The 55,553-nt window shown below is 70.0% G+C and carries 49 protein-coding genes (1 of these 49 running past the window's edge); 24 read left to right on the top strand and 25 right to left on the bottom strand.

Annotation, left to right across the window (positions count from 1 at the left end; translation table 11 throughout):
* Positions 1 to 341: the 3' end of an exodeoxyribonuclease III gene (locus WG922_RS19180; protein WP_340284542.1), read on the top strand. Its footprint begins 457 nt before the window's first position; 341 of the gene's 798 nt are visible here — the last part of the coding sequence; the start codon falls outside the window, past its left edge; the stop codon is at positions 339 to 341.
* A 270-nt stretch (positions 342 to 611) separates the two neighbouring features.
* Here WG922_RS19180 and WG922_RS19175 read toward each other — a convergent pair whose 3' ends face one another.
* Complete coding sequence (locus tag WG922_RS19175) at positions 612 to 2,672, bottom strand: ATP-dependent helicase (protein ID WP_340284478.1); 2,061 nt, start codon at positions 2,670 to 2,672, stop codon at positions 612 to 614.
* Positions 2,673 to 2,804: 132 nt separating this feature from the next.
* Between WG922_RS19175 and WG922_RS19170 the strand changes: the two genes are divergently transcribed.
* The 3 genes from WG922_RS19170 to WG922_RS19160 all read left to right on the top strand — a co-directional run bounded on the left by WG922_RS19170 (position 2,805) and on the right by WG922_RS19160 (position 5,406).
* Entirely contained in the window at positions 2,805 to 3,767 is a 963-nt protein-coding gene (locus WG922_RS19170; RefSeq protein ID WP_340284476.1) for an AEC family transporter, read from the top strand.
* Positions 3,768 to 4,007: 240 nt separating this feature from the next.
* Entirely contained in the window at positions 4,008 to 4,274 is a 267-nt protein-coding gene (gene infA, locus WG922_RS19165; protein WP_340284475.1) for a translation initiation factor IF-1, read from the top strand.
* 118 nt (positions 4,275 to 4,392) lie between these two features.
* Complete coding sequence (locus tag WG922_RS19160; RefSeq protein WP_340284473.1) at positions 4,393 to 5,406, top strand: asparaginase; 1,014 nt, start codon at positions 4,393 to 4,395, stop codon at positions 5,404 to 5,406.
* A gap of 55 nt (positions 5,407 to 5,461) precedes the next feature.
* On the opposite strand, the gene WG922_RS19155 is transcribed toward WG922_RS19160, so the two are convergent.
* Positions 5,462 to 6,046: a DUF2062 domain-containing protein gene (locus tag WG922_RS19155; protein WP_340284472.1), complete on the bottom strand. Its 585-nt coding sequence runs from the start codon at positions 6,044 to 6,046 to the stop codon at positions 5,462 to 5,464.
* Positions 6,047 to 6,387: 341 nt separating this feature from the next.
* Here WG922_RS19155 and WG922_RS19150 point away from each other — a divergent pair, with 341 nt between their 5' ends.
* Positions 6,388 to 6,591: a hypothetical protein gene (locus tag WG922_RS19150; RefSeq protein ID WP_340284471.1), complete on the top strand. Its 204-nt coding sequence runs from the start codon at positions 6,388 to 6,390 to the stop codon at positions 6,589 to 6,591.
* 201 nt (positions 6,592 to 6,792) lie between these two features.
* On the opposite strand, the gene WG922_RS19145 is transcribed toward WG922_RS19150, so the two are convergent.
* Both WG922_RS19145 and WG922_RS19140 read right to left on the bottom strand, forming a co-directional pair.
* Positions 6,793 to 7,344 (bottom strand): hypothetical protein, encoded by a 552-nt coding sequence (locus WG922_RS19145; RefSeq protein WP_340284470.1) that lies wholly within the window; start codon positions 7,342 to 7,344, stop codon positions 6,793 to 6,795.
* 17 nt (positions 7,345 to 7,361) lie between these two features.
* Positions 7,362 to 8,519 carry a zinc-dependent alcohol dehydrogenase gene (locus WG922_RS19140; RefSeq protein WP_340284469.1) on the bottom strand — a complete coding sequence of 386 codons (1,158 nt, stop codon included), beginning with the start codon at positions 8,517 to 8,519 and terminating at the stop codon, positions 7,362 to 7,364.
* Between the two features lie 119 nt (positions 8,520 to 8,638).
* Here WG922_RS19140 and rocF point away from each other — a divergent pair, with 119 nt between their 5' ends.
* Positions 8,639 to 9,571: an arginase gene (gene rocF, locus WG922_RS19135; RefSeq protein ID WP_340284468.1), complete on the top strand. Its 933-nt coding sequence runs from the start codon at positions 8,639 to 8,641 to the stop codon at positions 9,569 to 9,571.
* 30 nt (positions 9,572 to 9,601) lie between these two features.
* Here the strand turns inward: rocF and WG922_RS19130 are convergent, their stop codons facing one another.
* Complete coding sequence (locus WG922_RS19130; RefSeq protein ID WP_340284467.1) at positions 9,602 to 11,335, bottom strand: RecQ family ATP-dependent DNA helicase; 1,734 nt, start codon at positions 11,333 to 11,335, stop codon at positions 9,602 to 9,604.
* Positions 11,332 to 11,670, bottom strand: a complete 339-nt coding sequence (locus tag WG922_RS19125; RefSeq protein WP_340284466.1) for a hypothetical protein — start codon at positions 11,668 to 11,670, stop codon at positions 11,332 to 11,334. Before WG922_RS19125 ends, WG922_RS19130 begins: the two co-directional genes overlap by 4 nt.
* A gap of 184 nt (positions 11,671 to 11,854) precedes the next feature.
* On the opposite strand from WG922_RS19125, the gene glpK reads away from it, so the two are divergent.
* Positions 11,855 to 13,348, top strand: a complete 1,494-nt coding sequence (gene glpK / locus WG922_RS19120; protein ID WP_340284465.1) for a glycerol kinase GlpK — start codon at positions 11,855 to 11,857, stop codon at positions 13,346 to 13,348.
* Here the strand turns inward: glpK and WG922_RS19115 are convergent.
* Positions 13,345 to 14,073, bottom strand: a complete 729-nt coding sequence (locus WG922_RS19115) for a YggS family pyridoxal phosphate-dependent enzyme (protein WP_340284464.1) — start codon at positions 14,071 to 14,073, stop codon at positions 13,345 to 13,347. The two genes, glpK and WG922_RS19115, sit on opposite strands and share 4 nt — an antisense overlap.
* A 40-nt stretch (positions 14,074 to 14,113) precedes the next feature.
* On the opposite strand from WG922_RS19115, the gene WG922_RS19110 reads away from it, so the two are divergent.
* The 4 genes from WG922_RS19110 to WG922_RS19095 are packed head-to-tail and all read left to right on the top strand — an operon-like array spanning position 14,114 to position 17,934.
* Positions 14,114 to 15,157, top strand: coding sequence for a type IV pilus twitching motility protein PilT (locus tag WG922_RS19110; RefSeq protein ID WP_340284463.1), 1,044 nt, complete (start codon positions 14,114 to 14,116; stop codon positions 15,155 to 15,157).
* Positions 15,158 to 15,195: 38 nt separating this feature from the next.
* Positions 15,196 to 15,828 carry a Crp/Fnr family transcriptional regulator gene (locus WG922_RS19105; protein WP_340284462.1) on the top strand — a complete coding sequence of 211 codons (633 nt, stop codon included), beginning with the start codon at positions 15,196 to 15,198 and terminating at the stop codon, positions 15,826 to 15,828.
* Positions 15,829 to 15,881: 53 nt separating this feature from the next.
* A complete protein-coding gene (locus tag WG922_RS19100; RefSeq protein WP_340284461.1) occupies positions 15,882 to 17,018 on the top strand; it encodes a PilT/PilU family type 4a pilus ATPase in 1,137 nt (378 codons plus the stop codon).
* 10 nt (positions 17,019 to 17,028) lie between these two features.
* Positions 17,029 to 17,934: an NAD(P)-dependent oxidoreductase gene (locus WG922_RS19095; RefSeq protein WP_340284460.1), complete on the top strand. Its 906-nt coding sequence runs from the start codon at positions 17,029 to 17,031 to the stop codon at positions 17,932 to 17,934.
* 232 nt (positions 17,935 to 18,166) lie between these two features.
* Here the strand turns inward: WG922_RS19095 and WG922_RS19090 are convergent, their stop codons facing one another.
* From WG922_RS19090 to WG922_RS19080, 3 genes are all read right to left on the bottom strand, one after another.
* Positions 18,167 to 18,811 (bottom strand): BON domain-containing protein, encoded by a 645-nt coding sequence (locus WG922_RS19090; RefSeq protein ID WP_340284458.1) that lies wholly within the window; start codon positions 18,809 to 18,811, stop codon positions 18,167 to 18,169.
* Positions 18,808 to 19,407, bottom strand: coding sequence for a phosphoheptose isomerase (locus tag WG922_RS19085; RefSeq protein ID WP_340284456.1), 600 nt, complete (start codon positions 19,405 to 19,407; stop codon positions 18,808 to 18,810). Before WG922_RS19085 ends, WG922_RS19090 begins: the two co-directional genes overlap by 4 nt.
* A gap of 328 nt (positions 19,408 to 19,735) precedes the next feature.
* On the bottom strand, positions 19,736 to 20,119 hold the full coding sequence (locus WG922_RS19080; RefSeq protein WP_340284455.1) for a YraN family protein: 384 nt from the start codon (positions 20,117 to 20,119) through the stop codon (positions 19,736 to 19,738).
* On the opposite strand from WG922_RS19080, the gene rsmI reads away from it, so the two are divergent.
* Entirely contained in the window at positions 20,119 to 21,033 is a 915-nt protein-coding gene (gene rsmI, locus WG922_RS19075; RefSeq protein WP_340284454.1) for a 16S rRNA (cytidine(1402)-2'-O)-methyltransferase, read from the top strand. The genes WG922_RS19080 and rsmI overlap by 1 nt on opposite strands.
* 114 nt (positions 21,034 to 21,147) lie before the next feature.
* On the opposite strand, the gene priA is transcribed toward rsmI, so the two are convergent.
* A complete protein-coding gene (priA, locus tag WG922_RS19070; protein ID WP_340284453.1) occupies positions 21,148 to 23,211 on the bottom strand; it encodes a replication restart helicase PriA in 2,064 nt (687 codons plus the stop codon).
* A gap of 364 nt (positions 23,212 to 23,575) precedes the next feature.
* On the bottom strand, positions 23,576 to 24,673 hold the full coding sequence (hemE, locus tag WG922_RS19065) for a uroporphyrinogen decarboxylase (RefSeq protein WP_340284451.1): 1,098 nt from the start codon (positions 24,671 to 24,673) through the stop codon (positions 23,576 to 23,578).
* A gap of 52 nt (positions 24,674 to 24,725) precedes the next feature.
* On the opposite strand from hemE, the gene WG922_RS19060 reads away from it, so the two are divergent.
* The 4 genes from WG922_RS19060 (at position 24,726) to galK (ending at position 29,878) form a co-directional block, all read left to right on the top strand.
* On the top strand, positions 24,726 to 25,817 hold the full coding sequence (locus WG922_RS19060; RefSeq protein ID WP_340284449.1) for a tetratricopeptide repeat protein: 1,092 nt from the start codon (positions 24,726 to 24,728) through the stop codon (positions 25,815 to 25,817).
* Positions 25,818 to 25,893: 76 nt separating this feature from the next.
* Positions 25,894 to 27,681 carry a glycoside hydrolase family 2 protein gene (locus tag WG922_RS19055; protein ID WP_340284448.1) on the top strand — a complete coding sequence of 596 codons (1,788 nt, stop codon included), beginning with the start codon at positions 25,894 to 25,896 and terminating at the stop codon, positions 27,679 to 27,681.
* Complete coding sequence (galT, locus tag WG922_RS19050) at positions 27,681 to 28,772, top strand: galactose-1-phosphate uridylyltransferase (protein WP_340284447.1); 1,092 nt, start codon at positions 27,681 to 27,683, stop codon at positions 28,770 to 28,772. Before WG922_RS19055 ends, galT begins: the two co-directional genes overlap by 1 nt.
* A complete protein-coding gene (galK, locus tag WG922_RS19045; protein ID WP_340284446.1) occupies positions 28,769 to 29,878 on the top strand; it encodes a galactokinase in 1,110 nt (369 codons plus the stop codon). Before galT ends, galK begins: the two co-directional genes overlap by 4 nt.
* A 118-nt stretch (positions 29,879 to 29,996) precedes the next feature.
* Here the strand turns inward: galK and WG922_RS19040 are convergent, their stop codons facing one another.
* From WG922_RS19040 to WG922_RS19030, 3 genes are all read right to left on the bottom strand, one after another.
* Positions 29,997 to 32,201, bottom strand: a complete 2,205-nt coding sequence (locus WG922_RS19040) for a family 1 glycosylhydrolase (RefSeq protein WP_340284445.1) — start codon at positions 32,199 to 32,201, stop codon at positions 29,997 to 29,999.
* Positions 32,198 to 33,367 carry a UDP-galactopyranose mutase gene (glf, locus tag WG922_RS19035; RefSeq protein WP_340284540.1) on the bottom strand — a complete coding sequence of 390 codons (1,170 nt, stop codon included), beginning with the start codon at positions 33,365 to 33,367 and terminating at the stop codon, positions 32,198 to 32,200. The genes WG922_RS19040 and glf overlap by 4 nt, the downstream gene beginning before the upstream one ends.
* A gap of 261 nt (positions 33,368 to 33,628) precedes the next feature.
* Positions 33,629 to 35,821, bottom strand: coding sequence for a protein-disulfide reductase DsbD family protein (locus WG922_RS19030; protein ID WP_340284443.1), 2,193 nt, complete (start codon positions 35,819 to 35,821; stop codon positions 33,629 to 33,631).
* Between the two features lie 342 nt (positions 35,822 to 36,163).
* Between WG922_RS19030 and WG922_RS19025 the strand changes: the two genes are divergently transcribed.
* The 4 genes from WG922_RS19025 to WG922_RS19010 all read left to right on the top strand — a co-directional run bounded on the left by WG922_RS19025 (position 36,164) and on the right by WG922_RS19010 (position 39,917).
* Positions 36,164 to 36,565 (top strand): type III secretion system chaperone, encoded by a 402-nt coding sequence (locus WG922_RS19025; RefSeq protein ID WP_340284441.1) that lies wholly within the window; start codon positions 36,164 to 36,166, stop codon positions 36,563 to 36,565.
* A 17-nt stretch (positions 36,566 to 36,582) separates the two neighbouring features.
* Positions 36,583 to 37,008: a type III secretion system chaperone gene (locus WG922_RS19020; RefSeq protein WP_340284440.1), complete on the top strand. Its 426-nt coding sequence runs from the start codon at positions 36,583 to 36,585 to the stop codon at positions 37,006 to 37,008.
* Between the two features lie 3 nt (positions 37,009 to 37,011).
* The gene (locus WG922_RS19015) at positions 37,012 to 38,265 is read left to right on the top strand and encodes a hypothetical protein (protein WP_340284439.1); all 1,254 of its coding nucleotides are present in this window, start codon (positions 37,012 to 37,014) and stop codon (positions 38,263 to 38,265) included.
* A 158-nt stretch (positions 38,266 to 38,423) separates the two neighbouring features.
* On the top strand, positions 38,424 to 39,917 hold the full coding sequence (locus tag WG922_RS19010; protein ID WP_340284438.1) for a hypothetical protein: 1,494 nt from the start codon (positions 38,424 to 38,426) through the stop codon (positions 39,915 to 39,917).
* On the opposite strand, the gene WG922_RS19005 is transcribed toward WG922_RS19010, so the two are convergent.
* Positions 39,866 to 40,351, bottom strand: a complete 486-nt coding sequence (locus WG922_RS19005) for an Lrp/AsnC family transcriptional regulator (protein WP_340284437.1) — start codon at positions 40,349 to 40,351, stop codon at positions 39,866 to 39,868. The genes WG922_RS19010 and WG922_RS19005 overlap by 52 nt on opposite strands.
* 119 nt (positions 40,352 to 40,470) lie before the next feature.
* Between WG922_RS19005 and mdeB the strand changes: the two genes are divergently transcribed.
* Positions 40,471 to 43,092: an alpha-ketoglutarate dehydrogenase gene (mdeB, locus tag WG922_RS19000; RefSeq protein ID WP_340284436.1), complete on the top strand. Its 2,622-nt coding sequence runs from the start codon at positions 40,471 to 40,473 to the stop codon at positions 43,090 to 43,092.
* Positions 43,093 to 43,211: 119 nt separating this feature from the next.
* On the opposite strand, the gene WG922_RS18995 is transcribed toward mdeB, so the two are convergent.
* A complete protein-coding gene (locus tag WG922_RS18995) occupies positions 43,212 to 44,522 on the bottom strand; it encodes a PQQ-dependent sugar dehydrogenase (RefSeq protein WP_340284435.1) in 1,311 nt (436 codons plus the stop codon).
* A gap of 229 nt (positions 44,523 to 44,751) precedes the next feature.
* Between WG922_RS18995 and WG922_RS18990 the strand changes: the two genes are divergently transcribed.
* The 3 genes from WG922_RS18990 to WG922_RS18980 all read left to right on the top strand — a co-directional run bounded on the left by WG922_RS18990 (position 44,752) and on the right by WG922_RS18980 (position 47,487).
* Entirely contained in the window at positions 44,752 to 45,582 is an 831-nt protein-coding gene (locus WG922_RS18990) for a creatininase family protein (RefSeq protein ID WP_340284433.1), read from the top strand.
* A 141-nt stretch (positions 45,583 to 45,723) separates the two neighbouring features.
* Positions 45,724 to 46,194 carry a CBS domain-containing protein gene (locus WG922_RS18985; RefSeq protein ID WP_340284432.1) on the top strand — a complete coding sequence of 157 codons (471 nt, stop codon included), beginning with the start codon at positions 45,724 to 45,726 and terminating at the stop codon, positions 46,192 to 46,194.
* Positions 46,195 to 46,446: 252 nt separating this feature from the next.
* Positions 46,447 to 47,487: an RNA methyltransferase gene (locus tag WG922_RS18980; protein ID WP_340284431.1), complete on the top strand. Its 1,041-nt coding sequence runs from the start codon at positions 46,447 to 46,449 to the stop codon at positions 47,485 to 47,487.
* A 67-nt stretch (positions 47,488 to 47,554) separates the two neighbouring features.
* Here the strand turns inward: WG922_RS18980 and WG922_RS18975 are convergent, their stop codons facing one another.
* From WG922_RS18975 to WG922_RS18940, 8 genes are all read right to left on the bottom strand, one after another.
* Positions 47,555 to 47,788 (bottom strand): KGG domain-containing protein, encoded by a 234-nt coding sequence (locus WG922_RS18975; RefSeq protein ID WP_340284429.1) that lies wholly within the window; start codon positions 47,786 to 47,788, stop codon positions 47,555 to 47,557.
* 183 nt (positions 47,789 to 47,971) lie between these two features.
* Positions 47,972 to 48,349: a thioredoxin family protein gene (locus WG922_RS18970; RefSeq protein ID WP_340284428.1), complete on the bottom strand. Its 378-nt coding sequence runs from the start codon at positions 48,347 to 48,349 to the stop codon at positions 47,972 to 47,974.
* 49 nt (positions 48,350 to 48,398) lie between these two features.
* Positions 48,399 to 49,070, bottom strand: a complete 672-nt coding sequence (locus WG922_RS18965; RefSeq protein WP_340284426.1) for a histidine phosphatase family protein — start codon at positions 49,068 to 49,070, stop codon at positions 48,399 to 48,401.
* Between the two features lie 7 nt (positions 49,071 to 49,077).
* The gene (locus WG922_RS18960) at positions 49,078 to 49,923 is read right to left on the bottom strand and encodes a PhzF family phenazine biosynthesis protein (protein WP_340284425.1); all 846 of its coding nucleotides are present in this window, start codon (positions 49,921 to 49,923) and stop codon (positions 49,078 to 49,080) included.
* Complete coding sequence (locus tag WG922_RS18955; protein ID WP_340284424.1) at positions 49,920 to 50,831, bottom strand: DMT family transporter; 912 nt, start codon at positions 50,829 to 50,831, stop codon at positions 49,920 to 49,922. Before WG922_RS18955 ends, WG922_RS18960 begins: the two co-directional genes overlap by 4 nt.
* Complete coding sequence (locus tag WG922_RS18950; protein ID WP_340284423.1) at positions 50,828 to 51,445, bottom strand: LysE family translocator; 618 nt, start codon at positions 51,443 to 51,445, stop codon at positions 50,828 to 50,830. Before WG922_RS18950 ends, WG922_RS18955 begins: the two co-directional genes overlap by 4 nt.
* 58 nt (positions 51,446 to 51,503) lie before the next feature.
* A complete protein-coding gene (locus WG922_RS18945) occupies positions 51,504 to 53,171 on the bottom strand; it encodes a phospholipase D-like domain-containing protein (protein ID WP_340284421.1) in 1,668 nt (555 codons plus the stop codon).
* A gap of 132 nt (positions 53,172 to 53,303) precedes the next feature.
* Positions 53,304 to 55,178, bottom strand: a complete 1,875-nt coding sequence (locus WG922_RS18940; RefSeq protein ID WP_340284420.1) for an ATP-binding cassette domain-containing protein — start codon at positions 55,176 to 55,178, stop codon at positions 53,304 to 53,306.
* Positions 55,179 to 55,553: the final 375 nt, after the last annotated feature.

The following is a 55,553-nucleotide window of genomic DNA, read 5'->3' as shown; positions in this document are numbered from 1 at the left end:
TCAACATCGCCCACCGCAAGGAAGACCTGAAGAACTGGCGCGGCAACCAGAAGAACAGCGGATTCCTGCCCGAGGAGCGCGACTGGATGACGCGCGTGCTGTCGGACACCGGCCTGGTCGATGTGTACCGGCGGCTCAAGCCCGAAGCCACCGACGACTGCTACACCTGGTGGAGCAATCGAGGGCAGGCCTACGCCAAGAACGTCGGCTGGCGCCTGGACTACCACCTGGCCACCCCCGCCATCGCCTCCCTCGCGCGGACCGAGTCGATCTACAAGGACGAGCGCTTCTCCGACCACGCGCCGATCACGATCGGCTACGAATTGGGCGGCTGGGGCTGAGCGGCTTGCAGCGGCACAGGCGCAGCCGCCTTGCCGCCGAGCATGGCATCACGAAGCCGTCGTTGCGAGAAACGTCCGTCAGGGGCCGGGCTCGGTCGTGCCACCTGCGAGGACGCGTCAGCGCCGCAGCCCGTGATTCAGGCAACTGCTTCTCCGGCGGTCTCTCCGAGCCCCCGTGCCGTGCGTGGTCCGCGTAGGCGGCGCCTCATTGCTACAGGCGCGTGTCCAGGGCATTCCGTCAAAGAATGTGCGGCTCACCTCTTCGGCCCGCTACTTCTCCGCCTGCGCTTCGCCCGGCGCCTTGCGCGCGGCGAATTCGGCGCGCAGCTGGCGCAGCTTCTCGCGCGGGTCTTCCTTGACGGTGGCCTGGTCCAGGGCCATCTCCTTGATGAAGCGGCTGGGCACGCCGGCCACGATTTCCCGGCCCTTCTTGCGTCGCTTGACCCAGCTCACCGCCAGCGAACGCTGCGCCCGCGTGATGCCCACGTACATCAGCCGACGCTCCTCCTGCAGCCGCTGCAGCGTGCCTTCGGAGCCGCTGGTCAGGCCGTCGTCGTCATCGAGCTTGAAGGGCAGCAGCCCCTCGTTGCAGCCGGCCAGCACCACGTGCGGCCACTCCAGGCCCTTGGAGGCGTGGAGCGTCGACAGCGTGACCACGTTCTGGTCCTTCTCGCGCTCGCTGATGGTCGACAGCAGCGCGATGGTCTGCGCCACCTCCAGCAGCGTCTTCTTTTCGCTGGCCAGCGCCACGCCGGCCGCGTCGTCGATCTCGCCACCGCAGCGCTTGGCCATCCAGTCGCAGAACTCCAGCACGTTGGTCCAGCGCGAAGCCGCAAGCTTCTCGTTGTCCTCGCTGTCGTACAGGTGCTTCTCGTAGCCGATGTCCTTGAGCCAGTCCGTGAGGAACACCTTGGCCGCGTCGGCGCCCTCGGTGTGCCGGGCGCGGTATTCGAGGTCGTTCACGAAGCGGCCGAACTCGTGGAGGCTTCCGACGGCGCGCGCCGACAGCACCGAGCCCAGCGACGACGAGAACAGGGCAGCGAACAGCGAGAGCTTGTACTTGCTCGCGAATTCGCCCAGGCTGGCAAGGGTCTGGTGCCCGATGCCCCGCTTGGGCGTGGTGACCGAGCGCAGGAACGCCGGGTCGTCGTCGTTGTTGACCCACAGGCGCAGCCAGGCGCAGAGGTCGCGGATCTCGGCGCGGTCGAAGAAGCTCTGGCCGCCCGAGACCTTGTAGGGAATCTGCGCCTTGCGCAGCGCCTTTTCGAGCACGCGCGCCTGGTGGTTGGCGCGGTACAGGATGGCGAAGTCCTTCCATTCCTTGTGCACGCCGTTGGCGCGGATGGACAGGATGCGCGCGGCCGACCGCTCGGCCTCGTGCTCCTCGTTGTCGCAATCGACCACGCGCACCGGCTCGCCCTCGCCCAGCTCGGAGAACAGCGTCTTCGGAAACAGCTTGGGATTGGGCTGGATGACGTTGTTCGCCGCTCGCAGGATGGCGCTGGTGGAGCGGTAGTTCTGCTCGAGCTTGATGACCTTGAGCGTGGGGTAGTCCTGCGGGAGCTTGCGCAGGTTGTCCAGCGTGGCGCCGCGCCAGCCGTAGATGGACTGGTCGTCGTCGCCGACGGCGGTGAAGCGTCCGCGCTCGCCGACGAGCAGCTTGAGCAGCTCGTACTGCGTGGCGTTGGTGTCCTGGTATTCATCGACCAGCACGTGGCCCAGGTCCTGCTGCCACTTGGCGCGTACCTCGGGGTGGTCGCGCAGCAGCTTGAGCGGCAGGCCGATCAGGTCGTCGAAATCGACACTCTGGAAGGCGACCAGCCGCTCCTCGTAGCGCGCCATCACGCGCGCGGTGACGCGCTCGTGTTCGTCCTTCGCCTGCGCCTCGGCCTGCGCCGCGTTCAGTCCCAGGTTCTTCCAGAGGCTGATGGCCCACTGCCACTGGCGCGCGGTGGCCGCATCGGTGGAGCCGCCCGCGTCCTTCAGGATCGAGGTGACATCGTCGCTGTCGAGGATGGAGAACTGCGGCTTCAACCCCAGCGCCGCGCCGTCCTGTCGCAGCATCCGCACACCCAGCGCATGGAAGGTGCAGATCACCACGTCCTTGGCGTCGCGCCCGATCAGGCCCTTGGCGCGCTCGCGCATTTCGCTGGCAGCCTTGTTGGTGAACGTGATGGCCGCAATGCGCTTGGCCGCGAGCCCCGCCTGGATCAGGCGCGCGACCTTGTGCGTGATCACCCGCGTCTTGCCCGAGCCCGCCCCGGCGAGCACCAGGCAGGGACCGTGCAGGTAGTTGACGGCTTCCTGCTGCGCGAGGTTGAGACCGGACATCGGGGGAGAGAACGGGGGGCGGGGAGGGAGAACGGGGCGGGGGAACGGGGCGGGCAGGAAGCGGCGAATGATAGCGATGCGTGCCCGCCGGCCGGGGTCAAAGTCCCTCCCGGGTTGCGCCGACAATACGGCGTGCTTGACATCCTGCAGGTCACCTTTCCCTTCTTCGCCCTGGTGCTGTGCGGCTACATCGCCGCGCGCCGGCGCCTCCTGCCCCTGGACGCGATCGGCGGCCTGAACGGCTTCGTGCTCTATTTCGCCCTGCCGGCGATGCTGTACCGCTTCGGCGCCGACACCGATGTGGCACGCCTGTTCGATCCCTCGGTGCTCGCCGTGTGGCTGCCCTGCGCGATGGTGATGGTGGCCGTCACGGTGCGATGGAGCCTGGGACCGCGGATCGGCTGGAACGACGCGGCGTTCGGCGCACTCGTTGCGGCCTTTCCGAACACCGGCTTCATGGGCGTGCCGCTGGTGATCGCGCTGCTCGGGACCGTAGCGGCCGGCCCCACCATTGCCACCATCCTGATCGACATGGTGATCACCACCTCGGTGTGCATCGCGCTGTCGCGCCTGGATGGCGCGGGCCAGCACGGCGCCGCAGAAGCCGCGAAGAAGGCGCTCAAGGGCGTCGCGGTCAACCCGCTTCCCTGGGCGATCCTGCTGGGGGGGCTGTCGTCCGCACTCGACGTGCGCCCCGTGAAGCCCCTGATGGACACCATCACGCTGCTCGCCAACGCTGCGTCGCCGGTGGCCCTGTTCACGATCGGCGCGGTGCTGGCGCGCTCGCAGATGGTCGCCGCACAAGGTGCCGGTCCGGTGGCGGCGCGCGACTTCGTGCCCGTGGCCGTGGCCAAGCTGGTCGTGCACCCGCTGCTGGTGCTGGCCGTGGGCAGCGCCGCAGTGGCCCTGGGCCTGCCGCTGGAGCCGTTCACGCTCACGGTGCTGGTGCTGGTGGCCGCGCTGCCCAGCGCGAGCAACGTGGCCCTGCTCGCCGAGCGCTTCGGCGCGGATACCGGGCGCGTGGCGCGCATCATCCTGCTGACGACGGCGGCCGCCTTCTTCACCTTTTCCGCCGCCGTGGCCCTTGCGCGGTAGGCGCGCTGGCGCGCGGGAGCTGTGTTCGATCCCCTTACAATCACGGGCCTGCGGGAGGGCTGCTGTGCCGAGCGGCCCTCCTGGCGCCGACCCTCGCCGCGCCCGACGCCGAGTGACTGCGAGGGTCTGGCGATCCGGTCGTCCGCGGCCGGCTTGCACCCTTCATTCACGGTTGCGCCGGCGGGCGCGGCCAACGGTCCGCACCCGCGCGTTGCGCGGGCGTTGCATGCAAAGGTTGTCATGGCCAAGGAAGAATTGATCGAGATGCGCGGCCGGGTGGCCGAGGTCCTGCCGGACTCGCGCTACCGTGTCGTGCTCGAGAACGGACACGAGCTCGTCGCGTACAGCGGCGGCAAGATGCGCAAGAACCACATCCGCATCATTGCCGGTGACGATGTCACGCTCGAGCTGTCCCCGTACGACCTGAACAAGGGTCGCATCATGTTCCGCCACCTGCCCGACCGCGGCCGGCCGCCCGGCGCGCCACAGGGCGGACACCGCCGCTGAGCCGGCGGGCCGGGGCGCACGGGCGGCGGCTCCCGGCCACAGCTGGCACCGGCCCGGCGCGCATCCCACGCCGGCGCGCCGGCGCCGTTCCCGCTGCGGCGGGCATACTCCCCTTCCCATGTCGTCCGCCCTGGTCCCCCTGATCGAAACCGCGCGTGGCGGCACCCTCGAGTGCCTGCACCACGGCGCCGTCGCTGTCTGCGACGCCCGGGGTGAACTGATCGCCGCCGCCGGCGATCCGCACTGGACCACCTTCACCCGCTCTGCGCTCAAGCCGCTGCAGGCGCTGCCTTTCGTCGAGGCAGGGGGCATGGAGCGCCTTGGCCTGGCGCGCGAGCAGTTGGCCATCCTGTGCGCCAGCCACAGTGGCGAGCCCATGCACCTGGCCCAGGTGGACCTGCTGCTCGCGCGTGCCGGCCTGGGGCCGCAGGTGCTGCAGTGCGGCTGCCACAAGCCCATCTTTGCGGAGCTGGGGCTGGGTGCCGCGCCCGAGCAGCCGGACCCGCGCCTGCACAACTGCAGCGGCAAGCATGCGGGGTTTCTCGCCTGGTGCGTGCTGCATGGCCAACCCACCGGCAACTACCTGGCGCCGGGGCATCCGTTGCAGCGCGCGATCCGCCAGGCCGTGAGCGCAGTCTGTGGACTGGAGCCCGAGCGCCTGCGCGCGGGAACCGACGGATGCTCCGCTCCCAACTACGCCATGCCGCTGTCGCGGCTCGCGCGCGCCTACGCCCGCCTCGCCCAGGGCCCCGCCGATCCGGAGTTCGGCGCGAGCTTCGCCGCGCTGGCGGACGCGATGGCCGGCGAGCCGGCGCTGGTGTCCGGCACCGGCCGCAGCGACCTTGCCTTCATGCGCGCAGGCCGCGGCGACTGGATCAGCAAGGCCGGCGCCGACGGCGTGCAGGCGCTCGCCAGCCGCAGCCGCGCCCAGGCTTTCGCGATCAAGGTGGCCGATGGCAGCGCGGTGGCGCTGAATGCCGCCACGGTGGCGGTCCTCGACCAGCTCGGCTGGCTCGACGCACGGCAGCGCGAGGAACTGCGGCCCTGGCGCAGCGAAGCCATCGCCAACGCGCGCGGCACGCAGGTCGGCGAGCGCCGAGCGGCCTTCACGCTGCAGCGCGCCGCCCGGTGACGCGCAGCGGGGCGAGGGCGGGCGGCCTTCCTGCCCATGCGCGCGGCCGGCGCGCTCAGGTTTGCGTGCGCCTGCGCATCCGGTTGCGCCGACGCATGCGCACGCGCACCGCCCAGACCCACGAGATCAGCGCATAGGCGGCGAGTCCGCTCGCCGCGGCAAGCACCGTCAGCCCCAGCAGCAAGGGACGCCCGATCGCCATCAGGCGACCAATCGCCCGTCCGAGCCAGCTCTCGCGGGCAACGACCGCCTCGATCTCCACGTCTGCCTCGGGCATCTCCTGCGGCGCCTGCCCCGTCACCGGCTCACCGATCAGCGCGCTGCCCAGCCGCCAGGCGGCGTAGTAGATCGGACCGAAGGTCGCCGGGTTGGTGACCAGCGTGCTGGCCACCGCGCCGGGCAGGTTGGCCCGCAATACGACCGCCGCCGCCGCGGACAGCGGAATCTGCGCGATCGGGATCAGGACGCCGAAGAAGATGCCGATCGCCACCCCCATCGCGAGGCCGCGGCGGCTCAAGTGCCACAGGCGCGGATGGTGCAGGGCCGGGCCCAGCCAGTGCAGCCAGCGGTTGTGGCGGATCGATTCACGCGTGGGAATCAGTCGCCGCAACCAGGGTGGAAGACGGTCGCGACGGCTCACACCGGTCGGCCGCCGCCATCGGCACGTTCGAGGAACGCGGCAGCGCGCCGCACCGCGCAGCATCGGCTGCACGGACCGGGTGTCCGAAGGCGATGGGCGGCCATGGCGGGTTCCTTTCAGACCCACGAGGATCGCATTGCGCCCCTCCTGGCTCGGCCAGACGCGCCGCCGCGCAGGCGTCAGCCGCCGCTGACGGGCCGGCCGGCGGGCGGTCGCGGGTCCGGTGCCACTCGGCAACATGGTGCGCTGCCGCGAAAGGCGGCGCAGCGCGTTACCGGCGCTCACCAAGATGGCCCATGCGGACTATTCAGCCGTGCGGCCCGCGCGGCCAGACTCGCGCCATGTCTCCCCAAGTCGCCTTGCCGCAGTTCACGGCCGACGAGCTCCGGCTCATCCTGGATGCGCTGCTGGACGCACGCGTCGTACTGCAGGCGGTCGATGGAGGGCTGCTGCAGCATCCGCCCCAGCCGCCGGTGTACCTGCACGACCTCACGCCCGAACTGGCGCGGGTCGAAGCGGCCCTGATGCTGGTGACCGCAGCCTGAGTCCGCGCGGCCGCGTTTTGCCGGCCCCGTCTTTCACTGGGGTGGCGTTGCGGCCACCGCGCACGCGCATGCCCTGCTCGTCGCGTTCGTGGCGGCCCTCCCGGGGGCGTTGCGTCCTCGATGGGTCGCGCGAGAGGCTCCTGGCTCGGCAGGAGGGGCCGGCGACACCCGCGCGCGCCGACCGACCGCTTTTCGCCCGGCTCAGCGGTCGTTGCGGCGCATCAGGTAGACCGCCAGTGCGACCACGCTCGACGCCACCAGCGCCTTGCGGATGAAGCCGGCACGGTTGTGGCGCCATTCGGCGCGCGCGCCCATCTCTGCCAGGATGTTCGGGATGTGCCCGCGGCCCAGGTCCTCGAGCAGGCCTTCGCCCACGTTCACGCGGTCGGCCATCAGCAGCAGCATCCAGTGGCGCATGTCGCTTTCGCTGTAGCGGAAGGCGATTTCCCGCAGCCGCCCGCTCAGGCCGCTCGGCGGCACGGTGGTACCGACGATCGGCGTCAGGCCGGGGCGTTCGATCGAGTGCAGCACCTGCATGCGCACGTGCTGGTGCTCGGGAGCGTCCCAGTGCACGTCGCGCAGGCGCGGCGGGGTTCGCTCCATCGGCACACCCGGGCGCTTGTCGCGCTCGAGGTCCGCGCCCCAGCCGGGAATGTGCGACATGTCGCCGTGCTGCTGGTGGGTTTTCGGGTCGGTGTTCTCCACATAGACAGGCGCCTGCTGAGTGGAGGAAGGCTCGCGTGTGGTGTCCATGCTCGCTGCTCCCGTGTTCAGTGCAGGTCCGCCGTCGGCGGGATCAGCACGGTCTTGACGCAGTTGTCCAGCTTGCTCGAGAACAGGTGGTACGCGTCGGCGATGTCCTCCAGCGGCACCCGGTGCGTGATCATGTCGCGCGGGCGCAGGCGCCCGGCCTGGATATGCTCGATCAGACGCGGCAGGTGGCGCTTGACGCTCGCCTGGTTCATGCGCAGCGTCAGCCCCTTGTTCAGTGCCATGCCGATCGGCACCGCATTGAAGGTCGGGCCGTAGACGCCGACGATGGACACCGCGCCGCCCTTGCGCACCGACGCGATCGCCCAGTGCAGCGCCGTGGCGGCACCGGCTTCCAGCTTCAGCCGCACGCCGGCCAGCCGGTGCACCGCATTGCCGGCGGCCTCGGCGCCCACGGCATCGATGGCGACATCGGGGCCGAGGCCGTCCGTCATCTTCTTCAGGTGCATGGCGACGTCGCGCACCTGCTTGAAATCGACGGTCTCGCAATGTGCGAAGTCGCGCGCGAACGCCAGCCGGTACTCCAGGTGATCGACCACGATCACGCGCCCCGCCCCGAACAGCCAGGCGCAGCGCGCGGCCATCAGCCCGATCGGTCCGGCGCCGAACACCACCACGGTGTCGCCTTCGTCGATGCTGCCCATCTCGGCCGCCTGGTAGCCGGTCGGCGTCACGTCGGTCAGCAGCACCGCGTCCTCGATGTGCACGTCCTGCGGAATGACCGTGGGGCCCACGTCGGCCATCGGCACGCGCACGTACTCGGCCTGTCCGCCGTCGTAGCCGCCCGCCGTGTGCGAGTAGCCGTAGATGCCGCCGACGGCCGTCGATTGCGAGTTGGTGTTGTGGCAGTTGGAGTAGAGCTCCTTGCGGCAAAAAAAGCAGGTGCCGCAGAAGATGTTGAAGGGCACCAGCACATGGTCGCCCTTCTTGAGGTTGCGTACCGCCGGGCCGACCTCCTCCACCACGCCCGTGAATTCGTGGCCGAAGGTGCTGCCCACCCGCGTGTCGGGCACCAGCCCGTGGTAGAGGTGCAGGTCGGAGCCGCAGATGCACGAGCGGGTGACGCGCACGATCGCGTCCTGAGGATGCTCGATCTCGGGTTCGGCCTTGTGGCCCACGCGCACGCGGTAGGGGCCGCGGTAGTTCATCGCCAGCATGAATACTCCTGAAGTTCGGTGGTTTCGGTGAAGTTGTGCGGTCTCTCCGCTCGTGCTGGAGCCGGGCAAACGGCGTGCCACGCGCCCACGCGGCACGCGTCGCGCAGCACAATGGCCGCATGCAAAGCAGCAGCGTGATCAGCAGCCGCAGCGTGTCGCTCATCGGTGCCCCGACCGACGTGGGCGCCAGCGTCCGCGGCGCCAGCATGGGACCGGACGCGCTGCGCGTGGCCGGCATCGTCGAAGCCCTGCGCGCGCGCGGACTCGTCGTCGATGACCTGGGCAACCTCGCGGGTCCGCCGAACCCCGGCGAGCAGGCGGCGGGCGGGCTGCGCCACCTGCGCGAGGTGGTCGCCTGGAACCGCCTGGTCTACGACGCCGTCGATGCGGCGCTCGGCCGTGGCGACTTCCCGCTGCTGATGGGGGGCGACCACTGCCTGGCGATCGGCTCCATCAGCGCCATTGCCTGGCACTGCCGGCGCCAGGGCAAGAACCTGCGGGTGATCTGGCTGGACGCCCACACCGACGTCAACACCGAGACCATCAGCCCCAGCGGCAACGTCCACGGCATGCCCGTGGCCTGCCTGCTGGGCCACGGCCCGGCGGCGCTGGTGGGCTGGAGCGGCAAGCGGGCGGCGCTCGGACCGCAGGACATCGATTTCATCGGCATCCGCAGCGTCGATGCCGAGGAACGCCAGGCCATCCGCACGCTGGGCCTGCAGGTCTTCGACATGCGCCACATCGACGAGCACGGCATGCGTACCACCCTGTCGGAAGCGCTGCACGACGTGCACGAGAACACCCACCTGCACGTGAGCTTCGACCTGGACTGCCTGGATCCGGCCGACGCGCCGGGCGTCGGCACCGGCGTGCGCGGCGGACCCACCTACCGCGAAATGCAGCTGTGCATGGAAATGATCGCCGACACCGGCCGCCTCGCCTCGATGGACGTGGTCGAGGTCAATCCGGCGCTCGACGTGCGCAACCGCACCGCCGAGGTGGCGGTGGAATTCATCTGCAGCCTGTTCGGCGCATCGACCCTGGTGCGCTGAAGCGCGGGCGAACATCGGCGAGCGGGTTTGCTATGCCGCCGCCGCCTGCGGCGCGTGCGCGCGCAAGCGCGTGCTCCGGCTGCGTGCCACGAAGTCCGGCTGGAAGCTGCGCACGCTGCCGTCCGCGAAGGCGACGGTGATCTCCAGGGCGGTGGCCTCACGCACTTCGCCGCGTCCGTAGCGCTTGACCTGCACGACGTCGCCGGGCGCGAAGATCGGCTGGTGCGCGTGCGGCGGCACGGGCGCGGCCGGCTGCGGCGCCTGCTCCTGGCGCAGCTGAAGCTGTTTGAGGCGCACGCAGTTGTCGCAGTGGCCACAGTGCTCCTCGGCCGCTTCACCTTCCAGGTGCTCCAGCAGCAGCCGCCAGCGGCACCGGCCTGTCTGGGCATAGAACACCATGCGCTCGAGCGTCTGCCGGTCCTGCTCGCGCTTGTCCCGGTAGGCGGCCATGAGGTGGCGCAGCGCGTCGCCTTCCAGCCCGCGCTGGCGCAGGCGGAGGTGGCCCGCGGAGTCGAGCTGCACGATGCCGTGTCGGCGCATGAGGCCGACAGCCACCTGCAGTTTCGCGCGCGGCCGTTGCAGCCGCGCCTGCAGCAGCGCGAGGGTCCAGGCGCCGTCTTCGGCAGGCGTTTCCTGCAGCGCCTCGTACAGCGCCACCGCATCGTCGTCGCTGGGATAGCGGCCGGCCAGGAAGAACTGCTGCACCGCCTTGTCGCTGCGCAGGAACAGCAGCATGCACAAGGCCGCAGCGCCATCGCGCCCGGCGCGCCCCGCCTCCTGGTAGTACGCCTCCAGGCCGGGGGGCAGCTGGTAGTGCAGCACGAAGCGGATGTCGGGCTTGTCGATGCCCAGGCCGAACGCATTGGTGGCCACCATCACGCGGTGGGTGCCGTCCATGAACGCGTCCTGCGCCTCGCGCCGCTGGGCGGCCGGCAGCTTGCCGTGGTAGAGGCCGACGCGCTCGTCGGCCGCAGCCAGCGCCTCGTGCACCGCCTGCGCCGCCTTCACCGTAGCCGTGTACACCAGCCCGCTGCCCTCGTTGGCGGCGACCACCTCCAGCAGCCGCGCAAGCTTGTCCTCCTCGCGAGCGACCTGCTCGACCTTCAGTGCCAGGTTCGGCCGGTAGGCACCGGTGTGGATCTGGCTGTCGGGCGGGATGCCGAGCTGCTGGCAGATGTCGCGTGCCACGTCCTCGGTGGCGGTGGCGGTGAGCGCGAGCACGGTGGGCCGCCCCAGCCTGCGCAGCGCAGGGCCGATCTCCAGGAAGGCCGGGCGGAAGTCGTGGCCCCACTGCGAGATGCAGTGCGCCTCGTCCACCACCAGCAGGCTGGTGGGATGCGCCGCCAGCGTGTCCACGAAGCCGGGCTGGGCCAGCCGCTCGGGCGTCACAAGCACGATCCTGGCGCTGCCGTCCTCCACGGCCGCGAGTGCCTCGCGCGCCTCGTCGCCCTCCACGCCGCTGTTGATCTGCACGGCGCGCACGCCGAATTCGCCCAGGTGTTCGCACTGGTCCTTCATGAGGGCGATCAGCGGCGAGACCACGACCGTGCGTCCAGGCAGCAGCACCGCGGGCAACTGGTAGCACAGGGATTTTCCGGCACCGGTGGGCATCACCGCGAGGCTGGAATGACCCGCCATCACGCGTTCGATCACCACCCGCTGCCCAGGGCGCAGCCTCGGCAGGCGGAATACGTCCCGCAGGGTGGCTGCAATGCGGCGCTGGCGCGAGGCGGCCGACTCCGGCCGCGACGCCGCCGGCTTCAACGCTCGGCCTCGTCGTCGCCGGCTTCGCCCTCGGCGTCGGCGTCTAGATCGGTGAACTCCTGACCGTCGGGATCCGCTTCGGGGAAGCCGTTGCCCTCGCCCTCCTTGATCCGCACGACGCGGTTCGGCGCAATGTCGCTGCCGATCTCGGCCTCGCCGCCGAACACCGCGCCGCGCTCGCCGGTACCCGACGCGTCGCTGTCGCCGTACACCTCACCGGTGCCGATGGCGTCGCTGCCGGAGTCGGAAATGTCGCTGGGACCAAGGGCGTCGCTGTCGCGCCCGCTCGGCCGGGAAGGCGCCGGGTCGGCGCCCATGATGCTGCTGTAGGCCATGTGATGCCCTCTCGTGGATGCGCCGCTGGTGGGCGATGCGCCGGAGTCTGCGCTGGCCATCCACGGGCGGGCGTCGGCTGGAGCGAGCGCGCCTTGTCGGACGCAGCCGCTCGGGACGGGCCCGATCGCGCGACAGGCGGCGCAGCGGTAGCATCCGGCTTTCTCAGCCGCCAGCCTGTGTTCCATGACCTACCTGCTCGCCCTCGACCAAGGCACCTCCAGCTCGCGCAGCATCGTGTTCGACGCCACTGGCCGCCCCGTGGCGCTAGCGCAGCGTGAGCTCACGCAGTCGTACCCGCAGCCCGGCTGGGTCGAGCACGATCCGGTCGAGATCTGGCAGAGCCAGCTGGCGACCGCACGCGAGGCGCTTGCCCAGGCCGGGATCGCCGCGCGCGAGGTGCGTGCCATCGGCATCACCAACCAGCGCGAGACCGCGATGCTCTGGGACCGCGCCAGCGGCGTGCCGGTGCATCCGGCCATCGTGTGGCAGGACCGCCGCACCGAGTCGATGTGCGCGCGGCTGCGCGAGCAGGGGCTGGAGCCGCTCGTGCGCAGCCGCACCGGTCTGGTGATCGACGCCTACTTCTCGGCCACCAAGATCGCGTGGATGCTGCAGCAGGTGCCCGGGCTGCGCGCGCGCGCCGAGCGCGGCGAACTGGCCTTCGGCACGATCGACAGCTGGCTGCTGTGGCAGCTCACCGGCGGCGCGGTGCACGCCACCGACGTGAGCAACGCCTCGCGCACCATGCTGTTCGACGTGCACCGCAACCGCTGGGACGAGCAGCTGCTCGCCGCACTCGACGTGCCCGCCTCGGTGCTGCCGCGGGTGCTGCCCTCGAGCGCGCATTTCGGCGAAAGCCGGTCCGATCTGCTGGGCGCCGCGATCCCCGTCGCGGGCATCGCCGGCGACCAGCAGGCGGCGCTGTTCGGGCAGGCCTGCTTCACCCCGGGCATGGCCAAGAACACCTACGGCACCGGCTGCTTCATGCTGATGCACACGGGCGAGCGCTTCCAGGCTTCGTCCAACGGCCTCGTGACCACCAGCGCAGCGCAGACCGGCCCCACCACGGAGTACGCGCTGGAAGGCAGCGTCTTCATTGCCGGCGCCGTGGTGCAGTGGCTGCGCGACGGGCTCAAGGCCATCCGCGACAGCAGCGAAATCGAGGCGCTGGCCCTCAGCGTTCCAGACGCCGGCGGGGTGTCGCTGGTGCCGGCGTTCACCGGCCTGGGTGCGCCCTACTGGAAGCCGGATGCGCGTGGCACTCTCACCGGCCTTACCCGGGGCACCACCCTCGGGCACATCGCCCGCGCCGCCATCGAAAGCATCGCCTGCCAGAGCGCCGCCTTGCTGCAGGCCATGGGCCGCGATGCCGAAGCGGCCGGGGCCGCGCCACTGCGCGAGCTGCGCGTGGACGGCGGCGCCAGCGTCAACGATCTGCTGATGCAGTTCCAGGCCGACCTGCTCGGCATTCCGGTGGTGCGTCCGGCCGTGACCGAAACCACGGCCCTCGGAGCGGCCTTCCTGGCGGGACTCGCCGTAGGGGTCTGGTCGGGCCGTGACGAGATCGCCGCGCTGTGGCGCCGCGAGCGCGTGTTCGAGCCCGCCTGGGACCGTTCGCGGGCCGAGGAACGCATGGCGCAGTGGGAGCGCGCCGTGCGCCAGTGCATCGCCTCCTAGCCGGGGTTTCCGGGCGCTGCCTGCACCGCGCCGGCACCGCCAGGGCTGCGGCTGCCGAAGATGGCCGTGCCCACCCGCACGAGCGTGCTGCCGGCGGCGATGGCGGCCTCCAGGTCGTCGCTCATCCCCATGGACAAGGTATCGACCGGCAGGCCGGCCTCGCGCAGCCGGTCGAAGGCGGCGCGCGCGCGCAGGTGCACCGCTTTCTGGGCCGCAAAGTCCGGCGCCGGCTCGGGGATGTGCATCACGCCGCGCAGGACCAGTCCCGGCAGGCGCGCCACTTCGTGCGCCAGGGGCTCCAGCTCATCCGGTGAGACGCCGGCCTTGGTGGGGCTGTGCTCGACGTTCAACTGGATGCACACGTTCAGTGGCGGCAGCCCCCGCGGCCGCTGCTCGGACAGGCGCTGCGCGATGCGCAGGCGGTCGATGGTGTGGGCCCAATCGAAATGTTCGGCCACCAGCCGGGTCTTGTTGCCCTGGATGGGGCCGATGCAGTGCCACTGCAGGGGCAGGTCGATCAGTGCCGCGCGCTTGGCGACGGCTTCCTGCAGGTAGTTCTCCCCGAACGCCGACTGGCCGGCCGCGTGGGCTTCTCGCAGCGCCTGCGGACCGAAGGTTTTCGACACCGCCAGGAGCGTGACCTCGTCGCACGGGCGTTGCGCGGCTGCACAGGCCTGCCGAATGCGCTCTCGAACCCGTTGGAGCTTGGCTGCAATGCTCGTCATAATCCAACGGCCCAACTGAACCGTTACGGGAAAAAGAACCGTGGATATTACCCAGCTGCTGGCCTTCAGCGTGAAGAACAAGGCATCGGACCTGCACCTGTCCGCCGGCCTGCCGCCCATGATCCGCGTCCACGGCGACGTCCGGCGCATCAACGTGGATCCCTTGGACCACAAGTCGGTGCACGCCATGGTGTACGACATCATGAACGACAGCCAGCGCAAGCAGTACGAGGAGTTCATGGAGTGCGACTTCTCGTTCGAGATCGACGGGCTGGCGCGTTTCCGGGTCAACGCCTTCAACCAGCAGCGCGGCGCCGCGGCGGTCTTCCGCACGATTCCGTCCAAGATCCTCACCCTCGAGCAGCTCAACGCGCCGCAGATCTTCGGTGACCTGGCCCTGAAGCCGCGCGGTCTGGTGCTGGTGACCGGCCCGACCGGCTCCGGCAAATCGACCACGCTGGCGGCCATGATCAACTACCTCAACGAAACCGAGTACGGGCACATCCTCACGGTGGAAGACCCGATCGAATTCGTGCACGAGTCCAAGAAGTGCCTCGTGAACCAGCGCGAGGTAGGCAACATGACGCTGTCCTTCGCGGCGGCGCTGCGTTCGGCGCTGCGCGAAGACCCCGACGCCATCCTGGTCGGCGAGATGCGTGACCTCGAGACCATCCGCCTGGCGATGACCGCCGCCGAGACCGGCCACCTGGTGTTCGGAACGCTCCACACCTCGAGCGCCGCCAAGACCATCGACCGGATCATCGACGTCTTCCCCGCCGAGGAAAAGGAAATGGTGCGAGCCATGCTGTCCGAGTCGCTGCAGGCGGTGATCTCCCAGACGCTGTGCAAGACCAAGGACGGCTCCGGCCGCGTGGCGGCGCACGAGATCATGATCGGCACGCCCGCCATCCGCAACCTGATCCGAGAGGCCAAGGTGGCACAGATGTATTCGTCCATCCAGACCGGCAGCAGCTATGGCATGCAGACGCTCGACCAGTGCCTGAGCGACCTGATCAAGCGCAACCTCATCAGCTCCACGGAAGCGCGCGCCAAGGCCAAGATCCCCGAGAACTTCAACGGCTGAACGCAACTGCCGTCCCCACCAGCAGAGGAATCGCGACGATGAAAAGTATGTTCGGCATGTTCAAGCGTGGGCCCCGTTCCGGCACTGGCGGGGAGGCCAGCGATTCGCTGATGTTCTCCACCGCGTTCATGGAGCAGGGGCTGGACGCCGGCATGTTGGTGCCCTGGGATGCGCGGGCGGTGGAAGTCGGCGCCAAGCGCGTCGCCGCGAGCCAGGGCGGACGCCTGCTGCGGGGCTTGTGGAGCAAGGACAAGTTCATGAGCCGGCTGTCGCCCGAGGCCATGGAACGCATGGAACGCTTCTTCGAGTACGCCGCGGTGCCCGCCGACCGCGACGTGATCCGCCAGGACGAATACAGCAACTTCATGGTGGTGCTGTTGTCCGGCAGCGTGGCCGTCGATCGCGTGCAGCCCTGGGGCGAGCACGTGCGCCTGGCCGAGGCGCGGCCGGGGGACATCCTTGGCGAGATGTCCCTTCTCGACAGCGGCTCGCGCTTCTCGCACTGCATCACGCTCACCGAGTGCGAACTGGCGGTCATGGGGCCGCAGGCCCTGGACGAGATGATGGGCAATGATCCGGCGCTCGCGGCCAGCCTGATCGGCCTGCTGGCGCGCAAGCTGTCGCTGCGGCTGCGCGCCGTCAGCGCCCGCGTCACCGACAGCGGCCGCTAAGCGCCGCGCCGTCGCCTTCGGGCACACCAGAACGACTTCGAGGGGACATCCGCATGGAACGGGATCAGGCGAGCAAGTTCATCAACGACCTGCTCAAGCTCATGATCAGCCGCAACGGCAGCGACCTGTTCATCACCAGCGACTTCCCACCGGCCATGAAGGTCGATGGCAAGCTCACCAAGGTCTCGCCGCAGCCGCTGACCGGTGCCCACACGCTGGCGCTGGCCCGCTCGATCATGAACGACCGCCAGTCGGCCGAGTTCGAGCGCAGCAAGGAGTGCAACTTCGCCATCTCGCCGGCCGGCGTGGGCCGCTTCCGGGTGAACGCCTTCATCCAGCAGGGCAAGGTCGGCATGGTGCTGCGGGTCATCCCGCAGCAGCTGCCCACCATCGACGCCCTGGGCGTGCCGCCGGTGCTCAAGGAGGTGGCCATGTCGAAGCGGGGGCTGTGCGTGCTGGTGGGCGCCACCGGCTCCGGCAAGTCCACCTCGCTCGCCGCCATGATCGACTGGCGCAACGAAAACTCCTTCGGCCACATCATCACCGTCGAGGACCCCGTTGAGTTCGTGCACCCGCACAAGAACTGCGTGGTCACGCAGCGCGAGGTGGGGCTGGACACCGACAGCTGGGAAGCCGCCCTCAAGAACGCGCTGCGCCAGGCGCCCGACGTCATCCTGATGGGCGAGATCCGCGATCGCGAAGCGATGGAGCACGCGATCGCCTTTTCCGAGACCGGGCACCTCTGCATGGCCACGCTGCATGCCAACAGCGCCAACCAGGCGCTCGACCGGATCATCAACTTCTTCCCCGAGGAGCGCCGCTCGCAGCTGCTGATGGACCTGTCGCTGAACCTCAAGGCGATGGTGTCGCAGCGCCTGATTCCCCGGCAGGACGGCAAGGGCCGCATCGCCGCCGTCGAGATCATGCTGAACTCCCCGCTGGTCTCCGACATGGTGTTCAAGGGCGAGGTCGCCGGCCTCAAGGAGGTCATGAAGAAGAGCCGCAACCTCGGCATGCAGACCTTCGACCAGGCGCTCTACGACCTGTTCGAAGCCGAGGCCATCACCTACGAGGACGCGCTGCGCAACGCCGACTCGGTCAACGACCTGCGGCTGCACATCAAGCTCAACAGCAGACGCGCCAAGTCGCAGAACCTCGCCGCCGGCACGGAACATCTCGCCATCGTTTAGATTGCCGGACATGACCAGCAGCATCCAACCCCGCACCTACGAGTCCACCCCCGCCCGCCGCGTCGCCTTTCTCGGGCTGGGTGTCATGGGCCTGCCCATGGCCGGACACCTCGCACGCGCCGGCCACGAGGTCACCGTCTACAACCGCAGCCCGGCCAAGGCGCAGGCCTGGACCGGGGAATTCGGCGGCCGTGCCGCCGCCACCCCGCGCGAGGCGGTGGCCGGGTGCGAGCTGGTGTTCTGCTGTGTCGGCAACGACGACGATCTGCGCTCGGTCGTGCTCGGGCCGGACGGCGCCTTCGCCGGCATGCAGCCCGGCGCCGTGTTCATCGACCACACCACCGCCTCGGCGGATGTGGCCCGTGAGTTGAGCGCGCTGGCGCAAGAGCGCGGCCTGCAGTTCGTCGATGCACCGGTGTCGGGCGGCCAGGCCGGTGCGCAGAACGGCCAGCTCACCGTCATGTGCGGCGGCCCGCAGGCGGCTTTCGACGCCGCACGTCCGGTGGCGCTGGCGTTTTCCCGCGCCTTCACCCTCATGGGTGAGAGCGGCGCCGGGCAACTCACCAAGATGGTCAACCAGATCTGCATCGCCGGGCTGGTGCAGGGCCTGTCCGAAGCCATCGCCTTCGGCCAGAAAGCCGGGCTGGACATGGCGCAGGTGCTGGAGGTGATCGGCAAGGGCGCAGCCCAGAGCTGGCAGCTCGACAACCGCGGCAAGACCATGATCGAGGACAAGTTCGAGTTCGGCTTTGCGGTCGATTGGATGCGCAAGGACCTGGGCCTGGTGCTGCAGGAGGCCAAGCGCAACGGCGCGCGGCTGCCGGTGACCGCGCTCGTCGATCAGTTCTATGCGGACGTGCAGGCCCTCGGTGGCAGCCGCTGGGACACGTCCAGCCTGATCAAGCGCCTGCGCTGATCGCCTCTTCCGGCGCGGTTGTCGCGCCAGCAGAGGCGCCGGACCGGTGGCGCCATGAGGCCGATAGCGGCGGCGCGCGAGGCACTTGCCGAACCGCTACCGCTGCAAGGCTCGGCGGCAGCGACGGCTTCTAGACCAGCCGAGGAACAAGGACGCGGATTCGGACGCGGCTCGGACTTGGACGGCGAAAACGCCAGCCGAACACCGAACGCCAGCCTGCGGGACGCGGCGGTCAGCGCGCCGGCGCCGGCGCCGCGGCCGGTGGCCGCACGGTCGTGATGCGGGCCAGCTCGTCTTCGGAGATCACTTCCAGCAGCCGCACCACCTTCTGCACACCTGGAATGTTGCGCACCACCTGGGTTGCGCGCTCTGCTTCGCGGGCGGTGACCCGGCCCATGAGGTAGACCACGCCGCGCTCGGTCACCACGTCGAACGCGGTCGCCGACAGGTCGCGCGCATCGACAAGCGCCGCCTTCACGCGGCCGGTGACCAGCGTGTCCGAAGAGCGCTGGCCCAGGGTGCTGGGGCTTCCGATCTCGACCTCGTTGGCCACCCCCCGAACGTTCTCGACCTTGGAGACGATCTCCTCGACCATGCGCTTGTGTGCGGCGTCGGGCACCTGGCCGGTGAGCAGCACCTGCCGGTTGTAGCTGTTGGCGCTGACCTGCACGCGCTCGCCGAAGGCGCTGCGCAGCTGGTTGGCCGAGCGCAGCTCGATGCCTTCGTCTTCGAGCTGCGCGCCCGAGGTTCGACGGTCCATGGCCACCAGGGCGCCGACGGCGGCGCCGCCGAGCACCAGCGGGGCACAGGCCGACAGCCCGGAGGCGAGTGCGGCGGCCGCGAGGGCCGTCAGGGCGAGATGTTTCAGACGTTTCATGCGGAGGGCTCCTGGTCGCCCAGTAATTGGGCATCGACGCCATCGCAGATGCAGTGCAGCGTGAGCAGATGCACTTCCTGGATGCGGGCGGTTCGGTCGTGCGGCACGCAGATGTGCACGTCGGTCTCGCGCATGGCCTGTGCCATGCGGCCGCCGCCGCGTCCGGTGAGTGCCACCACGGTCATCTCGCGCTCGTGGGCCGCCTCGATGGCGGCCAGCACGTTGCCCGAGTTGCCGCTGGTCGACATCGCCAGCAGCACGTCGCCGGGCTGCCCGAGCGCGCGCACCTGCTTGGCGAAGATCTGGCTGAAGTCGTAGTCGTTGGCGACGGCGGTGAGGATGGAGCTGTCGGTGGTGAGGGCGATGGCGCCCAGTTCGGGCCGCTCGCGCTCGAAACGGCCGACAAACTCGGCCGAGAAATGCTGCGCGTCGGCAGCCGATCCGCCGTTTCCGCAGGCCAGCACCTTGCCCCCGCTGGTGACGCAGGCCAGCATCGCCTGGATGGCGGCCGCGATGGGCCGCGTCAGCGTCTGCGCAGATTGATACTTCAGGTCTGCGCTGTCGATGAAATGCTGTTGGATGCGTTGTTCGAGCATGGCCGGCGATGATAAACCGCAGGCCTGCTCGCCCAGCCGTTGATCACCTCGACAGCACCTGCGTGGGCCGGCCGCCGTGCACGGGAGAAAGCCGCCGCCGCACGGCTGCCGGCGGGGCGCCGAGGCCCCCGATTTGCAGCGGCTTACAAACCGGCTGGCCCCTGCATGCGGGTGGCAGGTCCGATCCCCGCAGCCGGGCGAGACGCGCGCCAGCGTTGCAACAGCCGACCAGGCGCCACGCTGCGCCGCGCGCCCCTGCAGCGTGCGCCTCATGGAGGGACTGACGGTCCCACTCGTGCAGGACCTGCGAACGGGCGGCCGGCGGCCGTCACCCCTGCGCGTCGAATGCCGCGCGCAGCCATTCGATGGCGTCGCCGTCCAGGGCCACCACGTCGAAGCGGCAGGGCGGCGGAGCGGGCAGCCTCAACAGGTAGTGGCGGGCGGCCAGCACGATGCGCCGCCGCTTGGACGCACCCACGCTCGCTGCGGCGCCGCCGAAAGCGCGGCTCGCGCGCTGGCGCACCTCGACGAACACGAGCGTGCCGTCGCGCTCGCGCACGATCAGATCGACCTCGCCGCCTCCGCGGCCCGGGGTTCGATAATTGCGTTCCACCAGCCGCAGTCCAGCGGCGCGCAGGTGGGCCAGGGCGCGGTCCTCTGCCGCGTTCCCCGCCTGCCTGGTGCTGCCCCACGCCATCCCCGGGAGTTTCATTGAGCGCCTCGTATGCATTGGCACTGAAGGCCGCCCGCGACGCGGCCGGCGCGCAACATTATCCGCAGGGCGCGCTGTACGTCGTCGCCACGCCGATCGGCAACCTGGCCGACATCAGCCTGCGGGCGTTGCACGTGCTGGAGATCGCCGACGCCATCGCCTGCGAGGACACCCGCCACACCCAGTCGCTGCTGCGCGCCTGCGGCCTCGAGCGGCCCGCGGGCAGCCTGCTGCCGCTGCACCAGCACAACGAAGCCGAAGCCGCGCAGCAGGTGGTGCGCCGCCTGGCGGCCGGAGAGCGCGTGGCCTACGCCAGCGATGCCGGCACGCCCGCCATCAGCGATCCGGGCGCGCGCCTGGTTGCCGCGGTGCGCGCCGCGGGACTCCGCGTGGTGCCCCTGCCCGGCGCCAGCAGCGTCACTGCGGTTCTGAGCGTCGCCGGCGCGCACGCGGGCCCGGCCGAAGCCGGCTTCGTGTTCGCCGGTTTTTTGCCCTCCAAGGCGGGCGAACGCGCCACGGCGGTCGAGGGGCTGGCACGCGAGCCACGCGCCGTGGTGCTGCTGGAGGCGCCGCACCGCATCGGCGATCTGGCCGCGGCCCTGGCGGCTCTGGGGCCGCGCGAGCTCACGGTGGGGCGCGAGCTGACCAAGCAGTTCGAGCAAATCGCGACCGTGGCTTGCGCCGACCTGCCAGCCTGGCTGGCCGCCGACCCCCAGCGCAGCCGCGGCGAGTTCGCCCTGGTGCTGCATCCTTCGAGCGCCGCCCGTCCTGCGGACGATGGGCAGGCGCTGCTGGCGCTCCTGCTCGAGGAGCTCCCCGTCAAAAGCGCCGTGCGCATCGCGGCGCAGGCGAGCGGCGCGCCGCGCAACGCGCTGTACCAGGCGGCGCTGCGCCTGCGCGGCGACGCATCCTGAAACAGCGGCGCTACGCGTCGAGGCGGCCGGTGCGCGCATCCCACCAGCGCGGGAGGTGCGGCGCACGTCGAGTGCGAGGCGCCGCAGCCGTCTTCGGCGTGAGGCGCGAGTCGCTCACACCGCCAGCGGATCGACATCCACCGCCCAGCGCAGCAGGCCCGGCTGGCGCAGCGCCTGCAGCTGCGGCTGCCAGGAGGCGAGGAAGCGCTGCAGGGCAGGGCGCGACGCGCTCTCGACGAGCAGCTGGGCGCGTTCCACGTCGGCCACGCGCTGCACGGCCATCGGCACGGCCGAATAGAGAAAGACCTGCTGCGAGCCTTCGATCTGCGCCGCGGCCTCCCGCGCCGATTCGAGGAAGCCGCGAGCAAGCTCCTGGGTGCGCGCTTCCGCACGCAGCAGTGCCTGGAACGCGAAGGGAGGCATGCCGGCCTGCTGGCGCTCGGCCAGCTGCGCCGCGGCGAAGGCCGGGTAGTCGTGGCGCCGCAGCGCGTCGAACAGCGGATGGCGCGGATGGAAGGTCTGCACCCACATGCGGCTGTGCTCCGCCTGCTGTGCATCGCGGCCGGCGCGCCCCGCCGCCTGCATCAGCAATGCGAACAGCCGCTCGGGCGCTCGGAAATCGCTGGAGAACAGGGCGGTGTCCGGGTTCACGGCGGCGACCAGCGTGATGCGGCGGAAGTCGTGCCCCTTGGTGATCATCTGCGTGCCTACCAGCACATCGACCTCGCCGGCGTGAACCTGCGCAAGCTGCGCCTCCAACGCACCCTTGGCGCGGGTGCTGTCGGCGTCCATCCGCGCGATGCGCACGGGCCGCAGCGTTCCGTCGGGACCGGAGCGCAGGGCGTCGCGCAGCAGCTCGCCCAGGTGTTCCTCGAGCCGCTCGGTGCCGCGGCCCAGTGGGGCGATATCGACGTTGCCGCAGGCGGGGCAGGCGCGCGGCACCCGTTCGGCATGGCCGCAGTGGTGGCAGCGCAGGCTGCGGTCGATCTTGTGGAAGACGCGAAAGGCGCTGCAGTGCGGGCATTCGCTTTTCCAGTCGCAGGCCGTGCACGCCAGCACCGGCGCGTAGCCGCGACGATTGAGGAACAGCAGCGCCTGTTCGCCGCGGGCTATGCAGGCGCCGATCGCGTCGATCAGGGCCGGGGCCAGCAGCGTCTGCCTGGGCTGCAGGTTCATGTCGATCAGGCGCACCTGCGGCAGGGCGCCCGAGCCGATGCGCTCGGGCATGGCGAGCCGGCGGTAGCGCCCCGATTCACTGGCGTGCCAGCTCTCCAGCGAGGGCGTAGCCGATCCGAGCAGCACCTTGGCGCCCTCCAGCCGGGCGCGCAGCACCGCCAGGTCGCGCGCGGAGTAGCGCGCCCCCTCCTGCTGCTTGTAGCTGGGGTCGTGTTCCTCATCGACCACGATCAGCCGCAGTGCGGGCATCGACGCGAACACCGCCATCCGCGTGCCCAAAACGATGCGCGCCTGCCCGCTGTGCGCCGCCAGCCATGCGCGCAGCCTCTGCGCGGGCGTGAGGCCGCTGTGCATGGCCACGACTTCTTCGGCGCCAAAACGCGCAGTGAAGCGCGCGAGCAGCTGCGGCGTGAGGTTGATCTCCGGCACCATGACCAGCGCCTGCGCCGCGGGGTCGGCGTCTAGGGCCGCGGCCACCGCACGCAGGTACACCTCGGTCTTGCCGCTGCCGGTGGCACCGAACAGCAGGAAAGGGCCGGCCGCGGCGGCAAGCTGGCGCAGGGCCTCGTCCTGCTGTGCGGTCAGCGGCGGCGGCGCTTCCAGGCCCGTCGCCGCATCGCCTACCGCCAGTGCGCGGCCGCGCTTGAGGCGCCGGCCCAGCTGCAGCGCGTCGAGCTCCCGCAGCTGCGGCGGCAGCGCGGCCAGTGCGACCTCGCCCAGGCCGCGTTGGTAGTAGCCGGCGGCGAACGCCACCAGCTGGCGCCACTGGGTCGATAGGGGTGCGACGCCTTCCAGTACGCCGGCGATCGGCTTTTCCTCGTAGCGGGCGGCCTCCGGCGGCTCGTCAGGCGCGCCGTCCCAGACCACCCCCAGCACTTCGCGACGGCCAAATGGCACGCGGACCAAGGTACCGGACGTAAGTGGAAGCTCACTTTTGTAGCTCAGGGGCCCCACCAGCCCGGTGTGCGCCGGCGCGGCCACGACCACGGGCAGGCGAAGCATGACGGAGGGCTTCACTTAGCTTTCGATCCTCAGCCGTTTCGCAGGTTTTCCGCCTAAGTGATTGAATCGCAAAGGCTTTGTCACGTGTCCCGAATTTCTGTGGATAACTTTGTTGAAAGCTTGCTCGTGGGCGGCAGAAGCGCCCGCCATTACGGGCCGCCGGCTGGAGTGCACGCAAAAGCGGCAGGCCCACAATGCGTTATGAATCAAGCACTTGCGGGGCAGTCGCGGCCCGCGCCCGGCATGAACACTCCGGGGATCCTCGTCGCCACCGCAGTGGCGCTTTTGTGCATAAGTCAAGTACTCAGTCCAGGTTACAAAGCGTACGTACCCATGAGCCGTGCTCCTGCTGGAGGCGTCCCGCTCAGCTGCCGGCTGTGCGGCGCATCGCTTGCGAATGGGTGTGCACCTCATCGACCAGCGCCTGCACGTGTTCGGGCGGCGTGTGCTGGCTGATGCCATGGCCGAGATTGAAGATCTGTGTCGGGCCGGTACCGGCGCCGGTGTGGGGCGCTCCGAAGGCCTCGAGCACCCGCCGGGCCTGTGCGCGCACCTGCTGCGGCGCGGCGAACAGCACGTTGGGGTCGAGGTTGCCTTGCAGGGCCTTGTGCTCGCCGACCAGCGCCCGCGCCGCGCCGAGGTTCACCGTCCAGTCCACTCCCAGCACATCGCAGTCCAGCGCGCCCATCTGCGCGAGCCACAGCCCGCCGCCCTTGGTGAACACGATGCGCGGGATGGTCGCACCCTCGTGGGTGCGCGTGAGCTGCGACAGCACCCGGGCCGTATAGGCGAGGCTGAACTCCTGGAACGCGCCGTCGGCAAGCACGCCGCCCCAGCTGTCGAAGATCATCACCGCCTGGGCGCCGGCGGCGATCTGCGCGTTGAGGTAGGTGGCCACCGCGTCGGCGTTGACCTCCAGCATGCGGTGCATCAGGTCGGGTCGGCTGTACAGCATGGTCTTGACCAGCCGGTAGTCGTCCGAGCCGGCGCCCTCGACCATGTAGCAGGCAAGCGTCCAGGGGCTGCCCGAGAAGCCGATCAGCGGCACCCGCCCGTCGAGCGCCTTGCGGATCGAGGCCACGGCGTCGAACACGTAGCGCAGGCGCTCCATGTCCGGCACGGCCAGGGCGCGTACCGCCGCCTCGTCGCGCACCGGCGAGGCGAAGCGCGGGCCTTCGCCCAGCGCAAAGCTCAGGCCCAGGCCCATGGCGTCGGGCACGGTGAGGATGTCGGAGAACAGGATCGCGGCGTCGAGCGCATAGCGCTCGAGGGGCTGCAGGGTGACTTCGGTGGCGTAGTCCACATTGGTCGCGAGCCCCATGAAACTGCCGGCGCGGGCGCGAAGGTCGCGGTATTCGGGCAGGTAGCGGCCGGCCTGGCGCATGAGCCAGATGGGGGTGTGGGGCGTGGCCTGCCGCAGGCAGGCGCGCAAGAAACTGTCGTTGCGCAGGGGAGCGGTCATGCGGGCGATTGTCGCAGGGCCGCTCCTATGATCCGGCCACACGGAGACCCCCATGAGCAGCACTTTCGACCAGGCACGCGCGGCTTTCCAGCAGGGCGTGCAGCACTTCGAGGCCGGGCGCCTCGAGCCGGCCGAGGCCGAGTTCGCCCGGGCGCTCGAGCTGGTGCCCCAGCGCCCCTCGGCGCTCACCAACCTGGGCGTGGTGCGGGTTCGTCTCGGGCGCTTCGATGCAGCGCTGGCGCCGTTGCAGCAGGCCCTGGCGCAGGAGCCGGACAACCTGGAGGCGCTCTCGCATCGCGCCATCGCGCTGGCCGAGCTCGGCCGCCCCGAAGAGGCGCTGCGCGATGCCGACCGCGCGCTCGCGGTGTCGCCCAGCCTCGGACGGATCTGGGGACTGCGCGGCAAGCTGCTCAAGGAACTGGGCCGGGCGCGCGAAGCTGCATCGGCCCTCGAGCGCGCCATCGCGCTGGGCAGCGAGGTCGAGCTCAACGCCTTTGTGCTGGCGGGACTGCGCGGCGACGCCGCGCCCGCGACGCCGCCGCGCGTGTATGTCGAGTCGCTCTTCGACGGCTATGCCGCGCAGTTCGACGGCCATCTCGTCGAGGTGTTGCAGTACCGCGCGCCGCAGCGGCTGCTGGAGCCGCTCACGCGCGAGCCGCGGCGCTTCGCGCGCGCTCTCGACCTCGGCTGCGGCACCGGCCTGTGCGGCCCCTGGCTGCGGGCGCTGGCGCAGCACGTCACGGGGGTGGACCTGTCGGCCGGCATGCTGGCGCGGGCTGCGCAAGGGGGCCACTACGACACCTTGGAACAAGCCGACCTGGTCGAGCACCTGCGCACTGCATCGGGGGCGTGGGACCTGGTGGTGGCAGCCGACGTGTTCATCTACGTCGGTGCGCTGGCGCCGGTGTTCGCCGCACTGGCGCAGGCGATGCCCGCTGACGGGCTGCTGTGCTTCTCGCTCGAGGAGAGCCGCGATGCCCCGCTGGTGCTGCGGCCCAGCCTGCGCTACGCACACTCCGAAGCATCTGTGCTCGCACTGGCACGCGAGCACGGATTCGAGATCGAACGCTGCGAGCGCGGTCCGATCCGCCACGACCAGGGCACGCCGATCGACGGCCTCTACTTCCGGCTCGCGCGCCGCTGAACTCCCGCCGGCCGAGCCACACGGCGGCGGCGAAATTCCGTAAGCTGGCGCGCCATTGAACGATAGGGAGAGTTGCTTGAGCTTCGGGTATCCGCGCCCCCAACTGGAAAGGGCCGAATGGACTTCGCTGAACGGCAGCTGGCGCTTCCGATTCGACGACGACTGCCAGCTGCAATACCCGGACGAGATCGCCGACTGGCCGCTGCAGATCACCGTGCCGTTTCCGCCGGAGGCCGAGGCCAGCGGCATCGGTGACCGGGGCTTCCACAAGTCCTGCTGGTACCAGCGCGACGTCGAACTGCGTCCCGAGGCCGACAAGCGCGTCATCCTGCGATTCGGCGCCGTGGATTACGCGGCGAAGGTGTGGGTCAACGGCAGCCTCGCGGCCACCCACGAGGGAGGCCACACGCCCTTTGCAGCGGACATCACCCACCTGCTGAACCCTTCCGGCCGGCAGGTCGTGACGGTGCGGGCCGAAGACGATCCGCACGAGCTCACCAAGCCGCGCGGCAAGCAGGACTGGCAGCTCGAGCCGCATGCGCTCTGGTATCCGCGCACTACGGGCATCTGGCAGACCGTGTGGCTGGAGCGCGTGCCGCGCAGCGCGCACGTCGACAAGGTGCGCTGGACGCCGGTCGTGGAGGGCTTCGCGATCGGTTTCGAGGCGCGGGTGACCGGTGACGACCTGCGCGACCTGGCCATCGAGCTCACCTTGAGTCTGCAGGGGCGCACGCTCGCCTGCGACCGCTACCAGGTGGTGGAGGGCGAGGTGGATCGCACCATCGCGCTGTCGGACCCCGGCATCGACGACTTCCGCAACGAGCTGCTCTGGAGCCCCGAGCGGCCCACGCTGATCGATGCGCGGGTGCGACTGCTGCGCGGCGGCACCGTGGTCGATGAATTCACCTCGTACACCGCGATGCGCTCGGTCAAGACCCTGCGCGACCGCTTCATGCTCAATGGCCGCCCGTACGTGCTGCGCATGGTGCTCGATCAGGGGTACTGGCCCGAGACGCTGCTGGCGGCACCGAGCGACGAAGCACTGCGGCGCGACGTGCAACTGGCCAAGGACATGGGCTTCAACGGTGTGCGCAAGCACCAGAAGATCGAGGACCCCCGCTACCTGTACTGGGCCGACCGGCTCGGCCTCATGGTGTGGGGCGAGATGCCCTCGGCCTACCGCTTCACCCGCACCGCCATCAAGCGCACCATCCGCGAATGGTCCGAGGCGATCGACCGCGACTACTCGCATCCCTGCGTGATCGTGTGGGTGCCGTTCAACGAATCGTGGGGTGTGCCCGAACTCACCGCCGTGCAGAGTCACCGCCATGCGGTCGATGCGCTGTATCACCTCACGCGCACGCTCGACTCCACGCGCCCGGTGATCGGCAACGACGGTTGGGAGTCCAGCGCCACCGACATCATCGGCATCCACGACTACGACGCCAACACCGAGCACATCCGGCAGCGCTATGGCGCCGAGATCGCGCCGGAGCAGCTGTTCGACCGGCGGCGCCCCGGCGGACGCATCCTCACGCTCGACGGCTATCCGCACCGGGGCCAGCCGATCATGCTCACCGAGTTCGGCGGCATCGCCTTCCAGAAGCATCCCGATGCCGGCGCCAAGGCGAGCTGGGGCTACACCCGCGTGGAGGACGAGGAGCAGTTCGCACGGCAGTACGAGCAGCTGCTGCGAACCGTGATCAACACGGCCCTGTTCAGCGGCTTTTGCTACACGCAGTTCACCGACACCTTCCAGGAGGTGAACGGCCTGCTCAATGCCGACCGCACGCCCAAGATCCCGCTGGAGCGGATCCGCGCCGTGACCAGCCTGTCGCGCACCTACATTCCCGGGGGGGTCTGATGCACCAGCTGGCGCTGACCAAGCCGGACGGCCGGCGGCTGACGCTCTATGCGCGCGCGCCGATCGACCCCGGCCTGGTCGCGCCCAGCCCCTTCCCCGATCCACTCCAGGGGGCGCCCCACCTGCGATGGCACCCGCTGCGCGGCGAGTGGGTCACCTACGCCGCCTACCGGCAGGGCCGCACCTTCCTGCCGCCGCCCGAATACAACCCTTTGGCGGCGACGCGCGATCCGGCGAACCCGACGGAAGTGCCGGCGGGCGCCTGGGACGTGGCGGTGTTCGACAACCGCTTCCCGTCGCTGGCCGAGCCGGCCATGGACGCCCCCGCACCGCCGCAGCTGGTGGTTCCGACGGCGCCTGCGCGCGGCGCGTGCGAGGTGGTCGTGTTCACCCAGGACCCGCAGGCCTCGCTGGGCGCACTGCCGCTGGACCACATCGCGTTGCTGCTGCAGGTCTGGGGCGAGCGCACGCTGCGCCTGGCCGAGCGCGGCGGCATCCACTACGTGCTGCCCTTCGAGAACCGCGGCGCCGAAGTCGGCGTCACGCTGCACCACCCGCACGGGCAGATCTATGCCTACCCGGTGGTGCCGCCGGTGCCCGAGCGCATGCGGCAGGTCGCGGCGCAGCACCACGCGCAGCACGGGCGCGGGCCGCTCGAGGCGCTGGTCGCCGCCGAGCGCGCGGCGGGCGAGCGCATGCTCTACGAAGGCCCGCATGCGGTTGCCTTCGTGCCGGCTTGCGCGCGCTATCCCTACGAGGCCTGGGTGGCGCCGCTGCGGCCCGTCGCGGGCTTCGCCGAGCTGCAGCCGCACGAGCGCGAGGATCTCGCGCGCGCCCTCAAGACCCTGCTGCTCAAGTACGACGGCCTGTGGCAGCGGCCGCTGCCCTATCTGATGGCGTGGTACCAGGCGCCGACCGACGGGCGGGCGCACCCGGGCATGCAGCTGCACGCCCAGCTCTATCCGCCTTACCGCACGCGCGATCGCCTCAAGTACCTGGCCGGCACGGAGATCGCCGCCGGCTTCTTCGCGATGGACGCCCTGCCTGAGGAAAAGGCGCGCGAGCTGCAGCAGGTGGAGGTGCGAGTGTGAGCCGCGCGCCCGATTTCCAGGCGGTGTTCGGCGGTGCGCCCGAAGTGGTCGGCGAAGCGCCGGGCCGCGTGAACCTGCTGGGCGAGCACACGGACTACAACGACGGCTTCGTGCTGCCCATCGCCATTCCGCAGCGCACGCGGGTGGCGCTGCGCCGCGCGGCTGCGGACGCCGGTCGCCCGCGCGCCGGCAACGATGCGCATCGGCTTCACGCCGCGGAACTCGGCGCCGAGGTGCGCTTCGGCATGGACGATCTGCCGCAGGAGCAGTTCGCGCGCTATGTCTACGGCTGCCTGGTGCAGGCGCAGGGCGCCGGCGCGGTGGTGCCGCCGCTGGACATCCACGTCGCGTCCGACGTGCCCATGGGCGTGGGCCTGTCCTCCAGCGCCGCGCTGGAGGTGGCCACCTTGCGCGCGCTGCGAAGCCTGCTCGGCCTCGCGCTGGACGACGTGCAGATCGCGCAACTCGCGCAGCGCGCCGAAATAGAGCAGGCGGGGGTGCGCTGCGGCATCCTGGACCAGATGGCCTGCAGCCTCGCCGACACCCGCCGAGCACTGCTGCTGGACACGCGCAGCCTCGAGCGGCGCTTCGTGGATCTGCCGGAGGGTTCGCAGGTGCTGGTCATCGACAGCGGCACGCCCCGCTCGCTGGCCGAGAGCGGCTACAACCAGCGCCGCGCCGAGTGCGAACAGGCCGCCGCGCTGCTGGGCGTGGCCTCGCTGCGGGACGTGCGCGATGGGCAGGGACTGCAGGGCTTGCCCGAACCGCTGCTGCGTCGGGTGCGTCACGTCGTGACGGAAAACGCCCGCGTGCTGCAGGCCGTCGATGCGCCCTCGGCGCTGGATTTCGGCGACCTGATGAACGCCTCCCACGACAGTCTGCGCGACGACTACGAGGTCTCCACGCCGGCGCTGGACCGCTTGGTGGAGGTGCTGCGCCAGCAGCCCGCGGTGTACGGGGCGCGCCTGACCGGCGCCGGCTTCGGCGGTGCCTGCGTGGCGCTGTGCCGCGCGGGCGAGGCGGTGGAAACGGCCGACGCGGTGCTGCAGGCCTACGCCGCCGCAGGGGGTGCGGGGCGGCTGCTGGTGCCGCCACCGGCGGCCTGATCGGCTTCGGCTCGCGAGTCCGGGTCCGCCAGGCGCGCACAGACCTCCTTTCGCAACTTCGCGCGCGGCCCGGCGGGCCGCACGCGGCAGCACCCCTGCCTCTTTTTTTCGCCGAGGCCTACGCCGCCACGGCCTCCGTCGCCTGCGGCAGGCTGCGGGCCGGCCTTGCCGGCTCGGCCTGCGCTTCGCGCACGTAGCGCGCCAATGCGTCCTCCAGCCGCGGCATCAGCTGCGCCCGTTCGCTGGCGAGGGCGGCGTAGGCCGGGCGCGCGGCGCGCAGTCCGAGCGTGCTGCCGTGCACGCCGCGGATGAGGGCGGGATCGAGCCCGGCGGCCCGGGCAGCAAGCCGCGCGAGCTGCGCCCAGCTCACGGCTTCGCGCTGGGCCAGGTGCCAGATGCCGCGCTCGCGGTCGATCAGCAGGTCCAGCGATGCGTTGACCAGGTCGGGCACATAGGTGGGCGAGACCACCTGGTCTTCCGCCGCGGTGACGGTCTCGCCGCGCCGCAATGCGTCGAGCGCGAGGGTCACGAAGTTGTAGCGGTCCCACGGGCCGAAGAATGCGGCCGTGCGCACCACCAGCGCATCGGGTGCCGCCGAGAGCATGGCCTCTTCGGCGGCGAGCTTGCTGCGGCCGTAGGCGTTGAGCGGCGCCGGTGCGTCCGATTCGAGATACGGCGCGGCCTTGGTCCCATCGAAGACCTGGTCGCTGGAAAAGCCCAGCAGCCGCACGCCGTGCCGCGCGCAGGCCCGGGCCAGCACGGCGGGGCCATCGACGTTCTCGCGCCAGCATCGCGGGTCGTCCTCGGCTTCGTCCAGGCGCACGTAGCCGGCGGTGTTGACCACCGCCCAGGGGCGCCAGCGCGCCAGCGCGGCTTCGACCGACTCCGCATCGGCCACGTCCATCTCCGCGCGCGACAGCAGGTGGTAGGCCAGGCCGCGCTGCTCGCACAGGCGGGCGAAGGCGCAGCCCAGGGTGCCGGTGGCGCCGGTGATGAGGATGGGCTGGCCGCACACGGCGAGCGCCTCCAGTTCGCCGTGGCACGGATAGAGGATGCGCAGTTCCCGTTGCCACCATCCCGGCGCGTCTGCCACAGGCGTGTCGGGCGCCTCGCCACGCGCGAGCCGCGCGGCGAGGTGAGCCAGTGCCGTGGGCCGGGGCGGGCTGGCGCTCACGTCCCACAGGCCCGGCTCGTAGTGGCCCTGCATGCGGGTGACCAGGCTGTCCCAGTCGAAGGTGCCGAAGGCTGCCCAGACGGTGACCGCACGCACGTCGCGGCCCTCCTCGCGCAGGCCCTCGGCCGCCCGCCACGCCTGCCACAGCCAGCGCAGCTGCTCTTCGCGCGTGGCACCCAGGTGCGCCTCGGTGATGGCCACGGGCAGTCCATAGCGCTCGCACGCTTCGCACAGCCGCGTGCGAAAGCCCCCGAGGTGCGCGCCCTGCACGCGCGCCGTCTCGACATCGACGTAGCGGTGGCGCCCGTTGCCGCCCCACAGGTGCTCGGGGTAGAGCGCCAGCCGATCGTCGAGGAAGCGTTCGCTGGTGACATAGCTGTTGATGCCCACGATGTCCGGTGGGCAGGGCCGGTCTGCCAGGCGCAGCAGCTCGTCGGCGGTGGCGCCGGCCGAGCGCAGGTAATCCCACATCGGGTGCTGCGGCGTGACGCGCCCCGTGAGCAGGTCCAGGCCGAGCCAGCGGCGCAGGTTCTCGAAGTCGGCCTGGTACGCCAGCGCAGGCGTGGCCGGCGTGACGAAGCCGAGGTCTTCGGTCTGCACCAGCTGGGCTTGCGGGTTGACCTCCCGGATTGCCGCCATGGCCTCGACAGTCCCGAGCACCTGGTTGAGGAGCGTGCGCACGAAGGCGCGGTCGCCGCGCCCGTGCGGGTACCAGTGGCCATACAGCCCCGAGAAGCGCGCCGTCGTGAGGGGCTCGTTCACGGGCGTCCAGGCGTCGGCGTCCGGATAGCGCGCCGCCGCCGCCGCTGCGTAGCGCGCCAGCTTGGCCGGGAACTGCGCATCCGTCAGATCGGTGTAGCGCGGGCCGCTGCCGTGGTGCAGCAGCCCCAGCACCGGCCGCACGCCCAGGGCGCGCAGGCGCTGCAGGCGCTCGTCGGCCCAGCGCCAGTCGCAGTGCTGCGGGTCGTCCGGCGCGGTGCGCTCCCACAGCAGCGGAAAGCGGATGCGCCGCACACCCAGCGCCGCAAGGCGGTCGAGGTCGTCAAGGCGCTGGTGGAAGCCGCTCAGGACGGTCTGGTCATGGAACTGGTCGCCGACCCGGTTGACCGTGCATTCCGGCCCGGCCCAGAGCTCGAGCGGGCCGCTCATGCCGCGCTGGCCTGCTGCTGCGCGTGCCGCTGCGCCAGGCGCTTGAAGGTGGCCAGCGCCTGGCCGACGACCTGGTCCATGTTGTAGTACTTGTAGGTCGCCAGCCGTCCGACGAAGGTCACGTTCTCGAGGGTCTCGGCCTCGGCCTCGTAGCGGCGATAGAGCTCGGCGTTTTCGGGCCGCGGCACCGGGTAGTAGGGATCGCCCTCGGCGCAGGGATATTCGTATACCACCGAGGTGCTGGGGTGCTTCTGCCCCGTGATGTGCTTGAACTCGCTGATGCGGGTGTAGGAGTAGTCGTTGGGATAGTTCACCGTGCCCACGGGCTGGAACTGCTCCTGCGGCAGGGTGACGTGGCGGAACTGCAGGCTGCGGTAGGGCAGCTTGCCGTGCTTATGCTGGAAGAAGGCGTCGATCGGGCCCGTGTAGACCATGTGCCGCCAGGGCAGCAGATCGACCACGTCGCGATAGTCGGTGGCCAGCATGATCTTGATGTTGGGGTGGTCCAGCATGCGCTCGAACATGCGCGTGTAGCCGTGCAGCGGCATCGCCTGGTAGGTGTCGCTGAAGTAGCGGTCGTCGCGGTTGGTGCGCGTCGGCACGCGGGCCGTGACGCTGGCGTCGAGCTCGCTCGGGTCCAGCCCCCACTGCTTGCGGGTGTAGCCGCGGAAAAACTTGTTGTAGAGGTCGCGACCGACCTTGCTGACCACCACATCTTCGGAGGTGCGCACCGTGTCCTTTTTCTCGGCCAGCGACTCCAGGAATTTCTCCATCTCGAAGGCGGTGAGACTCAGGCCGTACAGGCGGTTGACGGTGTCGAGGTTGATCGGCATGGGCACCATCTGCCCATCGACGCTCGCCAGCACGCGGTGCTGGTAGGGGCGCCACTCGGTGAAGCGCGACAGGTACTCGAAGATGTCGGCCGAGTTGGTGTGGAAGATGTGCGGCCCGTAGGGGTGGATCAGCACGCCTGCGTCGTCGTGCCGGTCGTAGGCGTTGCCGCCGATATGCGGGCGTTTGTCGATGATCAGCACCCGCTGGTCCAGCTCGCGCGCGAGACGTTCGGCCAGCACGCTGCCGGCGAAACCGGCTCCGACGATGAGGTAGTCGAAACCCCGCTGGCCCGGAACCGTGGCCGATGCGGCCGACCGGAAACTCTCGCTCACGTTGTCCAATGCGTGCTCCTCGAAGTGCGGCCGGCACGCCCGCCGCGGTCATGTTGTGGCTGCCTCGGCCGGGCAATGGCCATGCCTGCGTCGCTCTGTGCCGGCACGGCTGCGCCATCGCCGCGCATGTGCGGCCGGCTGAAGCAGCGGGAGTGAGTGCGGGGCGCCCGGGCGCGGGCCGCGGCTCGGGCGCTATGGTTGGTGCTGCACTGCGGCAGGACTGTCGTCAGCGGCCGCCGGGGCGTGCCGGACAAGGCCGCATCAGAGGGTGGCGAGAAGCACGCGCAGTTCGGTGACCGACAGCACTTCGGAGAGCACCTGCGGCGCGCGGCCCTGTGCGTAGAGCACGTAGACGGGCACGCCGCTGCGCCCCAGCGCGGCGAGAGCCTGGCTGATGGCCGGATCGCGCCGGGTCCAGTCCGCGCGCAGCAGGGCCACGCGCCGCTCGGCGAAGTCGGCCAGCAGTCCGGCATCGGATAGCGCCGTCTGCTTGTTGTACTGGCAGGTGACGCACCAGGCGGCGGTGAAATCCACGAAGACGGGACGGCCTTCCTCGACGAGCTGGGCCACCCGCTCGGGCCCCCAGGGCTGCCAAAGGCTGTCGGCCTGAGCCACCGCCGGGCCGGCAGGGAGCGCCCGCGTCACCTGCGGCCCGGCCGCCCATGCGAGCGCCGCGAAGACCGCCAGCGACACCCCGCCCACCACGGCGCGCGCACGCCCGGGCAGCGTGAACGCCCAGACCACCATGCTCAGCGCGACCAGCAGCAGCAGCAGCGCACCGGCGCCGTCGATGCCGCTCTGCTGCCCCAGCACCCAGACCAGCCACGCCACGGTGGCAAACATCGGGAAGGCCATCAGGCGGCGGAACGCGTCCATCCAGGGCCCCGGGCGCGGCAGCAGGCGCGCGACGCCCGGCGCCATGCTCGCCGCAACGTAGGGCAGTGCCATGCCCACGCCCAGTGCCGCGAACACCAGCAGCGCCTGCCCCGGCGGCATGGCGATGGCAAAGCCCAGCGACGCGCCCATGAAAGGCGCGGTGCAGGGCGAGGCGATGGCCACCGCCAGCACGCCCGAGAAGAACGCGTTGGCCACCGGGTGCCGCACCTGGTGGCTGCTGACCCGCGAAGGCAGCAGCGCGCCGAACTCGAACACGCCGGCCAGGTTCAGGCCCAGCAGGGTGAACAAGGTCGCGAGCCCCGCCACCACGGCGGGCGACTGCAGCTGGAACCCCCAGCCCAGCTGCTGGCCGGCTGCCCGCAGCGCCAGCATGAGCGCACCCAGCGCGAGGAACGACAGCACCACGCCGGCGCCGTAGGCCAGCCCGCCGACGCGGTGGGCGCGGTGGTCGATACCGTGGCGGCTGAATCCCACCACTTTCACGGCCAACACCGGGAACACGCAGGGCATGAGGTTGAGGATGAGCCCGCCCACCAGCGCGCCGAGCAGCGCCGCCAGCAGCGACAGCGATGGGCCGGGTGCCGCTGCCGAGGCGGGCGCGGAGGCGGCGGCAGCCGCGTTCGCACGCAGCGCCTGCTCGAGTGCCGGAGACAGCGTGGCCGAGGGCGCCGGCGCACTGCTGGCCGGCCACTGCCCGCTCACCGGCAGCTCGACGCGCCAGCCGGGGCTGCGCTGGTCGTTGCCGGCGGCCACCACCACCGGCAGGCGGTCGGGAGCGTCGGAGCGGTGTGCCGGCAAGGGCACCTGGCCGGTCCAGGTGCCGTCCTGCCAGCCTTGCCGCACCTCGGCGGCGGTCTCGATGATGCCGGGCGTTTCGGGGAACACGGCGAGCGGCTGGCCGTGCACGGCGGCGGGCAGGCCGGCGATGCGCAGCGTGAGCGACTGCCCCTGCACCTCGGCGCTGCTGCCCTCGGGGGGCAGGGCAGTCGGCTGTGCGGTGAACGCCGCCTCGAAGGCTTCGCCGTGCATCGCCACCGTGCTGTGCAGCGGCAGCCGCAGCGCGAACGTGCCTTCTTCGGGAATGCACTCCTGCTTGCAGACCAGCCAGCTTGCCTTGAGCTTCACGTCCAGCGCCGGCGACAGCACCGATGGCTGGAACGCCGGGGTGATGGTCAGTGGCACCGGCAGCAGCACGGTGCCTTCGTAGCCGTAGTTGGCGAGCGTGCCGATCGGAATCTTCTTGGGCACCGGCCAGGCGATCTCGCCGGCTTCCACTCCGCGCGGCAGCGTCCATTCGAGCGTGGTGGGCAGGCCGGAGTCGCCCGAGTTCTTCCAGTAGGTGTGCCACTGCGGCTGGTGCTTCAGCCGCAGGCCCAGCCAGACGGGCTTGCCGGCGCCGACCCCTTCGGGCGCGTGCGCCAGCAGCTCGGCCTGCACCCGCTCGGTGCGCACCTCGGCCCCGGCGGCGCCGGAACCGATCGGCTGGCCCGCTGCGGCCAGCGGCAGCAGGGACAGCGCCAGCAGCAGCCGGAGGAAAAAGGAGCGGGTCAGGGACATGGCGTCAGGAAGGCAGCGCAAAGGGAGCGCTGCGTTGTCAGCAAAGTTCCTCCGGCGTCGGCTCGGGGCCAGGGCGCATAGCCGGAGGTCGGTCATGGCCGGATTGTCCGCCTTCAGCGCGAGGCCCGATCTGTGCAAGGGCTTGGGCCGGCGGCGACGGAAATCGGGAATTGATGAAAAAGTATTGATGAGCTACATTGATTCGGCCGCGTAGTCATTTGTTCGTGTTCTTTGTGACGGCTCTTGTCGTGCCAAGGAGTTCGTCGCAGGTATCCGTCATCGACTCCGTGTCTCCTGTCTTCGTCTCTCTGTCTCCCTTCTCCATCCGTCAGGAGCTCATTCATGCAATTTCACCAGTTGATGCAGCGGCTCGGCGTCGAGCTGCGCGTGCCCGAGCTGGCACCCAACGAGCAGGGGGCCTGCGCCATCCGGCTCGAGGGCATGACGCTCTCGTTCTACGAGGACCCGGACCAGGCCTTCTCGGTCCTGTGTCCGCTGGGCGCCGTGGCCGCCGACCATCGCGAGATGCACGAGGCGCTGCTCGCGGGCAACCTCTTTGCCGACGGCATCGGCGGCAGCGCGCTCGCGCTGGACGGCGAGGGCAACGCCTGGCTGTCCCAGCGCTTCCACCCGGCCGACCTGTCGTTCCCGCGCTTTCTGGCCGCGCTCGACCGCTTTGCCAACCTGGCCGATTACTGGAAGGAGCGCGTGGCCACCGGCACCGTGCCCACCTTCGTGCACTGAAGTTGGAAGGACGCCTCATGAACATCCACACCCTTCTGTCCGATTTCGCCCGCGAGATCGGCCTGTCCAGTCTGCGGCTGGACAGCGGGCACTGCTGCGCCGTGAGCTTCGGCGGCGACGTGCAGGTCGATCTGCGCTGGCGCGAGGACGCCGAGGTGCTGTGCCTGGCCACCGAGGTGGTGCCGCTGGCCGGCCTCGACCGCGACGCGGTGGTGCTCATGCTGCTGCGCGCCAACCTGGACACCCGCGCGCTGGGCGAAGCGTCCTTCGCGCTCAAGCGCGAGGGCGAGTGCATCGCGTTGTGCCGCACGCTGGACATCGATGCGCTCACTGCGCAGCGGCTGGCCGGCGAGGTGGCGGCGCTGGTGACGCAGTGCCGCGACTGGCGCGAGAGCCTGGCGCAGCGCATCGAGGTGGTGGGATCTGTCTTTTCTCAGGAGTGAGCCATGGAACGCAGCCAAGCAGCACAACCCCATTCCTCGGCCCACAGCGCGCCCGCGCGCTCTGGTCCCCTGTCCGGTGTGAGCAGCGCCTTGCGCGGAGCGGCCCATGCGGTGTCGTCCTTCTTCAGGAGCTTGGGCTCCGCCCTGCGCGACGGCGCGGCCTGGATCGGGCGCGAAGGCTGGCGGGCGCTGAGCCTGGTGCCGATGCGGCCGCAAGCGCAGGAGAGCCCCCGGGTGCAGGCCGCTGAAGCCCGGGTCCAGAAGCGCGATGCAGCACTAAAGCGCCTGCGCGATTGGCTCGTTTCTCCGGATGCGGAAGCGTTCAGAACGGACCCCAAGCGGATCTTCCGCGGGGTACCGACGCTGGATCAGCGCAACACGAACGCGCTTGTGGACACGATGGTCGCGTGCGAGATCGTGGACGCATGCATGGACGACGAGGCCTGCAGGCATCTGGCCCACGCTGTGGAGGCCAATGCAATTCGGGACGCGGCATACGTGGAGGCCCTGTTGCCGAAGCGGGTGACGGACACCCTGGCTGCAGTTGGGCACTCCGTCGCCGAAGCGCTGGGCCCCGACGCCGGGTACTGTGCCCTCGCGGCCTTGCTGTTGAAGATGTACCCGCGGCCTACGATGACGGAGGGGGTGTTGACGCAGAGCCGACTGTCAGGCTACCAGCAGCGGCTCGCTCCACTGACGGCCCATACAAACGCAGCATTGACTGATGGCCGCATCAACAATGGTGGCGGCCCACTGGATGAAGCGTATGCCTCGGTGAGGGAGGCATGGGACGGCCTGCTGAATCTGCCGTTTCCACCGGCTCGCACCGGCTCTGCTGTTGATGGGAAGTCGGTCCAAGCACCCGTTGCAGCGACGGGCGCTGACTCCTCAGACATGGTCGATACCGTGAGGAGCGAGGAGTCAGAACCGAGGCATGAGCAACCCACCGCCGCGCTCGGATCGGGTGCCATTGGCGCTCAGGCCGGCGACGCCGAGCGTGCCGATTCGAGTGCGGCGAAGGGTGCGCAGCCCAAGTATTCAGCGGGTGCCTTCGATTCAGCCCCGATGCTGGTTGCGCGCGAAACGAAGCTCGGTCCGGAAGGAGCGCGCAGGCGCGATGCCATGGAGCGGGACGCGGCACTGAGAGAGCTGGCGATAGGGGACAGCAGTGAGGACGATAGCGATGACAACAGTCCTAAGGAGGTTCGTATCACCCTGTCTCCGGGGCGCCACGCCAGCCCTACGCGCTCTGACTAGGCGGGGTGCGGTAGCGGCCGTCGTGTCACGCGTATGCGCTCACTGCGCAGCGGCTGGCCGGCGAGGTGGCGGCGCTGGTGACGCAGTGCCGCGACTGGCGCGAGAGCCTGGCGCAGCGCATCGAGGTGGTGGGATCTGTTTTTTCTCAGGAGTGAGCCATGGAACGCAGCCAAGCAGCACAACCCCATTCCTCGGCCCACAGCGCGCCAGCGCGCTCTGGTCCCGTGTCCGGCGTGAGCAGCGCCTTGCGCGGAGCGGCCCATGCGGTGTCGTCCTTCTTCAGGAGCTTGGGCTCCGCCCTGCGCGACGGCGCGGCCTGGATCGGGCGCGAAGGCTGGCGGGCGCTGAGCCTGGTGCCGATGCGGCCGCAAGCGCAGTCAGGCGCCGAAGCCGAGCCGGTGAAGCACGCGGATGCGGACAGGTGGGAAGCGGAGATGCGCGAGCTGATCAAGACCGATCCAATGGCTGCGCTGCAGCAGTGGGACTTGGTGGCTTTGGACGGGGAAGTCGTGAATAGATCGATGTGCAGCGAAGGTTCTGATGCGACCATGGCGGTCAGCGACCAAGTTCGCGCCTCCATCTCGGCAGAAAGGGGCCTTGTTCCTCAGGCCCTGCCGCACAACATCTCGAGGGAGCATTTCGATGCAACGCGGCGGCAGCGGGACGCGGTGCTTGGGCTGGGGCGTGCCACTTCTTCGGGAGATCGGAAGGCTGCCGAGTCGGCTTCGACGATGCGGGAGCGCGAAACGAAGCTTGGTCCGGCGGGCGCGCATGAGCGAGAGACGATTGCGAGGGATTTGAATGAACTCGCTCCGATACGCTTGTCGATTGCGGATGACCGTGAGGACGACAGCAGTCCTGAGGCGGTGCTTATCACCCTGTCACCGGAGCACCACGCCATCGAAGACCGCAAAGCCGACCTTGACGGAATTCGCGGGATGCCGAATGGGCGGGTGCTACCGTATCCGGAGTCGCCTCGCCTGATTGCCGGTGTGGTGCAGTGGGCGCGCAGCAATGCTGCCGAAGGGGTGGTCCAGGCGTTCCGCGATAACAACGACAGAAACGGCAAAGACATCGCGAAGGTCATTCAAAGCGACAGTCCGTTCCGTGCCGAGTTCGACGGGTTGGCAACTCGGATCAGAGTCAAGTCGGGCGAAAAATCCGGCGACCGGCCTACGGTGGAAGATACGCAGGGGGAGATTGCCCATGCGCTATTGGAGGTCGGACGCGATTGGACCACCGCGCTCGAGCGCATGCTTTCTCCGAGAGCGAAGCTGCTCCTGCGCGACATCGCCGATGCGGTCGCGGCGGAGATCCGTCAAACATCGCGAGCCGATGAAGCGCAGCAATTCGCGACCCGAGTGGTCACGAACCTGGCGTTCTTGAAGGCGGCCTCCGCAGGCATCACCGAGCAAATGACATTGGCGAAGCCGGAAGAGAGAGCTCGGCTGGTTGCGCTGCAAAAGTGCCTCGTTGGCCTCGCTGGCGCGGCAGCCCATCCGGACAAGCCGGATACCCGATTCACCGGTGCACAGCTCCGCAGCGCGGCCGCGATCCTTGGGCGCTTGTCGGACGTGACCACGGCTGCGGCGCGTGGTGATCAGTCTCCGCTCGCCGCGACCCGAGCAGGCAGCGGCAGCGCCGTCTTGTAGCGCACCTGCTTGAGCGCGAAGCTCGAGCGGATCTTCTCGATGCCCGGAATGGGGGTGAGCTGGTTCAGGATGAACCGCTCCAGCGCAGCGATGTCGGCGACAGCGACCCGGATCAGGTAGTCGCTGTCGCCGGTCATCAGATAGCACTCCATCACTTCCTCGTGTTCGCCGATGCGCCGCTCGAAGTCCGCGAGCGCTTCGCGCGACTGGGTCTTCAGGCTGATGGAGATGAAGACGCTCAGGCCCAGCCCCAGGGCTTTCGGATCGGCCAGCGCGACGTACTGGCGGATCACGCCGGCTTTTTCCAATGCCTTCACCCGCGCCAGGCACGGTGAGGGCGAAAGATGGACCCGGCGCGCCAGCTCGACATTGCTCAAGGAACTGTCGTGCTGCAGCTGCGCAAGGATCCGCAGGTCGATGGCATCCAGATGCATGGTGTGCTGAGAAAGGGGCGTATCTCGGCAGATTGTGCCGCTCGAGCGCGCGCAGAGCGCGATTTCAACACCTCGTTTGGCGCAAGACTGCCTACAGTGGCCACCGTACCGGAACCCCCATGACCGACCACAGCCTTGCCCGCTTCCTCTCCGCCCCGGGCGCGGACATCGACCCGCAGGAAACCGCCGAGTGGCGCGAGGCGCTGCTCGCGCTGGTGGCGCACGAGGGCCCGGAGCGCGCCCGCTTCATCCTCGACCAGCTCGCCACCCTGGCACGCGACCCGCGCATCGGCTGGTCGCCCGAGCTGGTCACGCCCTACGTCAACACCATCCCGGTGGACCGCCAGCCGGTGTTCCCCGGCGACCTCGCCATCGAGGAGCGGCTGGCCTCGCTCATGCGCTGGAACGCGCTGGCCATGGTGGCGCGCGCCAACGCGGCCTATGGCGAACTGGGCGGACACATCGCGAGCTACGCGAGTGCGGCCGACCTGTTCGAGGTGGGCTTCAACCATTTCTTCCAGGCGCGCAACGCGCAGCAGGGCGGCGATCTGGTCTTCTTCCAGCCGCACAGCGCGCCCGGGGTATATGCCCGCGCCTTCCTCGAAGGGCGCCTCACGGAGCAGGACCTGGCCCACTACCGCCAGGAGATCACGGCGCCCGAGCAGGGCGCGCGCGGGCTCTCCAGCTATCCGCACCCGTGGCTGATGCCCGACTTCTGGCAGTTCCCCACCGGCTCCATGGGCCTCGGGCCGATCAGCTCGATCTACCACGCGCGCTTCATGCGTTACCTCACGCACCGCAAGCTGCTCGATTGCGCGGGCCGCACCGTGTGGGGCGTGTTCGGCGACGGCGAGATGGACGAGCCCGAAAGCATGAGCGCGCTCACGCTGGCCTCGCGCGAGAAGCTGGACAACCTGGTGTGGGTGGTCAACTGCAACCTGCAGCGCCTGGATGGCCCGGTGCGCGGCAACGGTCGCATCGTCGATGAGCTGGAGAAGCTGTTCCGGGGCGCGGGCTGGAATGTCATCAAGCTGCTCTGGGGCAGCGACTGGGACGGCCTGTTCGCCCGCGACACCACCGGCGCGCTGGTGCGCGCCTTCGCGCACACCGTCGATGGGCAGATGCAGACCTTCGCCGCGAAGGACGGGCGCTTCAACCGCGACACCTTCTTCGGCCAGGACCCGGAGCTTGCCCGCCTCGCGCAGGGCATGACCGACGAGCAGATCGACCGCCTCAAGCGCGGTGGGCACGACCTGGTGAAGATCCATGCCGCCTACGCCGCCGCCGCGGCGCACCGGGGCCAGCCCACCGTGATCCTGGCGCACACCAAGAAGGGCTACGGCATGGGCTCGGCGGGCCAGGGCCGCATGACCACGCACAGCCAGAAGAAGCTGGACGATGCTGCGCTGATCGAGTTCCGCAATCGCTTCAACCTGCCCCTGTCGGACGAACAGGCCACGGGTCTCGAATTCCTCAAACCGGCCGACGACAGCCCCGAGATGCGCTACCTCCACGCGCGGCGGCAGGCGCTGGGCGGCTATCTTCCGCGGCGCGAGTCGCAGGCGCCCAGGCTCGAGGTGCCGGAGCTCGCGCGCTACGCGAAGTTCGCCACCGATGCGGCCGGCAAGGAGATGTCCACCACCATGGCCTTCGTGCGCCTGCTCGGCAACCTGCTGAAGGACCCGCAGCTGGGCCCGCGCATCGTGCCCATCGTGGCCGACGAGGCGCGCACCTTCGGCATGGCCAACCTGTTCAAGCAGGTGGGCATCTATTCGAGCGTGGGGCAGAGCTACGAGCCCGAGGACATCGGTTCGGTGCTGTCCTACCGCGAGGCGCTGGACGGGCAGATTCTGGAAGAGGGCATCAGCGAGGCCGGCGCGATCGCAAGCTGGACGGCCGCGGCCACCAGCTACAGCGTGCACGGCGTGCCCATGCTGCCCTTCTACATCTACTACTCCATGTTCGGTTTCCAGCGCGTGGGGGACGCGATCTGGGCGGCCGCCGACCAGCGTGCCCGCGGCTTCCTGCTGGGCGCCACCTCGGGCCGCACCACGCTGGGCGGCGAAGGCCTGCAGCACCAGGACGGCAGCAGCCACCTGGTGGCCGCGAGCATCCCGAACTGCCGGGCCTGGGATCCGGCCTTCGCCGGTGAGATGGCCGTGATCGTCGATCACGGCATGCGGGAGATGCTGGTGGAGCAGCGCGATGTCTTCCACTACATCACGCTCATGAACGAGAACTACCCGCAACCCGATCTGCCCGAGGCGGCACGCGAAGGCGTGGTGCGCGGGGGCTATCGCTTCGGCGCCTGGGGCGACGAAGCGTCGTCGCAACGCGTGAGCCTGCTCGGCTCGGGCGCGATCCTGCCCGAGGTGATCGCGGCGGCGCAGCGGCTGGCGGCCGAGGGCGTGTACTGCGAGGTGTTCAGCGTCACCAGTTGGAGCGAGTTGGCGCGCGACGGCCTGGCGCACGAGCAGGCTGCGCTGGAGGGCGCGCCGGCGGCAGGCGTTCCCCACGTGCACGCACTGCTCGCCGCAGGCCGCGGCCCGATCGTGGCGGCCAGCGACTACGTGCGCGCCGTGCCCGAGTCGATCCGCGCGTGGCTGCCGGCGGCGCGGCCCTACCGTACCTTGGGTACCGACGGCTTCGGGCGCAGCGACACGCGGGCGGCGCTGCGCCGCTTCTTCGGGGTGGATGCCGAAGCGATCGCCGCCGCGGCGCGGCGTGCGCTGGCCGGCTGAAGCGCGCCGGGCGCACGGGCCGCTGCGACTGACGAATCGGGCGCGCAGGAGCGGCAGGCCGCAGGCGAAACGCAGCGCGCCGCAGGGCGATCAGGGCGATGGGACGATGCGGCCTGCCCTCAAGGCGGCGGAGCCACGCGCCAGACGGTGTTGCCTACGTCGTCGGCCACCAGCACCGCGCCGCGTCTGTCCACGGCGACGCCGACCGGCCGGCCCCAGGCGCGGCCTTCGGGGCTGAGGAAGCCGGTGAGCAGCGATCGGGGCGGGCCCGCGGGCTTGCCGTCGGCGAAGGGAACGAACACCACCTCGTAGCCAGCGAAGGGCCTGCGGTTCCAGGAGCCGTGGTTGCCCACCAGCGCGCCGAGCGCGTAGGGCGGCGGCAGCTCGCCATCGACGAAGGCGAGCCCGAGCGGCGCGACGTGGTTGCCCAACGCGTAGTCCGGCACCAGGCTGCGCGGCAGGCCCTCGGCGGGCGGTGGCGGCGCGCGACGATCCTGAACGCCGCCCCAGTACGTCCACGGCCAGCCGTAGAAGCCGCCGTCGCGCACGGAAGTGAGGTAGTCGGGCACCAGGTCGCTGCCGAGTTCGTCGCGCTCGTTCACCACGGTCCAGAGTGTGCCCGTGGCCGGCTCCCAGGCCAGGCCGTTGGGATTGCGCAGCCCGCTCGCGAACAGGCGCTTGCGGCCCGAGGGCAGCGCGATTTCCCAGATGGCGGCACGTCCCACTTCCTCGGCCATCCCGTGTTCGCCCACGTTGCTGTTGGAGCCGACGGTGGCGTAGAGCCGCTGTCCATCGCTGCTGGCGAGGAGGTTCTTGGTCCAGTGGTGGTTGCGGCCCGCCGGCAGCGCCGCCAGCAGCTCGGGCTGCGCGCCGTCTGCGCGCAGGGCGCCTGGGCGATAGGGCACGTGCACCACCGCGTCGGCGTTCGCGATGTACAGCCGATCGCCCACCAGCGCCATTCCGAAGGGCGAATGCAGATGTTCCAGGAACACGCTGCGGGTCTCGGCAATGCCGTCGCCGTCGGCGTCGCGCAGCAGGGTGATGCGGTCGGCGCTGGGCACGCCGGCTCCGGCGATGCGCATGACCAGGCGCGTCGCCCACGCCTTGAGGCCCCGCGCCTCGAAGCCGGGCGGCGGTTGCGGCTTGTTGCTCTCGGCCACGAGCACGTCGCCGTTGGGCAGCACATACAGCCAGCGCGGATGGTCCAGCCCCGTGGCCAGGGCGCTCACCCGCCAGCCGGTGGGGGCGATGGGCTGCTGACCGGCCGGCCAGCCGCTGGCCGGGGCGATCTTGACGGTGGGCAGCAGTGCTTCGCGCGGCGCGGGCAGTACGGGCGCAGGGCCCGTCGCAGCGCCTTCGGGCAGGCGCGCCACGTCGCCGCAAGCCGCGAGCAGCGCGGCCGCGAGCGCAGGCACGACGCAGCGGAACATGCGCCCGAGTGTCGAGCCGGTGCGTCGCGGGCTGCTGTAGGTCTGCGGCGCAAGTTGAGCCGGGGTGGGTGCGGCTGATGAGCGCGGCTGTCCCGTAGCGCGGTCGGGAGCGCGACGGCCTGTTCGCGGGGCGGCCACGCGACGCCGGCGCGGTGGTGAAAGCGCAGGCGGCTCGCGCTCCGAGCCCGGCCACCGCGAGGGGGCGCATGGCTGCGCCTAAGATGCCGGGATGACCCGCACCTCCCGTTTCTGGGCCGAGCTGAGCACGCGTGATTTCGCGCTGCGCCAGGCGAACGGCCTCGCGCAGCAGACCGTCGCGGTGCTGCCGGTGGCCGCCATCGAGCAGCACGGACCGCACCTGCCCCTGAGCGTCGATGCAACGCTGCTCGACGGCGTCGTGGCGGCCAGCCTGCCGCACCTGCCCCAGGATGCGCCGGTGCTGTTCCTGCCGACCCAGGCCGTGGGCAAGAGCAACGAGCACCTGCGCTTTCCAGGCACGCTCACCTTGTCGGCCGAGACGCTGATCCGCCTGTGGACGGAAATCGGTGAGTCGGTCGCACGCGCGGGCGTGCGCAAGCTCGTCCTCTTCAACGGGCATGGCGGCCAGGTCAGCGTGATGGACATCGTCGCGCGCGACCTGCGTGCGCGCTGCGAACTGATCGTGCTGTCGGTCAACTGGTTCGGCCTGCCGCTGGGAGACGAGGTCGAGTCGCTCTTTTCCCCCGAGGAGCATCGGTTCGGCATCCACGCGGGCGACATGGAGACCTCGATGATGCTGGCGCTGCGCCCCGAGCTGGTGGCGATGGATCTGGCGCAGGACTTCCGCTCCAGCTCGCAGGACCGCGCCGCCCGCTACCCCATCCTGGGCAACGGCCGCAGCGCCAAGCTCGGGTGGCAGATGCAGGACTACAACGCGCACGGCGCCGCAGGCAACGCGGCGCGTGCGAGCGCCGAGAAGGGCCGCGCCGTGGTGGCCGCAGCGGGCGTGCAGTTGGCCGCGCTGCTGAAGGAGGTGGTGCAGCTGCCGCTGTCCACCCTGGTTGATCGCCCGGCGCTGTAGGCGTGCGGGCGAGGCGGTTCATCCTCGCGTGAATGTCCTACGGGAGCTTGCGAGCCGGCCGACGGCGCTTGCGGGTGCCCGGCCTAGATTGACGTGCAGCCGGCACGCTGGCCGGTGCAAGCTCAATGCAGGAGAGATCAGATGGCTACCGTGGCAGACGTGATGACCCGGGACGTGCGCACGCTCACGCCGAGCGATTCGGTGGTGAAGGCAGCCCAGGCAATGGACGAACTCAACGTGGGGGTTATTCCGGTGTGCGAGGGGCCGCGTCTGGTAGGCGTGGTCACCGATAGGGACATCGTGGTGCGCGGCGTCACCCAGGGCGGCGACATCTCCAATTGCAAGCTCTCGGACGTCATGAGCGGACATGTGCGCACCGTGCGCGAGGACGACGACGTGGACGATGTGCTGGGTGAAATGTCGAGCGCGCAGATACGGCGCATGCCGGTCGTGGACAGCAAGGAGCGGCTGGTGGGGATCATTTCCATCGGCGACATCGCGGCCAAGGGAGCGGACGACGAAGCCGATGTGGGGCAGTCGCTGGGCGACATCTCGGAGCCGGCCGAGCCCGACCGCTCGGGCACGCAGGGCACCACGAACGGGCAGCGCTGAGAGATCGGCAGCGACCGCGGCAGGGTGTCGGAAAGGCGGGTTTTCAACCGGTACGGGCGCGGCGGTTCTGCCATTCGCCCGCGCCGGGCCATCCGCGCGCCGCGCAGGCCGCTGCCCCAGCCCCCGCGTGCGCTTCGACATAAGAGCGCGAGCGGGTGTTTCCCTTCCGAGGCCGAGGTAGGTGCATAGCCGATGCAGCCCCTGGAATGCCGCCGGCGCCGCCGCCCTGGAGGCTGCGTTTAAGCTCGCCGGATGCGAATCGAGACTTTGGTGCAGCGGCTGCGTGACGCGCAGGCGCTGCCGGTGCACGAGCGACGGGTGCTGCGGCTGTGGTCTCAGGCGCTGCCGCAGGACAGCGGACCGCGCCGCCTCGAACACTTCATGCCCGCTGCTTTGCGCGCGGCACTGCCGTCGATCGAGCGCGAGCTCGACCAGCTCGCCCGTCTCGTGTCGGCGCATGCCTCAGCCGATGGCGGCGAGCGCATGCTGCTCGCGCTCTCCGATGGCCAGTGTGTCGAAAGCGTGCTGCTGCCCCGCGACGGGCTGTGCGTGTCCACCCAGGTCGGCTGCGCCGTCGGCTGTGTGTTCTGCATGACCGGGCGCGACGGGCTGGTGCGCCAGCTGGGAAGCGCCGAGATCGTCGCGCAGGTGGCGCTCGCACGGCGCCGCCGGCCGGTGAAGAAGGTGGTGTTCATGGGTATGGGCGAGCCCGCCCACAACTTGGACAACGTGATGGAAGCCATCGACCTGTTGGGCACCGCGGGGAACATCGGTCACAAGAGCCTGGTGTTCTCGACGGTCGGCGATCCGCGCGTCTTCGAGCGCCTGCCCGGCGGCCGTGTGCGCCCGGCACTGGCCTTGTCCCTGCACACGACCCGCAGCGACCTGCGCGCGCGGCTGCTGCCGCGGGCCCCGCGCATGGAACCCGAGGAACTGGTGGAGGCCGCGGAGCGCTATGCCCGTGCAACGGGCTATCCGGTGCAGTACCAGTGGACGCTGATCGAGGGGGTGAACGACGGCGAGGACGAGATCGAAGGCATCGTGCGCCTGCTGGCCGGACGCCACGGCGTGTTGAACCTGATCCCCTTCAACCAGGTGCCGGGGCTGGACTTCCGCCGCCCGTCCTGGGAGCGGGCCGCGGCCATGGCGCGCAGCCTGCACCGCCGCGGCGTGCTGACCAAGTTGCGGCAGTCGGCCGCACAGGATGTCGATGGGGGGTGTGGGCAGTTGAGGGCCCGCTCGCAGCACGCGGTGCGAGGAGTGATTCCGGTGCGTCCGCTCGCGCCCCGATGAGGGGCGCAGCGGCAGCGGGACCGGCAGCCGACCGGGGACCTGCCCACGTCCCCGGCCCTGCTGGTGCTTACTTTTGCGCGTTGCTCTTGTTGGCCATTCCGTTCGCACGGTTCTGGCTGCGCGCCTGGCCACCCTTGCGGCCAGCCTCACGCGCTTCTTCGGAACTGAACTCGTGTGCGGTGCCCTTCTCGTGGGCGGCGCGCCCGCCCTGGCTGGCGATTTCGCGCTGACGCTGCGGGTCCATGGAGGCGAAGCCTCGGTTGGAGCTGCCGGACTTGCCGCCTTGGTTGCTGGATGCCATGTGGGTACTCCTTGGGTAAAGCGTAGGTTGATGCATGACCGGCATCCCACGTACTGCTGCGGCGCCGGCCATGGGGTGCATTGAGCGATTGCCGAACTTGCGCGCTCGTCAGGATGGGAAGAAGAGCTTCGTAGGACGAAGCCGCACGCGACCAGAGGACGTGCCCTGCACGAAAACGCGCTCTCAGATGAGCTTGAGCTGGAGCGAACTCAGGCGTAGGAGCAGATCGGCGGCCTCATCCGGTGCCGCTGCGACGTGCGGGTCGGCCATCAGGCTGGCGAGCAGCCGCTCGAGCGTGCCGGGGTGGGGCAGCACCGGGCCGAAGAATCGGGGGTGCATGCCCTGCGCGATGAGCAGCGTGGGAAAGGTCTCGATGTCGATCTCCCCAACGGTGTCGGCCTCGTCTTCGATGTCCACCCAGGAGAAGCGCACCTGCGGATGCGAGCGCGCGACGCGTGCCAGCGCAGCGCGCCAGTCGCGGCAGGTGCCGCACCAGTCGGCGCACAGGCAGATGACCTGCCAGCGGTCTGCAGGAGGTCGGGTTTCGTGGTCGGGGCTCATGCGGTCGAGGAATGGTCGATGTCCGTCATGCGTGCGGTGCGCAGCGTCCTCAGGCGTAGGTGATCCAGTCGCGATAAGGCGCGGCGTCGAGATGCGGCAGCCCGTTGTAGCTCACGAGCATGTGGCGGCGAGGCGTGAAGGCGAACTCGGTAACGGAGGTGTTGCGGATGCGCAGGTTCAGCTCGATGGTCGTCTCGTAGGGCGTCTGCAGCACCTGGCCCACCGCGGTGGCGATCGGGCCGCCGCTGCTGACGATCAGCACGTTGCGGCCATGGTGGCTGCTGCGCACGTGGTCGAGCACTCCCGTGACTCCGGCGACGAAGTCGGAGTAGGTCGGCATGCCCAGTGGACTGGTGGTGCCGGCCATCCAGCGTCCGAGGGCGTCACGCAGCAGACGGAAGTGATGCCGGTAGGCCTCTGGAGAGTCGGCTCTGGCCAGCGGCTCGGGATGGACGGTGGCGATGAGGGCATGGCTGTCGTACTCGTTCAGGCCGTTCCAGGTCACATGCTCCGCGTCGTGGCGCATGCCCTCGAGGATGCCGGCCAAGGTCTGCTTGTGGCGTCGGAGGTCGCCTGCAATCAGCGCGTCGAAGTGCAGGCCCCGCTCGGCGAAGTACTCGCCCAGGCGCACGCTCTGGCGCCGGCCGAGCGCGCTCAACTGGTCGTAGTCGTCGGCGCCGAAGGAGGCCTGGCCGTGTCGCACGAGGTAAAGCATTCCCATGGCGGCCTCAGAGTTGCACCGTGCCGCGGATGCATGTGACCGAGTCTCCGCCGACCCAGATGGTGGACGCGTCGGCGCTGTCCTGCGCGAGGTGGATGCGGCCGGCACGGCCCACGGCGGCGCCTTGGCTCGCGCGGTACTGCGCCGGGGCAAGGCCGGCGCCGATGAGCCACTGCGCCACGGCCGCATTGAGGCTTCCGGTTACCGGGTCTTCGCTGAAGCCGCCGGGGCCGGGAAAGAATGCGCGCAGCTCGAAGGCACAGTCGTCGCCGGCGGGCAGCGGCGCGACCAGGCCGACGAACTGGCCGCCCAGCACGCCGGCGTCGGGACGCAGTGTGCGCAGCTGCTGCACCGAATGCAGCAGCAGGCCACGCCAGCCCGGGCCGTTGTCGCACCAGGCGTGTGCGGCGATGTCCTCGCGCGCCAGGCCCAGGCCGCGCGCCAGCTGCACCACCTCGGCTTCGGAGAGCGGGCCGCCACGCAGCAGCGGCGGTGCCGCGAACGCCAGTCGCGTGCCTTCGCGGCGCACACGCACCAGCCCGATGCCGCATTCCTGGACCACGTCGGTGCCCTTGGGCCGCCCGCCGGCTTCCAGCCACGCGTGGCAGGTGCCGAGGGTCGGATGCCCGGCGAAGGGCAGCTCCCGGCCCGGGCAGAAGATGCGCACGCGCAGGTCGGCCTCGGGATGTTCCGGGGGCAGCACGAACGTGGCCTCGGACAGATTGGTCCAGTCGGTGAAGCGCTGCATGTCCTCGGTGGACAGGCCGCGTCCATCGAGCACCACCGCGAGCGGGTTGCCGCGATAGGGCTGGTCGGTGAAGACATCGACTTGGGCGAAAGGTCGTCGGTTCATGGGTTTGCGGGGCGGGGGGTGCGAACGGGCATGGTCCTGCCCACCAGGACTGTAGCCATGACGGCCACGGCGAAGCCGACGCTGCGGGCATCGAGTGTCTCGCCCAGCAGCGGCACGGCGAACAGCATGCCCAGGAAAGGCTGCAGCAGCTGGACCTGGCTCACACGTACGGTGCCGCCCAGCGCGAGTCCCCGGTACCAGGCGAAGAAGCCCAACCACATGGAGAACACCGCGACATACGCGAATGCCCACCAGGCCGCAGCCGGCACCGATGCGGCAGGGCGGGTCCACCAGCTCGCGGGGAGCGTGAGGGGCAGGGCCAGCAGCAGCGCCCAGCAGATCACGTGCTCGGCTGGCATGCGCTGCGACAGCCTTGCGCCCCAGGCGTAGCCGACGGCGGCGCAGCCGACCCCGGCCAGCAGCAGCAGATCGGCCGGATGCAGCTCGAGCCCGGGTGCTCCCGCGCGGGACAGCGAGAACGCCACCACCATCGCGCAGCCGAGCACGGCGCAGCCCCAGAAGCCGGCGGACGGCCGCTGGCGGTGCAGCCAGGCGGCGACCAGCGCCGTGGCCAGCGGAAGCGTGCCGATCACCACGCTGGCGTGGACCGCCTGGACGTGGCGCATCGCCATCGAGGTGAAGAGCGGAAAGCCGAACACCACACCGGCCGAGGTCACCGCCAGCGGCAGCAGGTCGCTGCGACGGGGCCACGGAGCGCGCACTGCGAGCAGGAATGCCGCCGCCAGCACGGCCGCGACTGCGGCCCGGCCGAATGCCAGGAAGGCGGCGGGAAGATGGGGTGCCTCGGGCGTTCCGACCGCCAGCCGCGTCATGGGCAGCGTCAGCGCGAAGATCGTGACGCCCAGCAGGCCCAGCGCCAAGCCGCGCGATTGCGGCCCGCCGCTCATACGGTGACCATCCAGGCGGCGGTCGCCACCAAGACCAGCGCCAAAACGCGGTTGAACCAGGTCAGGCGTCGCCCCTCCGCCAGCCAGCCACGCAGCAGCGAGCCGGCCAGGGCATAGGTGAAGTTGCTGGTGAAGGCGAAAACGACCATGAAGGCGCAGACGATCGCCAGCCGCTCGCCCGGATTGCTGGCCGGCTGGCCGCCGGCGTTCACGACCCATCCGGCGGACAGCGTGAGCGCGAGCATCCATGCCTTGATGTTCACGAACTGCAGGCCGACGCCTTGCGGGAAGCTCACATCGATACGGCTTTCGTCGAGCTGGGCGAGGCCGGCGCGCTGCACCGCCAGCTTCCAGGCCAGCCAGAGCAGGTACGCCACCCCGGCCAGTTTCACGGTCCAGCGCAACGCCGGCATGCCGGCGACCAGCCCGCCCAGACCCAGCCCGGTGGCCAGCATCAGCAGGGTCCAGCCGGTCGGCACGGCCAGGCAGAAGCGCAGCGCGTGGCGCAGCCCGTGGTTGGCGGCGAGGGCCGTGGACAAGGTGGTGTTCGGTCCGGGCGAGAAGCTCATCGCCGTGCAGAAGACCAGCAGGGCAGTCAGTTCGCCGCTGCTCATGAACGGAGACAGGGTATGTGCCGAGAACGCATGCGCCGATCGTAATCGGCGCCGACCCTCAGAGCATTTCGTCGGGGGCGAACGGGCCCAGCAGGCGCACCAGCAAGCGCAGGCGCAGGCTGGCTTCGGGTTCGCTGCGCGCGTCGCCGAACGACGCCCCGGGCGGCGCGCGCCAGACCAGCCCATCGTCATCGAACGCGACGCGGTAGGCGCTGCGCGCAAGCGTCGATTCGATCAGGCGCGCGGCCTCGCCGCCGAGGGTGCCGCTGCGAATCAGCAGGGCGACCTCGCTGTTTTGCAGCTGGGATCGCAGGTCGAGGTTCATGGATCCGATCACCGACAGACTGCGGTCGATCACCACCGCCTTGGAGTGCAGGCTCACCTTGGACGTGGCGCCCTTGGAGCCGCCGATGCCGCTCCCGAGCGATCCGCCGAGGCCGAACGCGCCGTGGCCAGATCGATCGGCTGCAGAGCCGGCGAGCCCGACGGCGCCATGCGGATCGGCGCGCATTTCGTGCAGCTGCACGCCCAGGCGCAACAGGTCTCGTCGGTAGCGCGCGTATCCCGCGTGCGCGGCCGGGGCGTCGTTGGAGGCGAGCGAGTTGGTCAGGACGCGCACCGCCACGCCGCGCTCGCGCAGGTCCGCGAAGGCGGCCATCATCTGCGCGCCCGGCACGAAGTAGGGGGAGACGATCAGCACGTCTTTGCGGGCCTGGCGCATGAGGCCGATGAGGCCGTCCACCACCGTGTCGCCCGCGGCCGGATCGTTTTCTGCGGCGGCGATCTTTTCCGGCTTGTCCACCAGCAGGATGGAGGGCGCCCAGACCATCCGCACGCGGGCGAGGTCCATGGGCGCGTGGTCGCGCGTGCCGGCGCCAGGTGCGACGACCGGGAGCACCGCGGCGTCCGCGGGCGCCTTCGGCGCCTGAGGCGCGCGACGCCGCAGGCGGTCGAGGTCTTCGGGCGAGAGCAGCGACTGCACCGGGTAGGCGAGCTCGTCGTTCCAGTAGCGGTCGAAGCTCGCGGCCATGTCGCGCACGATGCGCCCGGTGGCCAGGACGTCGAGATCGACGAAGTTGCTGCTCTCGTCGTCGCCGAAATAGGCGTCGCCCAGGTTGCGCCCTCCTGTGATGCCCCAGGCGCTGTCGGCGATGAACAGCTTGTTGTGCATGCGCTGCTGGATGCGCTGCACGTCGTGCAGCGACCCGAGGATGCGACCGACGAAGGAGCCCCGCGAGCCGGGCAGCGGGTTGAACAGCCGGAATTCGACATTCGGTTCGAAGGCGATCCGCAGGATCTGGGCGTCTTCGCCGGCGGAGTTGAAGTCGTCCAGCAGGATGCGCACGCGTACGCCGCGCCGGGCAGCATCACGCACCTTGCTCAAGATCAGCTCGGTGCTCGCGTCCGCGTGCATTGCGTAGTACTGCAGATCCAGCGTGTGTCGGGCGCCCTCGACCAGCGCGAGGCGGCTGGTCAGGGCGCTCTCGACCGTGTCGAGGAGGTGGAAGCCGGAGTCGCTGTGCGCCTGCGCCCGTGCGCGCAAGGTGCTGGAGAGCTTGCCTAGCGGCGTTGTCGCGGGCGCAGCGAACGCCTTGCTGACCGGACGCTCGACGCCCTGCGGAAGACTGGCACAGGCGGCGGCGCCGTTCAGCATGAGGATGGCCAGCATCAGGCGCAAGACCCGGCGCAACAGGATGTCGTGGAGTGGGAGCGGCGCGGTGGCCATGGTGCTTGCACTGTAGTGCCACGCGGCAGCCGCAGGTGCAAGCGCAAGGTCGGCTGTAGGCTCGACCGGCTGCCGGTCAGCGACTACAGGGCGGATCAGTAGAGTGGATCAGCGGCGCGGATCAGCAGCGGTCTACGACGGCGAGCCGAGTTGTTCCCATCGCTCGAGCGCCGCCATGAGCTCGTCTTCGATGGCGGCGCTGCGGGCTGTAAGCCGGGCGGCCAGCGCACCGTCGGTGCGATAGACGCTGCCGTCGGCCAGCTGCTGCGCGATGTCCGCCTGTTCGTTCTCGAGCCCCTCGATCAGCGAGGGCAAGGCATCCAGCTCGCGCTGCTCCTTGTAGCTCAGTTTTCTCCGCGCGCCGCCAGCGTGCAGCGCCGACGATGCGGACGGCTGCTGCGCCAGGGGGCGCGGTGCAGCCGGCGGCGCAGTTGCAAGCGCGCGAGACCTGCGCGACTGGGTCAGCCAATCCTGCACGCCTCCTTCATATTCGCGCCACCGACCATCGCCTTCGAACGCGATGGTGCTGGTGACCACGTTGTCGAGGAAGCTGCGGTCGTGGCTCACCAGGAACACCGTCGCTTCGTAGGTCCGCAGCAGGTCTTCGAGCAGTTCGAGGGTGTCGATGTCGAGGTCGTTCGTCGGCTCGTCCAGCACCAGCACGTTGGCGGGACGGGCGAACAGGCGGGCCAGCAGCAGGCGATTGCGCTCGCCGCCCGAGAGAGAGCGCACGGGCGAGCCGGCTCGGGCCGGCGAGAACAGGAAGTCACCCAGGTAGCTCTTGACATGCTTGCGCTGCTTGCCGATTTCGATCCATTCGCTGCCGGGGCTGATGAAGTCTTCCAGCGTTGCGTCCAGGTCGAGTGCATCGCGCATCTGGTCGAAGTAGGCGACCTGCAGGTTTGCACCGCGTCGAACGGTTCCGGCGTCGGGCTCCAGTTCGCCGAGGATCAGCTTGAGCAGCGTGGTCTTGCCGGCGCCGTTCGGACCGATCAGGCCCACCCGGTCGCCGCGCAGGATGGTGGCCGAAAAGCCGCGCACGACGCATCTGTCGGCGAAGGACTTGTCGATGTTCTCGAGCTCCGCTACCAGCTTCCCGCTGGGGGCGCCGCTCGCCACGTCCATCTTGACGCGTCCCACCGCGTCGCGCCGCGCGGCGCGGTTCTGACGCAGTTGTTCGAGCTGATTGATGCGGCCCTGGGCTCGGGTGCGGCGCGCCTCCACGCCACGTCGGATCCAGACCTCTTCCTGCGCCAGCAGCTTGTCGGCCTTCGCGTTCAGCGTAGCTTCCTGCGCCGACTGCTCTTCCTTCAGCAACTGGAATCGGCTGAAATTGCCCGGATACGAGCGCAGCTGCCCCCGATCGAGTTCGACGATCCGGGTGGCGATGCGGTCCAGGAACGCTCGGTCGTGCGTGATGGTGACGACGCTGCCAGCGAAGGCCAGCAGCAGATCCTCAAGCCATTCGATGGCGTCGAGGTCGAGGTGATTGGTGGGCTCGTCGAGCAGGAGGACGTCCGGACGGCGCACCAGTGCCTGCGCGAGCGCCACACGCTTGCGGGTGCCGCCGGAGAGCGACCCTACGGCTGCCGCGGGGTCGAGCCGCAGCCGCTGCAGAGTCTCCTCTACGCGCTGCTGCCAGTTCCAGCCGTCGTGGGCTTCGATCTGGCGCTGCAATGCATCCAGGTCGCCCTTGCCGTGGCTGTACTGGTCGATGAGAGACACCACCGCGGACAGGCCGCCGCGCACAGCGTCGAAGGTGCTCGCCTGCGGGTCCAGCTGCGGCTCCTGAGCGACGAACGCGATCTCCAGCCCTTGCTGCACGTGAAGAACGCCATCGTCGGCCACCTCCAGCCCCGCCAGGATCCGCAGAAGGGACGACTTGCCGGCTCCGTTGCGTCCAATCAGGCCGACGCGCTCCTGCGCCTCCAGCGCGAAGTCGGCGTGGTCCAGCAAAGGCAGATGCCCGAAGGCGAGCTGTGCATTCATGAGGGTGAGGAGGGCCATACGAATCGATGTGGGGAAGCGAGATCGGGTGCGCGGATGCGCAGCCGCGAGGCGAATGCGAGGCCGGCAGGGTACACCTGGTCGCTGGCGAGCTTCGGCGATGACGGGGGGGGGGCTGCTGCGTGGTTGGTCGCACTCGCCTCGCCAAGCACCCGTGGCGTCTTGGAGTCGCCGGCTCCGCTGCCAGTGCTGTTTACAGGCCAACTCTTCGAGCTCCGCGGCACCCGCCCTGGCGGCGGCGCGAAAAACCGACTGCAACGCAGGGATTAGGTTGAGGCCTCCAATTTCACCATGGCATAATCGCAGGCTCCGCTGAAAACGGCGAGTCACTGAAAAGTGGTGAGTTGGTCGCTGAAGGGCGATTGCGGTGGAGGA

The organism is Ramlibacter sp. AN1015 (assembly GCF_037726105.1).
In the GTDB taxonomy this organism is placed as follows: Bacteria; Pseudomonadota; Gammaproteobacteria; order Burkholderiales; family Burkholderiaceae_C; genus Ramlibacter.
Note: the sequence above shows the minus strand (reverse complement) of the source record. Positions and strands in the feature narration are given on the sequence as shown.

What these genes read in the sequence shown, in the direction of transcription:
- WG922_RS19175 (WP_340284478.1), bottom strand. Translation starts at nt 2,672, where the DNA reads ATGTCCGGTCTCAACCTCGCGCAGCAGGAAGCCGTCAACTACCTGCAC.
- infA (WP_340284475.1), top strand. Translation starts at nt 4,008, where the DNA reads ATGGCCAAGGAAGAATTGATCGAGATGCGCGGCCGGGTGGCCGAGGTC.
- WG922_RS19160 (WP_340284473.1), top strand. Translation starts at nt 4,393, where the DNA reads ATGTCGTCCGCCCTGGTCCCCCTGATCGAAACCGCGCGTGGCGGCACC.
- WG922_RS19150 (WP_340284471.1), top strand. Translation starts at nt 6,388, where the DNA reads ATGTCTCCCCAAGTCGCCTTGCCGCAGTTCACGGCCGACGAGCTCCGG.
- WG922_RS19145 (WP_340284470.1), bottom strand. Translation starts at nt 7,344, where the DNA reads ATGGACACCACACGCGAGCCTTCCTCCACTCAGCAGGCGCCTGTCTAT.
- WG922_RS19140 (WP_340284469.1), bottom strand. Translation starts at nt 8,519, where the DNA reads ATGCTGGCGATGAACTACCGCGGCCCCTACCGCGTGCGCGTGGGCCAC.
- rocF (WP_340284468.1), top strand. Translation starts at nt 8,639, where the DNA reads ATGCAAAGCAGCAGCGTGATCAGCAGCCGCAGCGTGTCGCTCATCGGT.
- WG922_RS19125 (WP_340284466.1), bottom strand. Translation starts at nt 11,670, where the DNA reads ATGGCCTACAGCAGCATCATGGGCGCCGACCCGGCGCCTTCCCGGCCG.
- glpK (WP_340284465.1), top strand. Translation starts at nt 11,855, where the DNA reads ATGACCTACCTGCTCGCCCTCGACCAAGGCACCTCCAGCTCGCGCAGC.
- WG922_RS19115 (WP_340284464.1), bottom strand. Translation starts at nt 14,073, where the DNA reads ATGACGAGCATTGCAGCCAAGCTCCAACGGGTTCGAGAGCGCATTCGG.
- WG922_RS19105 (WP_340284462.1), top strand. Translation starts at nt 15,196, where the DNA reads ATGAAAAGTATGTTCGGCATGTTCAAGCGTGGGCCCCGTTCCGGCACT.
- WG922_RS19100 (WP_340284461.1), top strand. Translation starts at nt 15,882, where the DNA reads ATGGAACGGGATCAGGCGAGCAAGTTCATCAACGACCTGCTCAAGCTC.
- WG922_RS19095 (WP_340284460.1), top strand. Translation starts at nt 17,029, where the DNA reads ATGACCAGCAGCATCCAACCCCGCACCTACGAGTCCACCCCCGCCCGC.
- WG922_RS19090 (WP_340284458.1), bottom strand. Translation starts at nt 18,811, where the DNA reads ATGAAACGTCTGAAACATCTCGCCCTGACGGCCCTCGCGGCCGCCGCA.
- WG922_RS19085 (WP_340284456.1), bottom strand. Translation starts at nt 19,407, where the DNA reads ATGCTCGAACAACGCATCCAACAGCATTTCATCGACAGCGCAGACCTG.
- WG922_RS19080 (WP_340284455.1), bottom strand. Translation starts at nt 20,119, where the DNA reads ATGAAACTCCCGGGGATGGCGTGGGGCAGCACCAGGCAGGCGGGGAAC.
- priA (WP_340284453.1), bottom strand. Translation starts at nt 23,211, where the DNA reads ATGCTTCGCCTGCCCGTGGTCGTGGCCGCGCCGGCGCACACCGGGCTG.
- hemE (WP_340284451.1), bottom strand. Translation starts at nt 24,673, where the DNA reads ATGACCGCTCCCCTGCGCAACGACAGTTTCTTGCGCGCCTGCCTGCGG.
- WG922_RS19060 (WP_340284449.1), top strand. Translation starts at nt 24,726, where the DNA reads ATGAGCAGCACTTTCGACCAGGCACGCGCGGCTTTCCAGCAGGGCGTG.
- galT (WP_340284447.1), top strand. Translation starts at nt 27,681, where the DNA reads ATGCACCAGCTGGCGCTGACCAAGCCGGACGGCCGGCGGCTGACGCTC.
- WG922_RS19040 (WP_340284445.1), bottom strand. Translation starts at nt 32,201, where the DNA reads ATGAGCGGCCCGCTCGAGCTCTGGGCCGGGCCGGAATGCACGGTCAAC.
- WG922_RS19030 (WP_340284443.1), bottom strand. Translation starts at nt 35,821, where the DNA reads ATGTCCCTGACCCGCTCCTTTTTCCTCCGGCTGCTGCTGGCGCTGTCC.
- WG922_RS19025 (WP_340284441.1), top strand. Translation starts at nt 36,164, where the DNA reads ATGCAATTTCACCAGTTGATGCAGCGGCTCGGCGTCGAGCTGCGCGTG.
- WG922_RS19020 (WP_340284440.1), top strand. Translation starts at nt 36,583, where the DNA reads ATGAACATCCACACCCTTCTGTCCGATTTCGCCCGCGAGATCGGCCTG.
- WG922_RS19015 (WP_340284439.1), top strand. Translation starts at nt 37,012, where the DNA reads ATGGAACGCAGCCAAGCAGCACAACCCCATTCCTCGGCCCACAGCGCG.
- WG922_RS19010 (WP_340284438.1), top strand. Translation starts at nt 38,424, where the DNA reads ATGGAACGCAGCCAAGCAGCACAACCCCATTCCTCGGCCCACAGCGCG.
- WG922_RS19005 (WP_340284437.1), bottom strand. Translation starts at nt 40,351, where the DNA reads ATGCATCTGGATGCCATCGACCTGCGGATCCTTGCGCAGCTGCAGCAC.
- mdeB (WP_340284436.1), top strand. Translation starts at nt 40,471, where the DNA reads ATGACCGACCACAGCCTTGCCCGCTTCCTCTCCGCCCCGGGCGCGGAC.
- WG922_RS18995 (WP_340284435.1), bottom strand. Translation starts at nt 44,522, where the DNA reads ATGTTCCGCTGCGTCGTGCCTGCGCTCGCGGCCGCGCTGCTCGCGGCT.
- WG922_RS18990 (WP_340284433.1), top strand. Translation starts at nt 44,752, where the DNA reads ATGACCCGCACCTCCCGTTTCTGGGCCGAGCTGAGCACGCGTGATTTC.
- WG922_RS18985 (WP_340284432.1), top strand. Translation starts at nt 45,724, where the DNA reads ATGGCTACCGTGGCAGACGTGATGACCCGGGACGTGCGCACGCTCACG.
- WG922_RS18980 (WP_340284431.1), top strand. Translation starts at nt 46,447, where the DNA reads ATGCGAATCGAGACTTTGGTGCAGCGGCTGCGTGACGCGCAGGCGCTG.
- WG922_RS18975 (WP_340284429.1), bottom strand. Translation starts at nt 47,788, where the DNA reads ATGGCATCCAGCAACCAAGGCGGCAAGTCCGGCAGCTCCAACCGAGGC.
- WG922_RS18970 (WP_340284428.1), bottom strand. Translation starts at nt 48,349, where the DNA reads ATGAGCCCCGACCACGAAACCCGACCTCCTGCAGACCGCTGGCAGGTC.
- WG922_RS18965 (WP_340284426.1), bottom strand. Translation starts at nt 49,070, where the DNA reads ATGGGAATGCTTTACCTCGTGCGACACGGCCAGGCCTCCTTCGGCGCC.
- WG922_RS18960 (WP_340284425.1), bottom strand. Translation starts at nt 49,923, where the DNA reads ATGAACCGACGACCTTTCGCCCAAGTCGATGTCTTCACCGACCAGCCC.
- WG922_RS18955 (WP_340284424.1), bottom strand. Translation starts at nt 50,831, where the DNA reads ATGAGCGGCGGGCCGCAATCGCGCGGCTTGGCGCTGGGCCTGCTGGGC.
- WG922_RS18950 (WP_340284423.1), bottom strand. Translation starts at nt 51,445, where the DNA reads ATGAGCAGCGGCGAACTGACTGCCCTGCTGGTCTTCTGCACGGCGATG.
- WG922_RS18945 (WP_340284421.1), bottom strand. Translation starts at nt 53,171, where the DNA reads ATGGCCACCGCGCCGCTCCCACTCCACGACATCCTGTTGCGCCGGGTC.
- WG922_RS18940 (WP_340284420.1), bottom strand. Translation starts at nt 55,178, where the DNA reads ATGGCCCTCCTCACCCTCATGAATGCACAGCTCGCCTTCGGGCATCTG.